Source organism: Niveispirillum sp. FG148 (assembly GCF_057809655.1).
Window position 1 is genome coordinate 1 of sequence record NZ_JBMDKJ010000031.1, and the last position, 57,671, is coordinate 57,671.

Here is a 57,671-nt window from a genome sequence, read left to right on the forward strand (position 1 = left end):
CCCCGGGGGGGGCCCCAGCAGGTGCCCCGATGGCGTGCCCCCACACCATCGGGGCCAACCACTTGCGCCGTGCGGCGCCCCACCGCCACCAGCACAAGGGGAAGCCCTGGTTCCCCCTCGCCTGCCCCAATCCCGTGCAGACGATCGACAGCGTCTGGCACGTTCCGGACGGGCCCCGGTGATCGCCCGATCACCGGGAATTCACATCAATGGACCGCGAAAGTCCGCTGTGACGCGCGGCGCACCTCTGCCGCATACAGCCTCGGGAACAGCTTGTAGAGCAGGGCCGCCACGGCGGGCAGCAGCACGACGGCCCCGATCATGTTGGCCAGGAAGATGAAGGTCAGCAGCACGCCCATATCAGCCTGGAACTTCAGGTCGGAGAAGATCCAGGTGAAGGTGCCGACCGCCAGCGTCAGACCGGTGAACAGGACCGAGCTGCCGGTTTCCTGCAAGGTCCGGTAATAAGCCTCGGCGAAATTCAGCCCGTGCTTCAGATAGGACTGAAGGCGGTTGAAGATGTAGAGGCCGTAATCGACACCGATACCCACGCCCAGCGCCGCGGCCGGCAGGGTGGAGATCTTCAGCCCGATCCCCAGCCAGGTCATCAGCGCGTTGCACAGGATCGACACCACGATCAACGGCAGCACGGTGGCCAGCGAGCCGACCAGCGAGCGGAAGGTGATGATGCAGAACAGGATCACCGTGACATAGACCAGCAGCAGCATGGGCTTTTCAGCCTTGGTCACCGCCTGATTGGTGGCCGCCATGACACCGACATTGCCGGTGGCCAGGCTGAAGGTCACGGTCTGCGACGGGTTGTCGGTCTTGTATTTCTCCACCGCATCGACAATGCGCTGGATGGTGCCGGCCTTGTGGTCCTTGGTGAAGACCATCACCGGCATGACCGAGCAGTTGGAATTCAGCAGGCCGGTCGAGGTTTCGACGGGCGACACGGTACGGACCAGCACCTGCGAATTGCGCGGCAGGACGCGCCAGTTCAGGTTGCCTTCGTTCCAACCCGCATTCACCGTCTTCATCGCCGTGGCCATGGAAATGGCGGACTGCACGCCTTCCACATTGTTCATGGCCCAGGTGAAGTCATCGACCTGCTGGATGATGGAATGGTCGATGCAACCGTCATCCTTGGTTTCTGCGATGACCTGAATGACGTCCACGCCGATGGCGAAACGGTCGACGATCAGATCGGCATCCTGGTTGTAGCGGCTGGTGGGGCGCAGTTCCGGCACACCGGCCGCCGTATCGCCCACGATCATATGGCGCTGTTCCCAGGCCGAGATGCCGAACACCAGAACACCGATCGCCACCATGACCACGGCCCCCTTGGGCCGGGCGAAGACGGCGAACAGGCGCCACACCGGGTCAAACCGGCCGACCTGACCCGACACGCGGGCGCGGTACTTGTCGCCCAGCGGCAGATAGGACAGAGCCACCGGCAGCACCCACAGGTGGGTGATGATGATGATCAGCATGCCGATGGAGATCGACACTGCCAGTTCCTGGATCATCTGGATCTGGATGATGGCGATGGTGACGAAGGCCAGCGCATCCGCCCCCAGGGCGGACGCCCCGGGGATCAGCAGGCGTTCAAAGCTGATCCGCGCCGCCGTAAAGGCGTCCGCGCCCTTGCCGATTTCCTGGGTGATGGTACCCACATTCTGGACGCCATGGCTGATGGCAATGGCGAAGACCAGGAAGGGCACCAGGATCGACAAGGGGTCGATGCCATAGCCCAGCAGCACCAGAAGGCCGAACTGCCACACCACGGTGCAGAGCGAGATGCCCAGCATGGTGAAGGTCATCATCCAGCTCTTGCCATAGCCATAGACGAGAATGGCGGTGATGACGAAGGCGACGGCGAAGAACATCAGCACGCTTTTGGCGCCGTCGGCGATATCGCCCATGGCCTTGGCGAAGCCGATGATATGGACCTGGATCTTGTCATCCTCGAACTTCTTGCGGATCCCCTCCAGCTGCTGGGCCACCGCCATGTAATCCAGCTTCTTGCCCGTGCGCGGGTCGATCTCCACCAGTTGCACGCTGACCAGCGCGGCGGTGAAATCCTCCGCCACCAGACGCCCGACCTGCCCCGATTTCAGCACGTTCTCACGCACGATGGGCAGCCATTGGTCATTGGGCTGGAATTCGGCCGGGATGACGTTGCCACCAGCAAAGCCGTCTTCAACGATCTCGATGAAGCGGACGTTCGGGGTGAAGATGCTGGTGACGCTGGCGCGGTCAACACCGGGGACGAAGAACACCTCCTCCGTCACCTGCTTCAGCCGCGTCATGAATTCCGGCGTATAGATGTCCCCCTGCTTCACCGACAGAGCCACCAGCACCCGGTTGGCGCCGCCGAACTCCTTCTTGTACTTCACGAAGGTCTGCATATAGGGGTGATCAAGCGGCAGGCTTTTCTCAAAGCCGGCATCGACGCGCAGCTTGGAACCCTGCCAGCCCATGAAGGCCGTCAGCACGGCGAATACGATCAGGATCAGCAACCGGTTCCGGAAGGTCCAGTATTCAAGCCGTGACGGAAGGGACGGGGATTGGGACATGTCGGTACGCCTTGGGGCTGCAAGGGATCGGGGCGGGCGGGATCAGGGCTGGGCCGTCAGCGGGCCCGCTTCCCCCAACAGAATGACACTGCCATCGGCGGCCTGGATGGCATCAGCCAGGGCGACGCGGTCGGGACGCTTGGTCGCCGTGAAGGTCCGACCGCCATCACCGCTGGTCAGGATGGTGCCCTGGGCGCCGACCAGGATGACGGAGCCATTGGCCAGCACGGCACCGCCCATCAGGCCGGCCGTCGTGCCGCCATCGATGGCCGCCCAGGTCTTCCCGGCATCATCGCTGCGCAGGATGTTGCCCTGCAGACCGTAGGCCAGAAAACTCCGCGGGCCCAGAGCCAGCGCGTCGAAGAAGGAGCCGTCATAGGGCGTTTCCAGCTTCTGCCAGGTGGCGCCGGCATCGGGGCTGAACAGCATCGTGCCCGCCTCGCCAGCGATCAGCCGCGTCTCCGGTGTCGGGGCGAGGATGGCATTGAAATGGAAATCATCCTCGCTAATTTGGCGGCTGTCCCAGGTGACGCCACCATCGGCTGTTTCCAGATACAGACCATAGGCACCCACGGCGATACCGTGCAGGCCATCGGCACTGAACAGCACATCCATCAGCGGTTGTTCCAGATCGGGATCGGCATGCTGCACCTCCCAGCTCTCGCCACCATCCGTGGTGTGCAGGATCACGGCGTCATGCCCGACGGCCCAGCCGCGCCTGGCATCGGCAAAGCTGGCACCCGTCAACGCGGCGTTGGCGGGCACGGGCACCTGTCGCCAGGAGCGGCCATTGTCGTCCGACAACAGGATATGTCCGCGTTCCCCAACAGCCACCAGCCGATCCCCCGCCCGGGCCGCGCCCAGCATCAGCGAATGCGTGGCCAGCGGCGCAATGATGGCGGGGCGCAGCGCCGGTGCGGCATCCTGTGCTGTAGCGGCGGGCACAGTCCCCAGGGCCAGCAGGCAAAGGCAGGCCGCCAGGGGACGGGCGAGAAGCGGGGCACGGAACATCTGGTCACCGGAATGGTTTGGTTAACGATCGCCAAGAGACGGAAAAGGGCCGGCCGGTGTAACCCGGCCGGCCCGTGGACCGATCACCGATCAGCGCACGCCGGCGCGGCGCAAGCTGTCGGGGGAGAAATCGGCATCCGTCAACTTCGCGTCGAACTTGTACGGCGCTTCCTGGTTATCCAGACCGATCACGGTATAGCGGCCGGACTGCAGGTCATAGAGCGTATCCAGCGTCGACCAGAAGGTCGGGACCGAATAATACTCCACCGGATGGCACTCTGCCACACGCCACATTTCGCCACGGGCATCCAGGTGGTCGGCAACCAGGATCTGCCAGCTGTCCTCGTCAATATAGAAGCGGCGCTTGGCATAGATGTGGCTGGTACCCTGCTTCAGCGTGGCTTCCACCACCCAGACGCGGTGCAGCTCATAGCGGGCCAGATCCTGATTTATATGGCCGGCCTTCATGATGTCGTCGTACTTGGTGTCCTTGGAATGCAGCTTGTAGGAATTGTACGGGACATACATTTCCTTCTTGCCGACCAGCTTCCAGTCGTAACGGTCGGGCGCACCCGAATACATGTCGAAATTGTCGGTCGTGCGCAGACCATCGGACGCCGTACCCGGATTGTCATAGGCGACATTCGGGGCGCGACGGACGCGACGCTGACCGGGATTGTAGGTCCAGGCCGAACGCGGCTCCTTCACCTGGTTGATCGTCTCATGCACCAGCAGGATTTCACCGGCCAGACGGGCCGGCGCCGTCACTTCCTGCAGGAAGTAGAGCGAGGTGTTGCTGCTGGTGCCACCCGGGGCCTGATACAGGTACTTCACCTGCTCATGCAGCATGATCAGGGTGTAGCTGCCATCGGTCTGCGGGTTGGCCTGGCCGACCATGCGTTCCGTTGCCTCGCCGCGATAGCGCAGCAGGTGGTTCCACACCGCCTCCACGCCTTCCTTCGGGATCGGGAACGGCACGCCTTCCTTGGCCCCTTCCACACCATTGCCACCGTCGGCCAGCTTGGCGCGCGAGGCGTTGGCGACGGTTTCCTTGTAGATACGGTCCGGGAACGCTGCGGAGCGGCGGGTCGGATAAACGTTCAGCTTGTAGGACGGATAGCGCTTCAGCAAGGCCTTCAGGCCCTCCGGCAGCTTGTCCTGATACTGGGCCATGTTCGCCGCGGTGATGGTGAACTTCACCTTGTCCTCGGGGAACGGGTCGGTCTCGATGGTGCCGGCGGACCAGCCGGCCGGTGCCTTGGACAGGCCGCCGGTCCATTCCGGAATGCTGCCATCGGCATTGCCGGCCTTGATGGCGCCCATCGGCGTCAGGGTCTTGCCCAGATCGGCGGCGGTCTGCGCCAGGGCGGGAAGGGCGAAAGCCAGGGCGACAACGCCACCCAACAGTGCGGACTTCATACGGAACATGCGTTTCCTCCTCGATCGCTTGTCTTTTCGGCGGGTGGCGTCAGAACGAGTATTTGACGCTGGCCGAGACGAAGTCGCGATCGTTGATCAGGTTGAACTTCCCAGCCCCGAAATAGTTGGAGTAGCTCAGGTCGATGGTGACCATCTCACGCACCACGGCGCGCAGACCCAGGCTGACGGCCTTGCGACCCTCCACGAAGTTGCTGAGCGGCGTCGGCGTCGTCCCGTTCACATCCTGCTGCCAGGAGATGCTGGGGAACAGGTTCACACCGGGGAACGCGTTCAGATAGTCGAAGCGGACAGCCGCCCGATACCCCCACGAGAAGGCATCGGCGAAACCGTCGGTGGCCAGATCGGCCATGCCGCCGCGGCCGGTGAATGCCGGGTTGCCGCCAACGACCGTGCCGGGGCCTTCCAGGCGCAGCACGCTCTTTTCCGGCATGTCATGGATCCAGGTGCCACCCACTTCAGCCACGATCACCCACTGATCGGCACCGAAGGCACGCTCGAACGCCTTGGTGGCAGTCATCTGGGCCTGGGTCACGTCGAATTCGTCATAACCCTGGATGCGCTTGCCGAAGAAGCGGCTGGCCAGGTCGGCGGAGATGGCAGCGGCCGTGGTGCCCTGGATCACCCCCATCTTCTTGACGATCTGGTTGGTGTTGAACAGGTTCGCCCCCCCCACCGCGCCGGCGTTGGCGCCCGCCGTGGCACCGGCGGTGGCGCCCGCCGTCTCAAACGCCGTGCGCGTACCGCCCGGCGAGCCGGCAGCGGCGGCGATGCCGGCACTGATGGCACCGGCGGCGGCCGGGCTGATGGCCTGGATCTGCTCGAAGGTCCGGCCCTTGAACGCGGCCAGGGCCGGGTTGCCGGCCACGGCGGCAGCGACGGCACTGTCGAAAGAGGCGCTGCCCTGGGCCTTGCCGGCGGCGGCACCCGCCGCCTGGCCCTGGGAGATCAGGCCCAGGATCGTCGGCGCGGCCAGCGTGGCCTGCAACAGTTCCACATCGTCCAGCTGGAGGGGCTGGTTCTTGCGGAAGCTCAGCTCACCCTGCAACGAGATGCCGGCGATGGTCGTCGTGTTGAACGAACCGCCGAACAGCTGGATATCCTCCGGATATTCGGCGCGATACCGCGAGGCCCTGGTGAACTCGCTCGGTGCCGACTGGAACGCCGACAGCGACCCGACGATGGAGCTGAGCACCGGCACGCGGGAATGATAATTGATGTGGTACAGGCCGAACTCGGTGTTGTTCAGCTCTTCCGAGAACATGCGCAGGGCAAAGCCATACTGGCCGCTGTCGCTGGGCGTATCGTCGGCGGCGCGCGGCACCACGGTGCCGAACGGCGTCAGGGACTGCACACCGCGGAAATTGTTCAGGATCGGATTGGGATACTTGTCCACCGGGAAGACGTTGCCGCCCGCCACCGCACCCTGGTTCGGGCTGTCGGTGAACAGATAGTTGCCGAAGCCGATGAACAGGTGATCGCCACCGGGCGACGCCGCGTCGTTGGTGGAGAAGAAGGAACCCGACGCCTCCGGCTCGGTGTTGTTCCACTTGAACTGATAGAACGCCTCCAGCGAGATGTTCTCATTCAAGGAGAAGTTGATGTCCGCGAGCGGGACCGGCAGGAAGCCTTCCTTCAGCTCCGACCCCGGCACGCGCAGCGCCGATACGTCGATCGGATTGATGGTGTTGATGCCGTTCTGGATGAACGTGCTTTCACCCCAGCTCAACACCTGCTTGCCGACGCGGATATCCAGCGAGGAGCTCTCGCCCACCTCGAAATTGCCATAGACGAAGGCATCCAGCAGGTCGATATCGCGCCCCACGCGCTCCACCGTGTCGGACGACAGGTCGAAGCGGCCCGTGCGGGCGCCGGCGCTGCTCGACTTCTTGGCGTTGATGACGTCGTAGAAATAGGTGCCGCGGACGAAGGCGCCCAGATTGCCGTAATTCAGCTTCAGTTCGTGCGTGACACGGCCGGCCGCCGAAACCAGGCCCTTGCCATAGTTCAGGTCGCCATTGTCGCCATTGATGGAGTTGGCTTTCCCGCCATTGGCCACGCCGATCAGATCGTCATCGGGGCTCTGCACACGGAACAACGCGCCCAGCGTCACCGTCGTGTCGAAGCTGCCGCTCAACTCGCCACGGTTGAAGCTGACGGCGTTGGCAGTCCCGACCAGCAACATCGGGGCCAGGATGGCCGCGGCACTCACCCCGGACAATATCCGGCGATCCATGCGCACCTGCGGCGTCGTTTTCCGTGCCATGCGTTTCCTCCTCGCATCCCATTCTTATCATTCCCCGGCTAAGGGCCGGCGGCCGACCCTTTGGGCCGGGGGAATTTCGCGTAACCTTTTCGTAAAGGCCGCTATGTGGGGACGTCAAGGCTTCTATGCGTCATCCCTCTCGGGAAGCGTCGTTTGATGTCCGCTTTGGCAAAAAAGACACAATTTTCGTCCAGTTTCCAATGGTTTGGATAAAATTACGGCAATCCGGTGAAACGCTTGTTTTATAGGCAGGCTCCCGCCATACGGGAAATTTTGCACTTGCGAGAGACGAAAATGCCTCTCAAGCCCTTGTGACGTCTACGTCAACCAACGGCTTCAAGCACACCATTGGGTTGTAGGAATCGGGCCTCCAGGTCGCCCGGAGGCAGCGGCCGGGAGAAGAAGTAGCCCTGCATCTCGTCGCAATGATGCGCGCGCAGGAATTCCAGCTGCTCCTCGGTCTCGATTCCCTCCGCCACCACCTTCAGGCCCAGCTGCCGGCCCATGGCAATGATGGTGGCAGCGATGGCCCCCGTATCGGCATTGGTCGGCGCCTCGCTCACGAAGGAACGATCCACCTTCAGCGTCGTGATCGGCAGCCGGCGCAGGTAGGACAGCGAGGAATAGCCCGTGCCGAAATCGTCGATGGCGATTCGGATGCCGCGGTTGCGGATCTCGTTCAGCGTGTCGGCGATATAGGCCAGATTGGACATCATGGCCGTCTCTGTGATCTCGATCTCCAGCAGCTCCGGCGGCACGCCATATTCCTGGCACAGCGCGAAGACGCGCTCGGCGAACATCGGCGTGGCGATCTGGCGAACCGAGACATTGACGGCCACCGGGATGGGGGCAAAGCCGCGCACCTGCCAGTCGTGGATCTGGGCCAGTGCGGCACGCATGACCCATTCCCCAAGCGGAACGATCAGGCCCGTTTCTTCCGCTACCGGAATGAACTTCACCGGCGGGATCATGCCGATTTCCGGATGCTGCCAGCGGATCAGGGCTTCCACCCCCACGGCATGCAGATTGCCCATGGCGATCTTGGGCTGGTAATGCAGGAAGAACTGCCCCTGTTCCAGCGCCTCGCGCAGGGAATGTTCCAGGGACAGGCGGGCCACCGCCGCCTCGTTCATTTCCGGCGTGAAGAAGCGGTAGCCATTGCCGCCTGCCGCCTTGGCATTGTGCATCGCCGTATCGGCGTCGCGCATCAGGGCGTGGAAATCCGCCCCGTCGCCGGGGAACAGGGCGATGCCGATGGAGGTAGTGACAAAAAGCTGCTGGCCATCGATGCCGAAGGGGCGCGACAGGCTGACCAGGATGGTCTCTGCCACACGGGCCGCCATCTGCGGATCGGGCAGGTCCTCCGCCACGATCAGGAATTCGTCCGCACCCAGGCGGCCCACCGTATCGGCAGCGCGCACACAGGAACCCAGCCGCTGCGCCAGCGCACGCAACAGCTTGTCACCTGCCTGGTGCCCCAGGCTGTCATTGACCAGTTTGAACCGGTCGATATCCAGCAGCAGCACGGCCACCGTCGTGCCCTTGCGCCCGGCATGGGCCAGTGCGTGCTGCAGGCGGTCCTGCACCAGTGTACGGTTGGGCAGACCCGTCAGCGGGTCGTGCGTACTGACATACATCAGCTGTTCTTCGAACCGCTTGCGGTCCGAGACGTCAGTCATGGTGCCGGTGAAACGCAGCGGCCGACCGCTTTCATCACGAATGGCCTGGCCGCGCGCTTCGATCCACACCCAGCTGCCGTCGCGGTGGCGCAAACGGTAAAGGGAGAGATAGTCGCCGACGTCACCGCTCAGGTAGCGCTCGATCTGGCTTTGGGCCAGTTCCTTGTCGTCGGGATGCAGCAGGCCGTCGAACAGCTTGTTGGCATACATCGCGTCGACCGCGTCATAGCCCAGCATCTCGATGAACTCGGGCGACCACCAGTAGGTGCCCTTGGTATAGGAATTATCGAACACACCGGAACGGGTGGCGCGTACGGCCAGCTTCAGCCGCTCCTCACTCTCGCGCAGCGCCTGTTCGGCGCGCTTGCGCTGGGTGATATCCTGCACAACGCAGATGGCTGTCCGACGGTCGCCCAGACGCATCTGGCTGACGCCGAACGCCATGGCGAACACCTCGCTATTGCGGCGGCGCCCCTGGATTTCGGCCCGGTTGTCGGCCCGCTGCTCCTCATCCGACCGGCGCAGGCAGGTCATCAGCGCCACAGCGACGCGCGTCCAGTCCCGTTCCTCGATCAGGGTCACGAAGGGCTGGCCCACAGCCTCCCCGTCATTATAGCCGAACAACGACTGGGCGGCCGCGTTCATCGTCTCGATGCGCAGATCCTCGTCCAGGGTGATGATGCCATCGGCCACATTGTCCATGATGCCCGACAGGCGCGTCTCACGCTCACGCAGGGCCTGTTCGGCACGCACACGCTCGACCAGGGAATGATCGAACTGGACCAGCACCTCGTTGATGGTCTTGGCCAGCAGGCCCAGTTCGTCATCATCATGGCGTGCCGGCACGGCCAGCAGCTTTTCGGCGGGGCGCTGCGGATTGATCTCCGCAATGGCCGTGGACATGCGCAGGAAGGGCTTGGTCAGGGTGGAATAGAACATCACCACCAGGATCAAGGCCAAAGCCACGGTCCAGATGATGCCCGTCGACAGCACGACGCCCGACCGGCGGAAGAACTCCTGTGCGATCAGGAACCGGTCGATGGACACGCGCAGTTCGCCGACATTCTGGTTATGGCGTTCGATGACCAGCGGGATAGAGAAGGTCTTCTCCACCGGCAGCAGCATCTCCGCCAGCCATTTCAGCTGTCCTTCAGCCTGCGGGCGTTCGCGGGCGGCCAGTTGGTTGCCGAAATCCTCCAGGATGACGGCCCGGTAGATGGGCTTATATTCAAACAGACCGGTGACGACGCGGTCGGCCAGCGCCTGGTCGAAGGAATAGGCGCTTTCCGCCGCCGCTTCCCGCATGATCGACAGGACCTGCTTCACCAGCTGGTCGGACTGCCGCTCCATATCCAGAAGGTCGATGGTGATCTGGGCCGTCGACAGGACCAGGCCAAGCATCAGGGTGACCAGCGCGGTGTTGCGCGCCTGCTTGAAGGACAGCCGCTTGCGCAACGGCACGCGCGCCACCGCCGACAGCGGCTCGTTCCCGCCTTCGGGCAGGATCTCCGTCTCGGCCGGTTCAGGCGATAGCGTCACTTTCATTCACACCCTGCGCCCCATACCCACTGCTGCATCCGTCAAGCCCGGGAGCCGGCATATTCCGCCCCATCCAGCCATCCGCGCCCCCACGGAATGCACCATCAAGGATAGTCTGCCTTTATATAAACGGATATGACAATCCCTTTAACCAATTGCCGGTTCAGCACCGACATAGCGTACGTCTTTCGGGGTAGCGTCGGCGGCCCTCTCTTTTCTGGAAACCTTGTTTACCGGGCGTCATCGCGGAAGGATGGCACCCGGTGACCGAATCACCCCCGTCGCCGGGGATTGACCCACACCACACCGGCAATGCTATCACCCTGGCGCGAACCAGAAGCGTAGAGGCGGAAATGCGCATTCTTTTCCTGGGCGCCGGTGGCGTCGGCGGCTATTTCGGCGGACGGCTGATGGAGGCCGGAGCCAATGTCAGCTTCCTGGTCCGTCCCCGGCGTCAGGCACAGTTGATGGAGAACTGGCTGCGGGTGGAAAGCCCGCACGGGTCCATCCGGATGCCGGCACAGACAGTGACCAAGGCCCGCAAGCCCTATGATCTGGTCGTGCTGACCTGCAAGGCCTACGATCTGGACAGCGCCATGGACAGTATCGCTCCCGCCGTCGGGCCGGACACGGTTGTCATGCCGCTGCTGAACGGACTGGCGCATCTGGATCGTCTGGACACCGTCTTTGGCGTGGAACGCGTGATGGGCGGCCTGTGCCACATCCCCATCACCCTGGACAGTGAGGGCGTGATCCGCCACCTGTCCAATATTCACAAGCTGGTGTTCGGCGCCCGCCATCCTTCACAGCTTCCCATGGTCGACGCTCTGGCTGAGGCTTTCCGCCCGACCAAGGTGGATTGGCAGCGCAGCGACACCATCATGCAGGATCTGTGGGAGAAATACTTCTTCCTGACCACGCTGGCCGGGTCCACCTGCCTGATGCGCGGGTCGGTGGGCGCCATCAATCGCCAGCCGGGCGGCGCCGACTTCATCCGCGCCATGCTGGCCGAATGCCAGGCCGTGGCGACAGCGGAAGGCCATGCGCCCAGCCCCGCGATCCTGGAGGAATACCGGCCGCAGCTCTGGGACAGCCAGAGCCCCGTCAACGCCTCCATGGCGCGCGACATGGCCCGGGGCGGGCGGACGGAGGCCGAACATATCCTGGGCGACATGGTCCGCCGCGCTGCGCTGCACGGCATTGCCACCCCCCTGACGAACCTTGCCCTGATGCATCTGCGCGTGCATGAGGAACAGGTGGCCGCCCGGACCCACCAGGGCTGAAACCGGCCTTGATGCGGACAGCCCCCTCCGTTACGGTGGCGCACCTTCCGCCGGCAGGAAGCACCCGGTAAACAGGGGCGGCCGGCGTCATCGGACGGGGGCACATGGACGCGTCAGCGCTGGGGACTTTTCTCCAATACCTTATCAATGGCCTCGCCTTGGGCGCCATTTATGGGTTGATCGCCATCGGATACACGATGGTGTACGGCATCATCCGCATGATCAATTTCGCCCATGGCGAGATTTACATGATCGGCGCCTTCGTGGCGGTCACCACCTTCTCCATCCTGGCGGCTGTCGGCATCACCTCGGTGCCGCTGGCGCTGCTGCTGGTGCTGCTGGTCGCCATCGCGTTCACGGCCGCCTATGGCTGGACGGTGGAACGCGTGGCCTACCGCCCCTTGCGCGGCGCGCCAAAGCTGGCGCCGCTGATCAGCGCCATCGGCATGTCGATCCTGCTGCAGAACTACGTCATGCAGACGCAGGGTGCGCGGCCCAAGCCGCTGGCCCCCGTCATGAATGGCGGCCTGACGCTGTGGCAGGGGGACGGGTTTGCCGTCAGCATCTCCTATATCCAGCTGTTCATCATTCTGCTGACCCTGGCACTGATGCTGGGCTTCACGCAGTTGATCAACCGCACGGCCCTGGGCCGTGCGCAGCGGGCATGCGAGCAGGATCGGACCATGGCCGGCCTGCTGGGCATCAATGTCGACCGCACCATCAGCCTGACCTTCGTCATGGGGGCAGCATTGGCCGCCGTCGCGGGCGTTCTGGTCACCATGTATTACGGGGTCATCGACTTCTATATCGGCTTCCTGGCGGGCATGAAGGCCTTCACGGCCGCCGTGCTGGGCGGTATCGGCAGCCTGCCCGGCGCCATGCTGGGCGGGTTGCTGATCGGCCTGATCGAGGCGTTCTTCACCGGCTATGTGTCGGGTGCCTACAAGGATGTCGCCTCCTTCTCCGTACTGATCCTGGTGCTGGTCTTCCGGCCCACCGGCCTGCTGGGCCGCCCCGATATCGAGAAGGTGTGAGCCATGGCCATCACCAACCATATCAAGGGCGCGCTCATCTCCGCCCTGGTCGCCATGGTCCTGGCCGTGCCCTTCATCGGCCTGCACACCATTTCCACCGACCAGGGCCTGATCGTCGAAAGCCGCTGGGCCTGGGTCGGCTGGTCAGGGCTGATCGTCCTGATCGGCAGCTTCGTCCTGGCCGTTGCGCGCGAAACCCTGGCCGCCCGCCGCGCCCAGGCGCCGAAGCGGACCGCCGGGACCAAGCCCAAGCGCGATGATGTGCTGACAGCCAGGCTGTCCAGGGGCTTCGTCATTGCCATTACCCTGCTGGCCGTCACCCTGCCCTTCATGCCCTTCTCCGACCGCTACATCATGGATGTCGGCACCACGGTGCTGATCTATGTGCTGCTGGGCATGGGGCTGAATGTCACCGTGGGGCTGGCGGGCCTGCTGGATCTGGGCTTTGTCGCCTTCTACGCCATCGGCGCCTACAGCTTCGCCATCCTGTCGACCAAGCTGGGCCTGGGCTTCTGGGTGTGCCTGCCGCTGTCGGGCCTGATCGCGGCCCTGTTCGGCGTGCTGCTGTCCATGCCCATCCTCCGGCTGCGCGGGGATTATCTGGCCATCGTCACCCTGGGCTTTGGCGAGATCACGCGCATCGTCATTCTGAACTGGCAGGAATTCACCGGCGGGCCAGCCGGCATTTCCGGCATTCCGCGCCCCGCCCTGTTCGGCATGTCCTTCGACAAGCGCCCGCCGGAGGGGCTGACTTCCTTCCACGCCGTCACCGGGATCGATTTTTCCAGCGAACACCGGCTGATGTTCCTCTATTTCATCGCCCTGACCCTGGTGCTGTTCGCGGCCTGGGTCATCAACCGCCTGCGCGCCCTGCCCGTTGGACGGGCGTGGGAAGCCCTGCGCGAGGATGAGATTGCCTGCCGGTCGCTGGGCATCAACCCGGTCGCATCCAAGGTGTCGGCCTATGCCGTGGGCGGCATGCTGGGCGGGTTCGCCGGCTGCTTCTTTGCCGCGCGCCAGGGCTTCGTATCGCCGGAAAGCTTCACCTTCATGGAAAGCGCCCTGATCCTGGCCATCGTGGTGCTGGGGGGTCTGGGCAGCCAGATCGGTGTGGTCATCGCCGCCCTGTTCATCGTGCTGCTGCCGGAAGTGGGCCGTGAATTCGCCGATTTCCGCATGATCGTCTTCGGCATTGCCATGATCGCCATCATGGTCTGGCGGCCGGGCGGGTTGCTGTCGCAACGCGTTCCCACCATCCGCCTGACCAGCCGGAAGGGAGAAGCAGCATGAGCGACCAACCTTTGCTGTCCGTCACCGGCCTGACCATGCGCTTTGGCGGTCTGGTGGCGGTGGACGGCGTGAACCTCACAGCCGAAACCAACAGGATCACCGCCCTGATCGGTCCCAACGGGGCCGGCAAGACCACGATCTTCAACTGCCTGACCGGCTTCTACAAGCCGACGGCGGGCGAATTGACCCTGAACAAGCCCGGCCGGGCGCCTGTGTCCCTGCAAGCCCTTCCGGGATATCAGGTATCGCGCCAGGGTGTTGTGCGCACCTTCCAGAATATCCGCCTGTTCCCGCGCATGACCGTGCTGGAAAACCTGCTGGTCGCCCAGCATGTGGGGTTGATGAAGAAATCGGTCCTGGGCATTGCCGGTCTGATCGGCCTGAAGGGCTGGCGCACGGCAGAGACCGAGGCCCTGGATCGCGCCCGTTTCTGGATCGAACGGCTGGACCTGACATCCGTCGCCAACGAGGAGGCTGGAAACCTGTCCTATGGCGTGCAGCGCCGAGTTGAGATCGCCCGCGCCATGAATACCAATCCCCTGCTGCTCTGCCTGGACGAACCCGCCGCCGGCCTGAACCCCAAGGAGACGGGCGTGCTGGGCGAGCTTCTCCAGGGCATCCGGGAGGAGTTCGGCATCGGCATCCTGCTGATCGAGCACGATATGGGGCTGGTCATGGGCATTTCCGACCGCATCCATGTCGTCGAATATGGCCGCAAGATCGCCGAAGGCACGCCCGAGCAGATCCGCAGCGACGAGCGCGTGATCAAGGCCTATCTGGGCGAGCCTGACGAAGAGGAATTGCCGCCCGCCGTGGCCCAGGATATGGCCACCGAGAATGAGGGAGGCCGGGCATGAGCCTGCTGCAACTGACCGGTGTGCGCACCAATTACGGCCCCATCGAAGCCCTGCGCGGCGTCGATGTGCGTGTGGAACAGGGGGAGATCGTCACCCTGATCGGCGCCAACGGGGCCGGCAAATCCACCCTGCTGATGACCATCTGCGGCCAGCCCAAGCCGGCCGCAGGATACATCAGTTTCGACGGGCAGGTCATCAATGATCTGCCCCCGCATGAAACGGCGAAGCTGGGCATCGCCCAGGTGCCGGAAGGACGCCGCATCTTCCCGCGCATGACGGTGTTCGAGAATTTGCAGCTGGGGGCCACCCTGGGCAATCCGGCGCATTTCGACGAAGACGTCGCCTATTGCCTGGACCTGTTCCCCATCCTGGCCAAGCGCCGGGACCAGCGGGCGGGCACCCTGTCGGGGGGCGAGCAGCAGATGCTGGCCATCTCCCGCGCGCTGATGAGCCGTCCGCGCCTGCTGCTGCTGGATGAACCGTCGCTGGGTCTGGCCCCGCTGATCATCCGCCGCATCTTCGATGTCATCGCCGACCTGAACAGGACGCGCGGCATGACCATCCTGCTGGTCGAACAGAATGCCTATCACGCCCTGAAGCTGGCCCACCGCGCCTATGTGCTGGCCCAGGGGCAGGTCGTGCTGGAAGGTGGCGGGGCGGAACTGCTGGCCAATCCGGAGGTACGCGCGGCCTATCTGGAAGGCGGGTCACATTGACCAACGGCGTGCCGCCCTGGACAGGCGGATGCGCCTGCGGCCACATCAGATATCAGGCGCTGGTACAGCCCACCGGCGCCGGATACTGCCATTGCCGCATCTGCCAGCGCACGACCGGGGCGCCGATGGTGGCGTTCGCCGATGTACCTTTGTCCGCCTGGCGCTATGTCGCGGGCGAACCCCGCATCTTCGCCTCCAGCCCCCATGGCGAGCGTCGCTTCTGCCCCGATTGCGGCACGCAGATCGAATATCGCGATGCGGGCGAGCCGGTTTCCCTGTCGGTCAATCTGGCCACACTGGATGATCCGGGCCGCGTTACCCCCGGCTTCCATATCTGGACCGGCAGTGCCGCCCCCTGGACCCACCTTGATGATACGTTGCCCCGCTTTCCGCGCGGGCGCGGCTGAAGTGACCGACAGCCGGCCTTGAACCGCGCGCAGCATCGCCGGCCCTAGGCAGATTTTGCTTATTGGATTTTCATAAAATTTTATCTAACCTGCCAGCATCTGGGAGTTGCCGAACCATCGGCGCCACGACCTGTTTTGTCAGGATAGATGCCGGCCATGCCAATCAGCGCGCTTGCCGAACAGCCCGTTTCCACCGCCGCCGCAGCACCCAATGTACGGCTGAACGGCGGGACGGAGCGTTTCCGGTTGCCGGATACAGCTGAACCCGCCAACGCCAACGATTCCGGTGGCTTCAAGCTGTCAGGCACCTTCCAGTCGATCGCGGCACTGCCCACCGTCGTGGTGCCGGCGCTTCAGGACATCGATTTTGACGGCATGATCGCCTATCATCAGGCTGAGACCGACTACATGATGCAGGTGATGGACTTCGTGAAGGCGAAGCTGGGCCTGACGGGGGACAAGGGCGATGTCGGCCTGGGGCTCAGCGGTGGCATGATTGATCTGGCGAAGCAGGCCGCAGCCTCCGCCGGCATCCTGCCCCCCGCCAAGCCCGACAGCGTCACCGAATGGCAGGAAAAGAACCCCAGCCCGCCGAGCAATCCTTCCGAAGCCGCCTTGCGAACGTCCCTGCTGACGATCTTCTATTCCGGCAAGGATGGCGGTGGCTCCGTCGAGATGTGGCTCGACAATGATCAGATCGATGCGCTGCTGGCCCAGCCGGGCAATCCCGAACTGACCGATCTGACCAAGACCGACGATACCTCCAGGGCGCTTCTCCAATCCATGCTGGACGGCCCGTTCGGCGCTTTCATGGACGAGCATGCAGCCGTTCGGCCCGACTGGTCGGCGGAGATGGCCGGGCGGCTGGCCGTCGGCAACAGCCGCGATGCTGCGGCCGGTCCCATGGTGATGCTGCAAAGCCGGGACCGACCAGACCTGCTGGCCGGCAATGGCGGGGCAGATCTGCTTGACGGCCTGATGGGTTTGCTGCGCGCGGCTGGCTGACGGCCCCGCCAGTCAGGGATCGACATAACTGTCGGGAAAGTGCCGCTGCCACAATGGCTCCAGCCGTGGATCACGGTCCACCCGTTCCGCCACGGCGACGATGCCCGGCGCCACCGCGCGGATGGCGTCCCGCCGGGGTCGCCAGCGCGTCATCATGGAGATATAGACGTCCAGCGCCGTCATCTGCGCCGTTCCCAGCAACCAGGCACCGGGCGCCGGCTTCAGCGCCTGTTCCATGGTCTGCCAGCAGAACAGCGTCCGGTCGATCGTCGCCTGTTTCAGCTCCGCCTGGGCACCTTCACCCGTGACCCAGCGGTCGCAGAAATCACCGACCGTATACATGGGATAGATGGCGGCCGGCAGATAGACCAGCCAGCGCAGGAAGCCGGCACGGGCCGCGTCGCCTGCGGCGGGTCCCAGCACACCCGGATGCCGGTCCATCAGCCAAAGCAGGATGGCCACCGATTCCGTCATCACCGTGCCGTCGGGAAGGACCAGGGTCGGGATCTGAACCAGCGGATTGACGGCGCGCAGGGCATCAACCCCCGGCGATGGCGTCCACGGCTCCGCCTCCACATAATCGTAATCTTCCCCCGCTAGGGTAAAGGCCGCTTCCACCACCGCGGAACCGCATCCCGCCGCCCCGTAAAGTACCGGCTTGCCCGTCATCGCTGCCCCCCGAACCTGGATTGCTCAATAAGAACACACCAGGAACATCCAGGCAAGCGCACCTGTCGGTCAGCCCCCGGGAAAGCGCATTGCCCCCTTCCGTCACAGGTGTTAGACACACGCCCGTTTGCCCGTCACAATTCCCGTCCATCTTCCGACCGGAGCCGATGCCCATGACCGCCCCCGCCGCCCCGACGCTGACCCGCGAGGAATGGCTCGCCAAGGCCCAGACCCTGTCGGAAGCGCTGCCCTATATGCGCCGCTATGACGGCAAGATCATCGTCGTGAAGTATGGCGGCCACGCCATGGGCAACCCAGAACTGGCCCGGCAGTTCGCCAACGACATCGTGCTGCTGAAGCAGGTGGGAGCCTATCCCATCGTTGTCCATGGCGGCGGGCCGCAGATCGGCAAGCTGCTGGACCGGTTGCAGATCAAGTCGGAATTCATCGACGGGTTGCGCGTGACCGACAAGGACACGATGGAAATCGCGGAGATGGTGCTGTCCGGCTCCATCAACAAGGAAATCGTGGCCCTGATCAACGATGCCGGCGGCGACGCCATCGGCCTGTCGGGCAAGGATGACGACCTGATCGAAGCACGCAAGGCCACGCGCACCAAGCGCGATCCGGACAGCAACATCGAAAAGGTGGTGGATCTGGGCTTCGTGGGCGAGCCGTTCCGCATCAACCCGCAGATCCTGCACAAGCTGCGCAATGCCGGCTTCATCCCCGTCATCGCTCCGATCGGCATCGGTGAGGATGGGCAGACCTATAACATCAACGCCGACACCGCTGCCGGCGCCATCGCCGCCGCCATGGACGCCACGCGCCTGCTGCTGCTGACCGACGTGGCCGGCTTCCTGGACAAGAACAAGGAGTTGGTCACCGACCTGTCGGTGTCGGCGGCCCGTGCCGCCATTGCCGACGGCACGGCAACGGGGGGCATGATCCCGAAGCTGGAAACCTGCATCGACGCCGTCGTTGGCGGCGTGGAGGGTGCCGTCATCCTTGACGGCCGCGTCCCGCATGCCATCCTGCTGGAAATCTTCACCGAGGGCGGCGCCGGGACGCTGATCGGCACCAAGTAACCCATCCTGCCAAGGACAGCCATGACCGCGCAGATGCATCTGGTCCATGGCCCACAAGGGGCCGGCAAGTCCGCCTATGCCAGGAAACTGGCGGCGGACCTGCCGGCAGTCCGCTTTTCCATTGATGAATGGATGTCCAACCTGTTCGTGCCGGACATGGTGCCGCCGCTGGACAGGGGCTGGCTGGACGAGCGCATGGCCCGCTGCGAGGCCATGATCTGGGAAATGGCTGTGGCCGTCCTGCGCAATGGCGGCCATGTCGTGATGGACCTGGGTTTCCAGCGTCCGCAGCAAAGGGCCGAGGCGCGACGGCGGGCGGCCTTGTTGGGCCTGGAACCGCTGTACCACCTGCCCGACGGCCCGCGGGAAAGCCGCTGGGCACTGGTGCGCCGGACAACCAGTTTTCCCGGCGAGGATTGTGGCAACGGCGATACCACCTTCACCGATATCGATCCCCCGACCGCCCAGGAAATGGGCAGCGTCCACGCGATCCTGCTTTAATGCCATGCAGCCCTGGGATGGGCCTGCCATCCATTGGAAAGCAGCACAGCACCGCCTGTCATTGAAATGCCGAAATGAAGCGGGGTTATTTCATATATACTTCACTAAACAAATGTTTCTGATATTTCTGAAAATACCCGGAGACACATCATCAAATTCAATGCTTTCCCAGCTCTCCAGTTCTGATTTCAGCTTTATTTCCATTATCCTACAAAATCCACGCAGTGATTGCGGACAATGTTTGATTAAATATCCATTCCCGTACGGCACATGAATTGCTAGTCCTTGCGGCGAGGGGGCCAATGGCGGCCACCGTCAGCGGGAACCAGGTCGGTTCCCCCAAAGGGACAATGGCGTCTCGACATCCGGTGGCCCCGCGCAATCGGCTGTTGAGACGCCTTTTTTGTTTTTGGAGCCGGGCGATGACAGAGCAGAACCACCCCCACCGGTCGGGATGGACCGGACGCCTTGTGTTTGCCGAAGCGGTGGCCGTGCGGCACCTGATCTCCGCCCGTTTCCAGCGGCTGCGCAATCTGCGACGGCTGGCTGGGTTGTGCGGGCTGGTGACGGGCATCAGCGGCCTGGTCCATGCCCTGCAACGCGAACGCGGCACCAGCAACCTGTATCTGGGCGCCGCCGATGATCGCGGACTGTCCGACCTGTCGGCCCGCCATGCCGATACCAAGGCCGCACAGGATGCGATGGAGACGGCGTTACGGTCGATCGATCCGCTATCCTGCGGCGGGGCGCTGCTGGCCTGCATCCATTTTGCGCAGCAGGCGTTGGCGGAACTACCCGAACAACGGGCGGCGGTGGTCGCACGGCGCACGGACGCCCGCACCGTGATACGAGCCTATTCGGCCCGCATCGAAACCCTGCTGGCCGTGGTGGCCGCCGTGGCCGACAGCGGGGCGGACGCCGATCTGTCACGCGCCTTGACGGCCCTTCAGAATTTCATGCGAGCCAAGGAATTCGCAGGCCAGGAACGGGCCGTGGCAGCAGCCGCCCTGACGGCGGGCTGCTTTGATGCCACCCGCTTCCGCCGCATGGCGCAGTTGGAGGCGGCACAGGGGCAGGCACTGTCCCTGTTCCAGCGCTATGCCACCCCCGCCCAGCAGGCGGCCCAGCGGGAAGGGGTGACGGGTCCGGACTGTGCCCTGGTGGACGGTCTGCGCCGGAATCTGGCGGCCATTGGTCCCAACCGCCCCGTGCCCGGGATCACCGCCACCGATTGGTTCGCCGCCGCCACCGGCCGGATCGACAAGCTGAAACGGGTGGAGGATCTGCTGATCACCGATCTGGCAACCCTGTGCCGGACCCGGGTGGCGGAAGCAGAGGCCGCTGCCAATGCCCCCTTGCCGGCCGGCGGCCCCGTGCTGCGGCTGGCGGCCGCGGCCACGCGCCACGCCTGCCGCCGGGATCTGCGCCGCGATGAACGACAGGCCGCCCGGATGGAACGGGTGGACGGCAGCCACCTGCCCGACTGGCTGCGCAGCGCGCTTGATGGCGTGCAGAACGATATCGACGCCGACCTGTCGCCCGCGGCACAGCAGCGACGGGAGCGGCAATGGGCCGACGCCAACCGCGAGGCGCTGGAACAGGCCATCGACCGCTTCAACCAGCAGCATGAACAGGCGCTGGGCATCATGGCGGCGCGGGCGGGTGGCATCCAGACAGATGCGCGCAGCATGGCCGACCTGGCCGACCGCAATGCCCGCCATTCCCTGACCATGGCATCCGCCTCCTCCCAGACGCGGGGCGGAGTGGATGCGGTGGCCAGTGCCGTCGGGTCCCTGGCCCTGTCCATCCGCGACATCAACCAGCAGGCAGCCCAGGCCCTGTCGGTGTCGGGCACCGCCGTGGCGGAGGCGCGGGAGACTCATCGGGCCGTGGACGGGCTGACGGGGGCTGCCCGCAATATCGGCCAGATCGTGGAGATCATCGGCACCATTTCCGGGCAGACCAACCTGCTGGCGCTGAATGCCACCATCGAGGCGGCGCGTGCCGGAGAGGCCGGCAAGGGATTTGCCGTCGTGGCCGGAGAGGTGAAGAACCTGGCCAGCCAGACCGGCCGCGCCACGGAGGAGATCGGCCGACAGATCGGGGAGATGCAGGTGGCGACCCAGGCGGCTGTCGCTGCCATCGGCGCCACGGCCGGCAAGATCGAAGCCATCGCAGGTCTGGTCGCCGGGATCGAACAGGCCCTGTCGCGTCAGCGCCAGGATACCGACCTGATTGAGGAAAATATGCGCGCCGTGGCCGAAAGTGCCGCCGACATCGACGCCGTGGTCGATGATGTGGCGCATGGCGCCAGCGATATCGGCCGCATGACCGGCAATGCCCTGTCGGCCACGGACGAGTTGTCCCAGCTTGTCGGCGCCTTGCGTCAGGAACTGGAAGGGTTCGTCACCCGTGTCCGCGCGGCCTGACTTCTTGCCCAAATCGCAGGCAGATTACGCACCTGCACAAAAGTGCGGCAGCACCGCCCGCATCTTGGGCGATACCCAGCCCAGCTGGCGCTACGCCGACACCAGCAGATATCAAGTAAATGCTTGATAATTCTCAATCGCCAGCCCGCCATGCCGGTTGGCACGCTTCTCGCTAATAGCCTCTCACCATGCGCGGCGGGGCAATGATGCCTCCGGGCCGGTCCCTGTTGAAGGGGCCGGCCATCGCATGGACGAGATCGCGGTTCCCATGGCGGGGGCCGCCTGGAGCAACGGCGCTCCGACTGTAAGCACGGAACCCCTGGGGTCCCTGCCTGCTGTCGGAGCGCCGTTTTTGTTTTTCCACGCTTTGTTTTTGACCCGGCCCTACGCCGAAAAGGAGCCCGCTGCCATGACCAAGCCCGTCCTGCCCACCGCCGGCCTGACCCGCCGTTCGCTGCTGACCCATACAGCCAAGGCGGCAGGTGCCGCTGCCTTGCTGTCGGCCGCGCGGGCCGCCCTGCCTGGCGGTGCCGCCTGGGCGGCAGCCGCCCCGGAAGTGACCGGCGCCACCTTGGGCTTCATCGCCCTGACCGACAGCGCGCCGCTGATCATCGCCAAGGAAAAGGGCCTGTTCGCCAAATACGGCATGCCTGACGTCGCTGTCCTGAAGCAGGCCAGCTGGGGCACCACACGCGACAATCTGGAACTGGGCGGGGCGGCCGGCGGCATTGACGGCGCCCATATCCTGACGCCCATGCCCTACCTGATGACCACCGGCAAGGTGACCAAGAACAATCAGCCGCTGCCCATGAACATCCTGTGCCGGTTGAATACCAACGGCCAGGGCATCTCCGTCGCCAACCGTTACAAGGATCTGGGCGTCACCACCAAGGCCAAGGGCCTGAAGGAAGCCTTCGCCAAGGCGAAGGCGGAAGGTCGAGAAGTCAAATGCGCCATGACATTCCCCGGCGGCACCCACGATCTATGGCTGCGCTACTGGCTGGCTTCCAACGGCATCGACCCGGACAAGGATGTATCCACGATCGTCGTGCCGCCGCCGCAGATGGTGGCCAACATGAAGGTCGACACCATGGAGGCTTTCTGTGTTGGCGAGCCTTGGAACGCTCAGTTGGTCAATCAGCAGATCGGATACTCCGCCCTGACCACAGGGGAAATCTGGCACGACCATCCGGAAAAGAGCCTCGGCATGCGCGCCGACTGGGTGGAAAAGAACCCCAACGCCACCAAGGCGCTGCTGGCCGCCGTGCAGGAGGCCCAGATCTGGTGCGACAAGCCGGAGAACAAGGCGGAGATGTGCCAGATCGTCTCCGGCCGCGAGTGGTTCAAGGTGCCGGTGGACGACATTCTGGCCCGTTCCCAGGGTACCTTCGATTACGGCGATGGCCGCGTGGTGAAGGACAGTCCCGAACTGATGAAGTTCTGGCGCGACCACACCTCCTATCCCTATCAGAGCCATGATCTCTGGTTCCTGACGGAGGATCAGCGCTGGGGCTATCTGCCGGGCAACCTGGACACCAAGTCGCTGATCGCCAAGGTCAACCGTGAGGATCTGTGGCGCGAGGCGGCAAAGATGATCGGTGCGGGCACAGGCCCGGCCGGCACGTCACGCGGGGTGGAAACCTTCTTCGACGGCATCCGGTTCGATCCCGCCAATCCCGGCGCCTATCTGGCCGCCCTGCCCATCAAGCGCGTCGCCTGATTTCGCGAAGGGAAGCAAGGACAATGTCGACTTTGACCGAAAACAGCCCCGTGGCGACGCGTCTCGCCTTCAACCCCACAGCATTGCTGCTGGGCGCTGCAGCCACGGTCGGACGCAAGCTGCGGGATATGCTGCCGCTTTTCCTGGCACTGACCGTACTGATCGGCATCTGGGAACTGGCCTGCCGGGGCACCGGCGCGTCGCTGCCGCCGCCATCACGGGTCATCACCGATACCTGGCCTTTGATCGTCGATCCGTTCTTCGACCATGGCGGGGTGGACAAGGGCCTGTTCTGGCATCTGTCCGCCAGCCTGAAACGGGTGGCCATCGGTTTCGCCCTGTCATCGGTGACGGGCATCGCGCTGGGTGTGCTGGTCGGGCAGTCGACGCTGGCCTGGCGCGGGCTGGATCCGATCTTCCAGGTGCTGCGCACGGTGCCGCCGCTGGCCTGGCTGCCCATTTCGCTGGCCGCCTTCCGCCATGCCGACCCCAGCGCCATCTTCGTCATCTTCATCACCTCCATCTGGCCCATCATCCTGAACACGGCCGTGGGCGTGCGGCAGATCCCGCAGGATTACCGCAATGTCGCCCGCGTGCTGCGCCTGTCGCCGCTGGAATTCTTCTTCCGCATCATGATGCCGGCCTGCGTGCCCTTCATCTTTACCGGATTGAAGATCGGTATCGGCCTGTCCTGGCTGGCCATCGTCGCCGCGGAAATGCTGATCGGCGGCGTGGGCATCGGCTTTTTCATCTGGGACGCCTGGAACAGCTCGCTGATGAGCGAGATCATCCTGGCCCTGGTCTATGTCGGCCTGGTCGGCTTCCTGCTGGACCGGCTGATCACACTCGTCGGCAACCGCGTGGCAGGCCGCAAGGTGGGATGACCCGCTGCCCCCTCCCCCTGCCCCCTTCCCCCATCCCCTCCGTCCCAAGGACGAACCCATGACCACGCCCTATCTCTCGCTTGAAAAAATCGGCATGGATTTCAAGGTCGGGAACCGCCTGTTCAACGCTGTGACCGATGTGAACCTGACCATCGATCGGGGCCAGTTCGTTTCCATCATCGGCCATTCCGGCTGCGGCAAATCCACGCTTCTGAACATCGTGGCCGGCCTGTCGCGGGCCACGCAGGGTGGCGTCATCCTGGACGGACACGAGGTGAACAGCCCCGGCCCCGATCGGGCCGTGGTCTTCCAGAACCACTCGCTGCTGCCCTGGCTGACGGCCTATCAGAATGTGCGGCTGGCCGTGGACAAGGTGTTCGGGTCCAGCAAAAGTGCCGCCCAGCGGCATGACTGGACGCTGCACAATCTGCGGCTGGTCCATATGGATCATGCCGTGGACAAGCGGCCGGACGAGTTGTCGGGCGGCATGAAGCAGCGCGTGGGCATTGCCCGGGCGCTTTCCATGGAGCCCAAGGTGCTGCTGATGGATGAGCCGTTCGGCGCCCTGGACGCCCTGACCCGCGCCCATCTGCAGGACACGGTGATGGAGATCCAGGGACGCCTGAACAGCACCGTCATCATGATCACCCATGATGTGGACGAGGCGGTGCTGCTGTCCGACCGCATCGTCATGATGACCAACGGCCCGTCGGCCACCATCGGGGAGGTGCTGCCCGTCAACCTGCCCCGTCCGCGCCGCCGTCTGGACCTGTCGGACGACCCGACCTACATCGCCTGCCGCGCCGCCGTGCTGCGCTTCCTTTATGAACGCCACGCCAAGCCGGAAGCGGCGTGATCCCACCACCCGATCAGGACGACGCCCCACCCTGGCGACACCGGGGTGGGGCGTTTGTGTTAAAGCCGGAAGCACCCGTTGGGTCCGCCCCCCCCTGAACAGCGGACACCCTGTCCCCCGTTCAGGGATGCAGGGCCTTATCATAGAGATCCGGCCGCCACACGGCAGCGGCCAGCGCCGCCCGCTGCTCAACCGGCAGGTCCAGTTGCCCCGCCGCTGCCATCTCCGTCAGCAACAGAATCGCATCGGCCGGGTCCGGCCGGTTACGGTGCGGGGCGGGGATGGCGCCGGACAGGGTTTGCGCAATCAGATCGGCCGGCAGCCCGACATGGCGCACCTCCGCCAGCAGGCCGGCCAGTTCCAGCCTGTTGGCCGGGTCACGGCTCCAGTCGGCGGCGCGGACGATGGCCCGGACCAGCGCCGACGTCTCCGCCGGATGCGCCGCCACCCAATCGGCGCGCAGGCCCAGCACCTTTTCCAGACCATCGGGGCGGATATCGGCCTTGGTGACCACCACCCGGCCGACGCCGCGCTGCACGGCCCGCTGGTTCCAGGGCTCGCCCGCGCAATAGCCGTCGATCCAGCCGGCTTCCAGGCTTTCCACCATGCGCGGCGGGGCGATGACGCCGATATTCACCTCGCTGCGCCCGTCGATCCCGCCATCGGCCAGCCATTTCAACAGCTCGTAATGGTGGCAGGAGAAATGGAAGACGGTGACGAAGGACAGAAGCGGCTTGCCCGCCGCACGGTCGGCATCAATGACGGGACGCAGCGCGCGGGCCCGCAGGGCCGGCGGCCCCGCCATCACCTCCGGTGCCGCCGCCAGCATCCGATCGTACAGCGCCACCGACAGGGTGATAGCGTTGTTGCCCAGGCCCAGCGACACCGGCACGACCAGAGGCAGGGCCGGCACACCGGCGATCCCGTGGTGCAGGGCCAGCGCCAGTGGCGCCAGGATGTGCGCCCCATCCACCAGTCCGAAGGCCAGCCGGTCGCGCAGGGCCGCCCAGGAGGGTGCGCGTTCCACGACCAGGTCGATGCCTTCATCCCTGGCAAAGCCCTTCTCCGCCGCGACGACGGGAATGGCGCAATCCACCAGGGGCGCGAAGCCCAGCTTGACGATCCCGGCCATTCTTTAAAGCTCCATCTCGAACGCGGTGATGACGCTCTGCGCGATGTCGGAGAGCTTGCGGTTCTGCTTCATGGCGGTGCGGCGCATCAGGTTGTACGCCTCCTCCTCCGCCAGTCCCCGGTTCTTCATCAACAGGCCCTTGGCCCGTTCCACCAGCTTGCGGTCAATCAGCTTGGCCTGCGCCTCGTCCCGCTCCCGCCGCAGCCGGTCGAAGGCGTTGAAGCGGGTGATGGCCGTCTCCACAATGGGCTTGATCCGATCCTGGCGCAGCCCGTCGACGACATAGGCGCTGACGCCGGCCTCGATGGCGGCATGGATCATCTGGCTGTCGCTCTGGTCCACGAACATGGCGATGGGCCGCTGGACCACCCGGCTGACCTGGAACATCTGTTCCAGCGTATCGCGGTCGGGATTTTCCAGATCGATGATGATGACATCAGGCGCCAGCGCCTGGATACGGGCCAGCAGGTTGACGGACGGACCGATGGTGGCGACCCGCACCCAGCCGGATTCCACCAGCCCGCGTTCCACCACGGCCGCGCGGTCGGGATTGCCGTCGATGACCAGAATATTGGGCTGCGGGTTGCTCATCTTCCCTTCCGTCATCCCCACATGGCCCCCTTATTCCGCCGCCACGGGCAGGGCGGCGGGCATATCGTCGGCCACCCGGTCATCGAACCGGATCAGCAGTGTGGGCAGGGCGGCGAGCGCCACGGCGATGCCCAGATAGAACAGGCCCTGCTGGTAGCTGATGCCATCGGCCTTGAACAGGAAGCCGGCAGCCACGGCACCCATGTTACCACCGGCCCCGACGATGCCCGACACCGACCCCAGCGCCTTGCGGTTGATGAAGGGCACGATGCCGAAGGTGGCGCCACAGCCCATCTGCACGAACAGGGAGAACATCAGCATCGACGCCACGGCCAGCACCAGCACCCCCATCTGGGAGAACAGGATCAGCGACAGCCCCTCCGCCAGCAGTACCAGGAACAGCAGGCGCACGCGCGCCGACAGGCCGGCCTGTGCCGCCCAGCGGTCGGACACCCAGCCGCCCAGGGTCCGGGCAAACAGGCTCATCGATCCGAACAGGCCGGCGATGATGCCGGCCGTCCCCAGGTCCAGCCGGAAAGTGTCGAAGAAATAGATGGCTGCAATATTGTGCAGGGTCAGTTCCACACCAAAACAGGCGCCATAGGCCAGGAACAGGGCCCAGACCCGCCGGTCACCCAGCACGGTCAGGAAGCTGCCCCCCTTGCCGGCGGAACCGGCCGGCGGTATCCGCCCGGCGCGGCGCAGATCGGCAAAGTCGCCTTCCGGACTGTCGACCGTGAAGCGCCAGTAGCAGAAGGATGCCGCCAGCAGCACCAACCCCGGCACGATCATGGCCAGACGCCAGCCCAGCGATTTCTCCACGCCCAGCGACAGGATGGCGGCCAGGACCAGCGGCATGACCATCTGCGTCACGCCCCCGCCCAGATTGCCCCAGCCCGCCGTCGTGGCATTGGCCGTGCCCACGACGCTGGGCGCGAACATCACCGACGTATGATACTGGGTAATGACAAAGGCGGCGCCGATGGCGCCGATGGCCAGACGGGCCAGCAGGAATGTCTCGTAACTGTCGGCCAGGCCCACGGCCATGACGGGCACGGCGCCCAGCGCCAATAGGCCCGTATAGGTGCGCCGCGGCCCCAGCCGGTCGCAGAGCGGCCCGACGATCAGGCGCACGGCCACGGTGATGGCCACCGACGCGATCATGATATTGCCGATCTGGCCCTTGCTGAGCCCCAGATCATCGCGGACGACGGCCATCAGCGGCGCGATGCCGAACCAGCCGAAGAAACACAGGAAGAAGGCCAGCCAGCTCATGTGAAAAGCGCGCATCTGCGCGCTTTTCAGGGAGAACAGGTCGATACGGGTGGCCTTGTTGCGGATATCCATCGCGGTGCCCTTGGGTCCTGGGCCGTCCATCCGGGCTGTCGCCCCGCGGCCGGCCATGCGTGATGGGGCGGTTTTCACCGCACCCTGCCTGGTCGTCCGCCGTTGGACGATGGAATATCCCTGCCTCGGGACGGGATATCCTCAGCAACGCCCGTGCCAGCACGGCCAAAGCCGGCCCGGAGGATGGATTTCCGCCAAAGTCGCGCGGAAAGCGCCGCCCGTCCAGCGCGAACGATTGCACAAAATCTGACCAGGACGCAGGTCGTGCCCGAAATAAAGGCAACATTGCTTGCCCACCCAGATCACATTGCACCCAGGATTTCATATATTCCAACGATTTAGGCCGTTGGCACGGCGTTCGCTTAGAGGGAAGCAGGCGCCGGCGATGCCGCTGGCGACAGGTCCCCGTCCAACCGGGGATCGCATATAGGGGTCCAAGGCCGGGCCCCACCGGATAATGGCGTCCGAACGTGCGTGGAACCCCGACAGGGGCCGCGACACGGTCGGGCGCCTTTTTTATTGCGCGTTTTTTGCGCAAAGCCTGGATGGAGCCAGAAATGACCCACCTGCCCGCCGCTTCCCCCACCCCCCGCCCCCGGCTTGTCGTCATCGGCAATGGCATGGCGGGGATCCGCGCCGTGGAAGAATTGCTGGCCCGCGCGCCCGGCCTTTACGACATCAGCGTGTTCGGCGCCGAACCGCGCGTGAACTATAACCGCATCATGCTGTCCCCCCTGCTGTCGGGGGAAAAGACCTTCGACCAGATCGTCATCAATGATCTGGACTGGTACGCCAGCAACGGCATCACACTGCATGCCGGCGACCCGGTGGAAAGCATCGACCGCGACGATCAGTTGGTGATCACCAAGTCCGGCCTGACCGTCCCTTATGACCGGCTGCTGATCGCCACCGGTTCCATGCCCATTGTCATCCCCATCCCCGGCGCCCGCCTGCCCGGCGTCGTCACCTTCCGTGACGTGGATGATGTCGACACCATGCTGTCGGCCAGCGCCAAGGGCGGGCATGCCGTCGTCATCGGCGGCGGTCTGCTGGGCCTGGAAGCGGCCGTGGGCCTGAAGGCGCGCGGCATGGACGTCACCGTCCTGCATCTGGCCGGGCACCTGATGGAACGGCAGCTGGATGCGTCGGCCGGGCACCTGCTGGCCAAGGAACTGGAACGGCGCGGCCTGACCGTGCTGACCGGTGCCGACACGGCCGCCATCCTGGGTGACAGCCATGTCACGGGCGTGGCGCTGAAGGATGGCACCCACCTTCCGGCCGATCTGGTGGTCATGGCCGTCGGCATCCGCCCCGACACGCGGCTGGCAGCGGCAGCGGGGCTGGAGGTCGGGCGCGGGATTCTGGTCGATGACCATATGGTGACCAACGACCCGGCCATCAGTGCGGTGGGCGAATGCGTGCAGCATCGAGGCGCCTGTTACGGACTGGTGCAGCCGCTGTTTGAGATGGCGAAGGTGCTGGCGGACCATCTGGCGGGCAATCAGGCTGCGGGCTACACCGGCTCCGTCACCTCCACCAAGCTGAAGGTGACGGGTGTCGATGTCTTCTCCGCCGGTGATTTTTCCGGCGGGCCGGGGACGGAGGATATCGTCTTCCGCGATGCCGGGCGCGGCGTCTACAAGCGCATCGTCTTGCAGGATGGAAGGATCAAGGGGGCCGTCCTTTATGGCGATACGGGCGATGGCGGCTGGTATTTCCAGCTGCTGAAGGCGGGGGAGGATGTGTCGGGCCTGCGCGACACGCTGATCTTCGGCCAGGGTTACGCATCCCGGGAAGGCGGTGCCGCAAACCCTACCGCCGCCGTTGCGGCGCTGCCTGATACGGCGGAAATCTGCGGCTGCAACGGCGTCTGCAAGGGCACCATCGTCAAGGCCATCACCGAAAAGGGCCTGACCACACTGGACGCCGTGAAGGCCACGACCAAGGCATCGGCGTCCTGCGGGTCCTGCACCGGTCTGGTGGAAGGGTTGCTGGCCCATGCGCTGGGCGGGGAGTATCAGGCGGCCGGCGTCAAGCCGATCTGCAAATGCACCGACCATGACCATGACAGCGTGCGCCGCCTGATCCGTGTGCAGGAACTGAAATCCATTCCTTCCGTCATGCAGGCCCTGGAATGGAAGACGCCCGATGGCTGCCACACCTGCCGCCCGGCGCTGAACTATTACCTGCTGGCCGCCTGGCCCGGGGAATATGTCGATCATGCCGCCAGCCGCTTCGTGAATGAACGCGTCCACGCCAATATCCAGAAGGACGGCACCTATTCCGTCGTCCCGCGCATGTGGGGCGGCCTGACCAATGCCGGGGAGTTGCGCGCCATCGCCGATGTGGTGGAAAAATTCGCCATCCCCACGGTGAAGGTGACGGGCGGTCAGCGCATCGACCTGCTGGGTGTGAAGAAGGAAGATTTGCCCGCCGTCTGGGCCGACCTGAACGCCGCCGGCATGGTGTCCGGCCATGCCTATGGCAAGTCGCTGCGCACCGTGAAGACCTGTGTCGGGTCGGACTGGTGCCGCTTCGGCACGCAGAAATCGCTGGAGGTCGGGGTCAATCTGGAGCGCATGACCTGGGGTTCCTGGACCCCGCACAAGTTCAAGATGGCCGTGTCCGGCTGCCCCCGGAACTGTGCGGAAGCCACCATCAAGGATTTCGGTGTCATCGCCACCGATGGCGGCTTCGACCTGCTGGTCGGCGGCAATGGCGGCATCAAGCTGCGCGGCACCGACCTGCTGGCCAAGGTGACGACGGAGGCAGAGGTGCAGGAATATTGCGGCGCCTTCATGCAGCTGTACCGGGAAGAAGCGCATTACCTGGAACGGACGGCGCCCTGGATCGAACGGGTGGGGCTGGATTTCGTGAAGGCCCGCGTTGTCGGCGACGCCGACAATCGCCGCGCCCTGCATGCCCGTTTCCTGTCCAGCCAGCGCCATGCGCAGGTCGATCCCTGGGCTGAACGCGCCCCCGGCGCGCCGGCGTCCCGCGATTTCCAAGCTCTTGCCAAGGTGGGAGTGAGCCATCATGCACCGTCCGCTTGATTGGACCGATATCGGCGCCCTGACCGACATTCCCGTGCAGGGTGCCCGCCGGGTGGACCATGCGGACGGCTGCATCGCCGTCTTCCGCACCATCGACGACCAGGTCTTCGCGCTGCGCGATGAATGTCCGCACAAGAAGGGCCCTTTGTCGGAAGGCATCGTTCACGGTCATGCCGTGACCTGCCCCCTGCATAACTGGGTCATCGACCTTGCCACCGGCTATGCCACCGGCCCCGACGAAGGCTGCACCGGCCGCATCCCGGCGCGGCTGGTGGACGGGCGGGTGCAGTTGGGGCTGGTGTCCTGAGCAATAACACCTCCCTCCCCGTCACCCCGGCGAAAGCCGGGGCCCAGCGTGAGGCGCGGTCAGCGCCGACATGATTCTTATCGCGGCAGACGCCGCTCTACGCTGGGTCCCGGCTTTCGCCGGGATGACGGGAGAGAGGGATAACGTCAGACCCCCTCAAACCGACAATGCCCCCACCAGATCCTTCGGCGTCAGCGCCGTCGTGCCCGGCCGGTCCAGCACGCCCTTCAGGCTGTCGCCCAGCGCCTTGACGCGATAGGGCAGGCCGCTGACATAGGGGCGCACCGTCAGGGTCAGGATGCGCGGGCTGGACAGGCGCGCGGCCTCATCCGACAGCCAGTCGGCCGCGTCCGACACCTGGGCCACCCATTCATGTTCCGGCCGTCCATAGGTGACCAGGATCTGCCAGTCATCCAGCTCGTTCGACAAGGGCAGGGCGGCCAGCTCACCGGCATCGGTCTGGAACCGGGTGGGCAGCTCGTCATGGGCCCAGTCGGCGAACCACGTGATGCCGTTGGCGGCAAGCCGGGCCGGCGTGGCGAAGCCTTCGGCGCGCGCCGGGCTGATCCAGCCATCGGGCCGGTGGCCGGTGGCGGCCTGGATGGCGTCCAGCGTACGGGTGATGTAGCCCGTCTCCACCTCTTCGCTTAACCCCGAATGGTGCAGGCTGTCCGTGTCCCAGCCATGGGCGCAGAGATCGTGCCCGTCGCCCAGTACATCCTTGACCAGCCCCGGATAACGCTCGGCCACCGCACCCTGCACCGCGAAGGTGACGCGCAGGCCCAGCTTGCCGAACAGCTTCAGCAGGCGATAGGCGCCGACGCGGTTGCCATAATCGCGGGTGGTGTAATGGCGCAGGTCCGGATAGGGCGTCTGCATGGCGCCTGGCGCCTTGAAGGGCTGGCCGGACGGGTTCAGGGGGAAGAATTCCAGCGGCACCACCACCCACAGGCCCAGGGCCGCCCCGCCCGGCAGGGCGATGGGCGCGCGGTCGCGCACGGGCGAGGCCTTGTAATGGCCATGGTCCGGGCCGGCATGGCGCTGTGCATAGGTGAAATAGCTGTCGGGAAGGCTGGTCATCACAGGGCCCCCTGCGTGCCGGGGTTGAAGCCGGTGCCGGGCCGGGCATTGCCGCGGCGGGCAATGTCGGCCAGGCTCTGTTCATAATGGTTGGTCCGGTAGAACTCGGCGATTTCCTTGGCCGTCGTCACCCAGACATCGTCGCGATGGCTGGTGATGTAGCGCAGCGCCTCCCGGAAGGGCCCGATACGGTGGGGATGGCCCACCAGATAGGCGTGCAGCGGAATGCACATGACCGTGCCCGTATCCGCCCCTTCTTCCAGCAGTTGGTCGAAATGGCGCATCAGCGCGTCGGCATAGGCGCGCGGGCTCTGGTTATAGACGCCATAGGTGATGACGTCATTGACCTCCAGGCTGTAGGGCATGGAGATCAGGCGATTGTCGCCCTTCACCTTCAGCGGCTGCGGCTGGTCATCCTGGAACAGGTCGCAAGAATACCAGAACTCATATTCGGCCAAGAGGTCGAGTGTGCGTTCGGTATGGGTCAGGGCCGGGGCCAGATATCCGCGGATGCGCTGTCCGGTGGCGTCCATGACGGACTTGATGCTGTCTTCCAGCACGGCGCGTTCCTGCGCCTCTGTCATGTTGTAGGAATAGCGCGTGTTGTAGATGCCGTGACTGAAGAATTCCCAGTCGCGGTCGACGCAGGCGCGGATGATTTCCGGGTGATGGTTCAGCATGGCGACCGACAGGCTGATGCTGCCGCGCACATTGAACTCGTCCATCACCTCCATCAGCCGCCAATGGCCGACGCGGTTGCCCCAGTCGCGCGCCGAATAGGGCACGATATCGGGATGCGGCCGGCCCCAGGGCTTGCGCGACGGGTTCACCGGCGGGTCGATCTCGTAATATTCGATATTGGGGGCGACCCAGAAGGCCAGCTTCTTGTTGCCCGGCCAGGTGATCTTCGGCCGGTCGCGATAGGGCCAGAAATCATAAAGATGGGGATCGCGGTGCATGGTGGGTTCCTGGTTCGGGGGACCGGGGGATATGCCTTAATTCTTGTCATCAATTCCCGTCATCCCGGCGAAAGCCGGGACCCAGGGGCCACAGGATCAACCGCCGACGCCGCGTCGATGGAAGCTGCCGATAGGTTGGGCGTTTGGCCCCTGGGTCCCGGCTTTCGCCGGGATGACGGAAATTGATGACGACAGAGTGTGAATGACGGGGTGGGTAGCCCCCCTCACCCCAGCGACGCCAGATGCGCCTCAACCTCTGCCACGCCGACCACGTCGGCATATTTCAGCAACAGGTCGGTCAGGTTGGCGAAGTGGTAGCTTTCATGCTTGTCGGCCACACATTCCTCCGGGACGATGGTGCGATAGCCGCGGGACAGGCTGTCCACCGCCGTGGCGCGCACACAGCCGGACGTGCTGCCGCCCGTCACCACCACCGTGTCGATCTTGTGCCAGATCAGATAGGATTGCAGCGGCGACTCATGGAAGGCCGACGGCATGCGCTTGTCATAGACAAGGTCGACGGCCGCATCGATCTCCACCCGCGGGTCGAAGGCGTGACGCTCGCTGCCCAGCTTGATGTTCTGCAGGCTGTCGGGCGTGTTGGTGCGGGTACCCCAGACGCCGGCATCGCCGCCATCCGCCTTATAGGCGACGCGGGTCCAGATCACGGGCATGCCAAGGCGCCGGGCGGCGGCGCTGATCCGGTTCACATGCGCGATCTGGTCGGGATCGGTGACATAGGCCGATTTCGGGAACAGGTCGGGGCGCGTATAGGCCTGCTGGAAATCCACATTGACGATGGCCAGGCGCTGGCCGAAGCCGAATTTCGCCCGTGCCGGATTGGCCTTCACCTGTTCATAAAGCTGGCGGGCCGTCTTTTCTTCCCGCACCATCGTCGGCTCGAACCGCATGTCACCGGCCTCACTATTGTCGAATGATATATGTTTATACCATTTAAGCACCGGTGGCCCGGTGCGGCAACGGGTAAAATGCGGCACCTTCGGTCGCAGGTCACGCCGCCCCTGTCGGTCTGACCAACTGGAGGACAGGCGACCCGGCCGGGCTTGCAAGGCTTTGATCGAAACTTTCACCCTGACGCCGGTTTCCGATTGCGGGGCACCGTTTTGGCCTGCAATAATGATCTATCATTATACCATTTGCACCGGGAGCGCACATGTCGGCGGATCGGTCGGAATTCAAGCAGGGATGGAAGGTGGTCGCAGCCGCCGCCCTGGGCATTGGTCTGGGCCTGTCGCCCATTCCCTTCTATACGACCGGCGTGTTTGTGGCGCCGCTCACGCAGGAATTCGGCTGGGCTGTCGATCAGATCATGCTGGCCTTCATGATCATGACGCTGGCCGCCATGGTCATGGGTCCGATGGCGGGGCTGGCCGCGGACCGGTTCGGCGTGCGCCCCGTGGTGCTGGTTTCCGTCATCCTGTTCGGCCTGGCCATGGGCTGTTTCGCCCTGTCCAACGGGTCGCTGACCCTGTTCTATGCCAACTGGGTGCTGGTCTCCCTGGTTGGCTCTGGCACCCTGCCCGTGACCTGGACGCGGGCGGTGGCCAACTGGTTCCATGCCAATCGCGGTCTGGCCCTGGGCCTGTCCTTGCTGGGTACGGGCCTGTTCGGGGCCAGCGCCAAGCTGTACGCCAATTTCCTGATCGCGGAGGTGGGCTGGCGGTGGGCCTATATCGGTGTGGCGGCCCTGCCGCTGCTGCTGACCTTTCCGGCCGCCTATTTCCTGTTCCGTGATACCGACGATGTGAAGGCCGTGGGCGCGCCGGCCAAGCGGTCCCATAGCGGGTACAGCCTGGGCGGGGCCATGCGCAATTACCGGTTCTGGGTGCTGGCGCTGGCCTTCCTGCCCATCGCCTTTGCCGTGGGCGGGCCCATCCCGAACCTGGAAAAGATCCTGGGCAGCAAGGGGCTGGGCTCCGACACGGCCGTGCATATTGCCAGCCTGATCGGCCCGTCGGTCATTGCCGGGCGCCTGATCGGCGGCTGGTTGATTGACCGGTTCTGGGCGCCGGCCGTGGCCTTCGTGCTGCTGGCCCTGCCGGCGGCGGCCTGTCTGCTGCTGACGGGCGACGGAGTGACGGGGCCGATGGCCACCGTGGCCGTGCTGATGATCGGGTTCGCGGCCGGTGTCGAGTATGACATCCTGGCCTTCATGGTCAGCCGCTATTTCGGCATGCGCTGCTACGGCACCATCTATGGCTTCATGTACGGGTTCTTCGCCTTTGGCGCCGGCTTCGGCCCCTTCGCCTTCGGTCGTATCTTCGTGTCCACCGGGTCCTATGATGTCGGGTTGGTGATCGGCAGCGTGTCGCTGCTGGTGGGGGCGGCCCTGCTGCTGACCCTGGGGCGGTATCCGTCGGCGGACAGTTTGCCGTCGGGTGAAAAGGAGACTGCGTGATGCCGGCCTATATGATCATCACCGCCCGGGTGCTGGACCGGGAAGCCTTTGGCGCCCGCTATGCCAAGGCGGCCGCCGAACTGGTGGCCCGCCATGGCGGTGACTATGTGTTCCGCGGCAAGGGGCCGGGCATTGTGCTGGAAGGTGACGGGCATGAAGGTGCTGTCACCCTGGTCAGCCGCTGGCCCGACATGGCGACGCTGCAGGCCTTCTGGAACAGCCCGGATTATGCCGTGCTGAAGCAGGCCCGCCAGGGCCTGGCCGACGTGCGGGTGACGGCGGTGGAAGGCGATTGGGTGGGGTAAGGGGGGCGCCCTCTTTCCGTCATCCCGGCTTTCGTCCATAGGTGCTAAGTCAGTCCCTTGGAATCAGATGCCTTCCCCGCGGAAGCGGGGATCCAGGGGCCACAAGCAACCAGGCCTCAGTTCCCTTGGCCCCAGGACCCCCGCTTCCGCGGGGGAGGCAAGGATGGTGCAATTGGCTAAGTTAGCGCCTATCGGCCAAGGCCGGGATGACGGGACAGCGAGAGCGTAAGTGGGGGGCGGCGCCCTCACGCCCTCCTGCTCCCCCCAAACACTCCCTCTACTTCCCCCCAACCTCCCCGCACTCATGCCCATCCACATGGGTGCGCACGCCGTTGCCGGCGTGAAGCTGGGTGTGCGGGTTGGTGTGGGGTTCGGGCTTGCAGACCGGTTCCGGGCTCGTACAGCCCGTCACAGCCAGGGCCAGCACGGCCAGCGTGAACAGCTTCATCATCTTTTCCTCTCCCAATGCCGTTCAGCCGGCGTGACTGGTCCGCCAAAGCGGCGGTACAGCGCCGGCAGGACCAGCAGAGTCAGCAGGGTGGCGGTGATCAGGCCGCCAATGACCACGGTGGCGATGGGGCGCTGCACCTCTGCCCCGACGCTGGTGGAGAGCGCCATGGGCACAAAGCCCAGGCTGGCGACCAGGGCCGTCATCAGCACGGGCCGCAGGCGCGTGCGCGCCCCTTCCCGCACCGCCTGCTCCATCGCCATGCCGCCCGCCCGCAACTGGCGGATATAGGACAGCATGACCAGCCCGTTCAGCACGGCGATACCGGACAGGGCGATCATGCCGACGGCGGCGGAGATGGAAAACGGCATGCCGCGCAGGAACAAGGCCAGGATGCCACCCGACAGCGCCAGCGGCACGCCGCTGAACACCAGGGCCGCATCCCGGCCCGACCCCAGCGCGCCATAAAGCAGCAGGAAGATCAGGGCGAAGCAGCCCGGCACCACCAGCATCAGCCGTTCGCGCGCCGCGATCAGGTTTTCAAACTGCCCGCCCCAGTTGACCCAGTAACCGGCGGGCAGGGGAACGCCGGCCACGGCCGTCTGTGCCTCGGCCACAAACGACCCGATATCACGGCCGCGGACATTGGCCTGCACGACGATGCGGCGCTTGCCATTTTCGCGGCTGATCTGGTTGGGGCCCTCGGTGAACTCGAACCGCGCCACCTGGCCCAGCGGCACGCTGCGCAATCCCCCCGCCATGGCCGCGGGCAGCGGTATGGGCAGGGATTTCAGCGCGTCGGGATCATTGCGCAAGGCATCGGGCAGGCGGGCCACAATGTCGAACCGCCGGTCGCCCTGATAGATCAGGCCGGCTTCGCGCCCGCCAACCGCCATGGCCAGCACCTCCTGCACATCGGCCACCGACAGGCCGAAGCGGGCGGCCTGCGCCCGGTCGACGGAGACATTCAGGAAGGATGCCCCCGTCACCTGTTCGACCCGCACATCGGCTGCCCCTTCAATGCCCTTCACCTTGGCCGCGATCTGGTTGGCGGTGGCCAGAGCCGTGTCGAAATCATCGCCAAAGACCTTGATGGCGACATCGCCGCGCACGCCGGCCAGCAATTCGTTGAAGCGAAGCTGGATGGGCTGGCTGACCTCATACACCTGTCCCGGCAGGGCGGCGACGGCCGCTTCCAGCCGCCGGATCAGCTCGGCCTTGGACTGGCCGGGATCGGGCCATTCCTCGCGCGGCTTCAGCATCACGAACATGTGGGAGATGCCGGGCGGCATCACGTCCGTGCCGATCTCTGCCGTGCCCGTCTTGGAAAAGGCATAGGCCACTTCGGGAAAGGCGGTGACGGTCCTTTCAATCGCCATCTGCTGTTCGGTGGCGAGCGTCAGGCTGGTGGACGGGATGCGGAAGGAATTCAGCGCCACATCGCCTTCGTCCAGCTGCGGGATGAATTCCTGCCCCAGTTGGGTGAACAGCAGCAGGCTGGCCCCGAACAGGGCGGCGGCCCAGGCCGACACAGCCAGCGGCCGCGACAGCGCCCGGTCCAGCAGCGGGCGATAGGCCCGGTCGGCCCGCGCGATGACGGGGTTTTCCGTCTCCGTCACCTTGCCCGTGACGCACAGCGCAATCAGGGCCGGCACCAGGGTCAGGGACAGGATGAAGGCCGCGACCAGGGCGATGATGACGGTCAGCGCCATCGGCTCGAACATCTTGCCCTCCACGCCGCTGAAACTCAGCAGCGGCAGATAGACAATGATGATGATGGCCTGCCCATAGACCGATGGCTGGATCATCTCCTTCGCGGCCGCGCCCACCTCCGCCAGCCTTTCCTCCAGCGTCAGCAGGCGGCCCAGCCCGTGCTGGCGTTCGCCCAGCCGGCGCAGGCAGTTCTCCGCAATGATCACGGCGCCATCGACGATCAGGCCGAAATCAAGCGCGCCCAGGCTCATCAGATTGGCGCTGACCCCCGCCTTCAACATGCCTGTGGCCGTCAGCAGCATGGTCACGGGAATGACCAGCGCCGTGATCAGGGCCACGCGGAAATTGCCCAGCAGCAGGAACAGCACGGCAATGACCAGCAAGGCCCCTTCCGTCAGGTTCTTGGCCACCGTCTTGATGGTGGCATTCACCAGATCGGTGCGGTCCAGCACGGTCTTGGCCATGATGCCGGCGGGCAGGGACCGGCGGATTTCCTCCAGCCTGGCATCCACGGCGGCGGCCACGGTGCGGCTGTTCTGCCCGATCAGCATCAGGGCGGTGCCCACCACCACCTCGCGCCCGTTTTCGCTGGCGCTGCCCGTGCGCACCTCCTGGCCGGGCGCCACGCTGGCGACATCGCCCAGCCGCACGGGCACGCCGTTGCGGGTGGCAATCACCACATCGGCGATCTGGTCCGCGCTCGACAGGCGACCATCGGCGCGCAGGATGAACAGCTCCCCGTTCCGCTCCATCTGCCCGGCGCCTAAGCTCTGATTGGCGCGTTCCAGGGCGGCCGTCAGATCGGCGAAGGTGAAGCCATAGGCGACCAGTCGCGCCGGGTCCGGCATCACCTGATATTGCCTTACATGCCCGCCGATCGTGTCGATGCCGGCGACACCGGGCACCCCCTTCATCTGCGGTGTGACGATCCAGTCCTGGACGGTCCGCAGATATGTCGCCCGTTCCACCTCGCTGCCCAGCCTTTCGCCCTCGGGCGTCAGATAGGCACCGTCGGGCTGCCAGCCGGGCTTGCCATCGACAGCGTTCCTGGCGTCAAAGGGCGCATATTCCACGGTCCACATATAGACCTCCCCCAGACCGGTGGAGATGGGGCCCATGGTTGGGGTCAGGCCGGGGGGAAGCTGTTCGCGCACCTCCCCCAGCCGTTCACCCACCTGCTGGCGGGCGAAATAGATATCCACCTTTTCCGCGAAGATGGCCGTCACCTGCGACAGGCCATTGACGGAGATGGATCGCGTGCCCTCCAGCCCGGCAATGCCGGACAGCGCGGTTTCCACGGGGAAGGTCACCTGCTGTTCAATCTCGAACGGCGACAGGGACGGGGCCAGCGTGGTGATCTGGATCTGGTTGTTGGTGATGTCGGGCACGGCATCGATGGGCAGGTGCCGCAGCGATTGCAGCCCGAAACCCGCCAGCACCGCCACCAGCAATACCACCAGATGCCGCCGCCGGATGGACAGCGACAGGATACGTTCGATCATGGTTCATACCCCTGATACCACCGGCCATCTCCATGGTCGGTGGTACGGCGGCGACCGCCGCCGCGCGGCATGTGCCGCGTGAAGCCAAGCCACCGGATGGTGGCGCCGGCGTTTGAGGTGCCGGAGAGGCTGACCATCGGTCAGCGTCTTCGGCCGTGTGCATCAGTGCGAATGGGAATGTTCGGCGGCGGCGCGCGAGGCTTCGGCCTTCAGCACGAAACTTTTCGCGGCCGCAACCGTTTCGCCTGCGTAAAGACCGTCCGTGATCTCCACCACCCGGCTGTTGCGCCGTCCGATGGACACGGCGCGCGGCTGGAACCCGTCGCCATCATGCACGAAGACGACCTGTTTGCCCGCCAGGGTCTGCACGGCCTCGGCCGGCACCGTCACCGCGGCCGGCGCGCCGCCCGCCGCGATTGTTCCGGAAACGAAATCACCAGGACGCCAGAGCCCGTCTTCATTGTCCAGCTCCGCCACGGCCCGCGCCGCCCCCGTGGCGGGGTCGATGGTGGGGCTGGCGAAGATCAGCCTGCCGCTGGCCGTGCGCCCGGCCGGCCCGGTCAGATGCACCATCTGGCCGTCGCGCACCTGGCCCATGTCCTCGCGGTACAGCGGGATCTCCACCCAGACGCGCGACAGGTCGGCGATGGTGAACAGTTCCTTGTCGGCGGCGACCAGTTCGCCGCGCACGGCATTGCGCCCCGTCACGCGGCCCGCAATGGGCGCGCGCAGTTCCAGGCGGGCCAGCGACCGGGGGTCCTGGCCGGGCAGGGCGGATATCTCCGCCGCCGACAGGCCCAGGGCCGCCAGCCTTTGCCGGGCGCTGTCCAGGGCGATGCGCTCCGTCTGCGCCGTCGTCTTTGCGCCCAGATAATCCTGTTCGGCGGAAATGCGCTTGCGCCACAATTCCTCCTCCCGCTTGCCATTGGCGGCGGCCAGCGCCTCGCGCTTCAGGGCGGCCAGGTAATCGGCCTTGGCGTCCGCCAGCTCGCGGCTGTCCAGCACGGCCAGCAGATCGCCCGCCGCCACCGGCTCGCCCAGCCGCTTATGCAGCTCGGCCACCACGCCGGGCAGGCGGGTGGTCAGGTGGGCCAGGCGGTCCGCATCCTCCACCACCGTGCCGGACACGCGCACCTCTGCCGCCACATCGCCGGCCTGGGCTGCGACCAGACTGATGCCCGCCGCCGCGATCTGGGCCGCGTTCAGGTGGATATCGCCGTCTTCTTCTTCCCCTTCCTCATGCGCGTGGCCTTGCTTTTCCGCGCCATGGTCATGGCCGTCGCCCTCGGCATGGGGTTTGCCCCCATGGTCATGCCCGCCTTCGGACAGGGCGTAGCCGCCGATGCCGGCCGCCAGCAGGGCGACCACGGAAATGCCGATCAATGTCGTCTTGGTCATCTTATTCCTCCCCGTTGGGGGTGGCCGTCAGCCGATCCAGGTCGGCGCGGGCGGCGTGATAGGTGCGCAGGGCGGCGATCAGGTCGCGCCGCGCGTCGAACAACGTGCGTTGGGCGTCCAGCACATCCAGGTAGGAGAACTTGCCCTGCCGGTAGGCCTCGCCCGCATCGGCAAGGGCCTGTTCGGCCGTGGGCAGCACCTGATCACGCAGGCTGAAAACCGTTTCCCGCGCCGATTCCAGTTGCGCGCCGGCCAGCGACAGCCGCCGTTCCAGGTCCAGCCGTTCGGCCGCCAGATCAGCCTCCGCCGCCACCAGCTCTGCCCGGGCCTTGGCGATATTGCCGCGGTTCTGGTCGAACAGGGGGATGGGCAGGCTGACGCCGACCGTGAAGGCATTGTCGCCCTTGTCCCGGAACCGGCGGAAGCCGGCGGACAGGGTCAGGTCGGGCACGACCCTGGCCTTTTCCAGATCCAGTTCCGCCCGTCCGCGCCGCAGATCGGCTTGGCGCTTGCGCAGTTCGGGGCTGGTTCCGGCATCGGCGGACGGGGAGGAATCGGCCGGGTCCAGCCTGTCGAACCAGCCCCGATCCAGGGGCGCATCCAGGGCGGGCAGGCCCATCAGTGCCGCCAGGGTGCGGGTGGCGGCCGCCGCGTCGCGTCCCGCCTGGGCCAGGGCGATGTCGGCCTGTCGCCGCGCGATTTCCGCGCGGGTCTGCTGGATCGCGGCTTCGCGCCCGGCGTCGACCCGCGCGGCGATGGACCGTTCGGTTTCCTGCGCCAGCCGCACACCATCGGCGGCCAGATCGCGCAAACGCGCGGCGGCCACGGCATCGGCAAAGGCCTGGCGCACGTCGCGCGTCAGGTCCAGCCGGGCCAGCGTCAGATCCTGGCGCGTGGCGGCACGGGCGGCATCGGCCGCTTCCTGCCGCGCGCCGCGCTTGCCGCCCAGTTCCAGGGTCTGCGACAGGCTGTAGGTGGTTTCGGCACTGTCGAACCCGCGATAGGGGCCGGTGCCGCGGATATTCTCCATCTCCACCCCCAGCACGGGGTTGGGGAGGACGCCCGCCTGCTGCGCCGCGCCATCGGCGGCATCCAGCCGGGCGCTGGCGGCGCGGGTGCGTGGCGACGCGGCCAGCGCCTGGGCCACGGCCGCGTCCAGGGTCAAAAGGGGTGTTTGGGGGGCACCGGCCACAGGGGCCTGCGCCAACGCCATCGGCGCCCAGGCCACGCACAGGGCCAGGGCGGATGCTGACAGCATACGCATGATTGCTCCGCTTCAAGACGCGAGAAGGGGGCGGCACGGCGGTCGTGGACGACCGGTGCCGGCGGCTTCGGCGTCAGGCGCGGGGCGGCTTATAGGGTGGGGTCGGGTCGGCCGTGGGCGGCAGGACCGCGTTTTCCAGACGAAAATCCGCCTGGGTCCAGATCACGGGCGCACCCACGCGCATCAGGCGCAGCGGGCTGGCGACATGGCTGTGCGAACAGCCATGGTGGCAATCCACGAAATTCTTGCCCGTGGGCCCGCCATGATCATCCTGATGCACCAGCCCCATCGCCTCCTCATGCGCATGGCGCGCGTCCGCCGCATGCCCCGAACCGGGCGCGGTGAACAGAAAGGCCAGCAACATGACAAGGGTAGCGATCAGGCGCATGGGCCGAACATAGGGGCGGGGCGGGGGGATTGCAATGGGGGGGGATGGAACACCCGATGGTTCGAACTTTATATGGTACGTTTCTGGCAATGCTCGGATGGTGAAGTCACTTTTTCAGGACTTGGCCAGGCAGCGCATGGCCGAGGCGAAAAGGACGAACCAGCCATGACCGACAAGAACAATCCCACCGACGGGACGACCGACTTCAATCCACGCCATGTCGGCCCCTCCTTCTCCGCCTGGCTGGAGGCGGAGGGGATTGCCGGGGAGGTACGGGAGGCGGCGGTCAAGGAGCTGTCCGTGGAACAGCTTCTGAAGGCCATGAAGGATCAGAAGGTCACCAAGACCGCCATGGCGGCGGCACTGAACACCAGCCGCAACCAGCTTGCCCGCATCCTTGATCCTGATTGTGACGCCGTCACCATCGGAGCCATCAGGCGTGCGGCGGAAGCGGTCGGCAAAACCGTCCGCATCGAACTGGTGGATGGCTGATCCCCCCCTCACCGCCCGATATCGAACCCGACCATGGGTTTCAGCGTCGGCGTGGCGTAGGTCTTCTTGCTGTGGCGCAGGCCGACGCGGGCGATGCCGGCGGCGACCATGACCGTGGTCGGGATCGGGTCGATCACCGGCACGTCATAGCCATGGTCCAGCAGATGCCGGCTGATCTGGTCGGCGCAGCCCAGGAAGCCCGTGCAGCCCAGGATGATGGCGTCGGCATGGTCGTGGCGCACGGCGTGCAGCGCCTTGTCGGCCAGCCCCTGCTGCACCTCCGCCAGCCGGGCCATCAGTTCCAGCACGGGCACATCCACCACCTCCACCGAGGCCAGCTTTTCCGCCACGCCATAGATTTTGGCCAGGTTGGACAGCATGGGCCGCACGCTTTCCAGCACGGTGACGACACTGAACCGGTGGCCCAGCATGGCGGCGACATGCATGCTGGTCTCGCCCGGCCCGAACACCGGCACCTTCACCAGCTCACGCACCGGCTTCAGGCCCGGATCGCCCATGCAGTCGATGATGATGGCGTCCACGCCCTCCCGTTCGGCCGCCAGCGCCTTGGCCAGCGTGCCGGGCACGGCCAGCGCCTCGTCAAATTCGCTTTCGATCGACGGCGGGCCGATATCGATCAGGCTGTGGCTGAAGCCGATATCGGCACTTTCCAGATGCGCGATTTCCGCCAGATCGCGCAGGCCCGTCGTCGTCACGGGCGTGATCAGGCGGATGTCGAGTTTGCGGGCCATGGCGAGCGCTTCCGTCTTTGTTTCGGCGATGAAGGATGATCCCCCGCGTCTGGGCGGCCGGCAATCCGGTGCGGCGGGTAAAGGCACCTTCCTACCCGCCTCGATGTCGCACCCTACCCGTGGCCGGGCATGGCGGGGCAGACGGCACATGGCAAAAATGTTACCAGCGGATAATATCAACGGTCATCAATGATGGCCGTTGATACGGCAGCGACCGCCGCCGCGCCGCACATGCGGCGTAGCCAAGCCAGCGGATGCTGGCGCCGGCGATTGAGGGGCGGGAAAGATTGACCATCGGTCAAGATTTCCCGCCGATGGTATAAGTGCAATCCCCGCGGCCGAGGCCCATGGACCCGATCCACGATATCCACCTGATCGCCAAGCTGACGCCACCGCGTCAGATGGTGGCATTGGTGGAACGGCCGGAACTGGCTGCCGTGGCCGAGGGGCTGGCGGCGCGCGCCCTGACCCTGGTGCGCACGCCCGCCGGGTACGGCAAGACCACGCTGTTGACCCAATGGTGGGACGGGCTGGCGGGTGACGGGCTGCACCGCGCCTGGTTGACGCTGGAGGCAGAGGACAAGGACCCCCACGCCTTCTTGGCCGGCATTGTGGCGGCCCTGCGCCATGCCGGGCTGGAGGTGGGGGAGGTGGTGGCCAATGCCCAGCGCACCATGCGCGACCTGCCGGCCAGTTTCGTGCTGCGCATGCTGCTGCGCGATCTGGAGGCGGCGGAACGGCCTGTGCTGCTGATGCTGGATGATTATCATCTGGTAGAAAGCAGCGACAATGACGCGCTGATGGGCTTCATCCTGCGCAACCGGCCGGCGCATCTGCACCTTGTCGTGGCCATGCGCTCCCGCCCCGGCTTTCCCATTTCGTCGCTGCGGCTGGCCGGCACGCTGGCGGAGGTGACGGAAGCGGCCCTGCGCTTCACGCCGGCCCAGATGCAGGCCTATTTCGCCGGCCGCCTGTCGCCCGACGATGTGGCCCATCTGGTGGAAAGGACGGAAGGCTGGCCCGTGGCGGTACAGCTGGTGCGGCTGTGGTTGGACCAGCAGGGCGACGTGGCGCAATGGGTGCGCGGCTTCACCGGGTCGCGCGATGAAATGGCGGCCTATATCGCTGAACAGGTGGTGGCGGGCCTGCCCGACCATCTGCGCGATTTCCTGGCCGCCACCTCCATCCTGGAACGGGTCAATGGCGATCTGGCCGATGCCGTCTGCGGCACGCGCGACGGCTGGGCCCTGCTGGACGAGCTGGCGCGGCGCAATTCCCTGATCTTCCCCCTGGACCGGGAAGGGCACTGGTTCCGCTATCACCAGCTTCTGCGCGAATTCCTGTCGGGCTGGCTGCGCCGACAGCCGGGCGGGCGCATTGCCACCCTGCATGCCAAGGCCTCGCGCTGGTACGAGGCGCGGGGGCAGCTGGTGGATGCCGTGCGCCATGCCGCCTTGGCCGACGATATGGACCGCGTCGTCGCCCTGATCAGCGGCATTGACTGCATGCTGGTGCTGCTGTCGCGGGGCGCGCATGTGGTGGATGCCATCCTGTCGCATGTGCCGCCGGCCGTGGCGGCCGGCGCCCCGCGCATCCAGGTGGCCCAGGCCCTGCGCGCGGCCAAGCGCGGGCAGCTGGCCGAGGCGCGCGCCCTGTCGGACGCCATCCGCGCCCATCATCACAGCGATCCCGACCATCCCCACCCTGTCGATGCCGACCTGCTGGTCATGGATGGGCTGCTGGCGGCCTATCAGGACAATCTGATGCCGCGCGACCGGCTGGAAGCGCTGGAAAGGCTGGGCGTGCGGCTGAACAGCGGCGATTATTACCAGGGCTTCGTCAACAACATCCTGTGCATCATGCATTACCGGCAGGGCGAGGTGGCCTTTGCCGGGGCCACGGCGGCCACGGCCGACCAGCATTTCCAGAAGGTCAATTCCAGCTACGGCCGCATCTTCATCGCCATCCATCAGGGCTTTTTCTTCATCGAACGGCTGCGGCTGGAAGCCGCCGCCCAAGCGCTGGACCGGGCGCAGTCGCTGGCCAATGCCGATATCCCCGATGACCGCCGCCTGCATTCCATCATCCAGGTGCTGCGCGCCTGCCTGCATGCCGAGCGCGGGGAACGGGAGCCGGCGGACGAGCTGATCCTGGACGGTCTGCGCGGAGTGGAGGAAGGCGAAGGCTGGGTGGAGATGTTCGCCACCGGCTATCGCACGGCCGCCGGCCTGGCCTTTGCCCGGGCGGGGCTGGAGCCGGCGCTGGCCATCCTGGACCGAGGCGAGGGCGTGGCGCAGACCCGTGACCTGCCGCGCCTGTCGGCCCTGCTGCTGGGCCTGCGCATCGACCTGCTGCGCCGGGCGGGCCGGGTGGCGGATGCGCGCATTCTGGTCGGCCGCACGGGCTTTGCCCTGTCTGGCGCCCATTGCGCCAAGCCGGAACTGATCCAGCGGCTGGAGCGGACCGAGGTCGGCCTGACGCTGGCGGCGCTGTCACTGGCCGAAGGGGCGGCGGAAGACGCGCTGGCCCTGCTGGACCCGCTGGAGGAACCGGCGCGGGCCGGCGGCTTTGATCGCGGCGTGGCCCGCATCCAGCTGCTGCGCGCCCTGGCGCTGGAGGCGCTTGACCGGCTGGACGATGCCGTGCCCGACCTGCGACAGTTGCTGGCCATGACGCGGGAGGAAGGGGCGACGCAGATCTTCGTCGATCAGGGCCCTTCCGTCATCCAGCTGCTGCGCCATCTGGTGGCGCGGGTGGGGGCGGCCGGTCTGGCGCGCGCCAATCTGGACTGGATCGCGCAATTGCTGGTGGCGCTTGGCGACCGCGATGGGACGGGGGATCAGGGGGCGTCGGCCATGCTGCTGACCCCGCGGGAGCGGGAAATCCTGTCCGCCCTGGCCGAAGGCGGGTCCAACAAGATCATCGCCCGGCGCCTGTCCATGACCGACAATGCCGTGAAATTCCACCTGAAGAACATTTTCCGCAAACTGGGCGCCAATGACCGCAAGCTGGCCCTGGCGATTGCGGAACGGCAGGGGCTTTTAAGCTGAGCGTCCCGCGGCTGCCTGTCGCCAGCGGCCGGGGCTGATGCCGAAATGGTTGGCGAAGGCGCGGCAGAACGCGGCCTCCGTCGTATAGCCGATGCGCTCGGCAATGCGTTTCAGCGGCACGTCCGGCTGCTGCAGCATTTCTGTCGCCATACCCATGCGCAGCCGCGTCAGGCTGTGCAGCGGCGGCTCCCCGATCAGTTCCCGGAAGCGGATGGCAAAGGCCGTGCGCGACATGCCGGCCGCCGCCGCCAGCCGTTCCACCGTCCAGTGCGCCGCCGGTGCGCGCTGGAACGCGCCAAGCGCCCGCCACAGCCGCTGATCGACCAAGGCAGACGGCAGGGTGGCGCGGATATCGTCGGCCGTCACCACCTGATGGCGGACCAGGGTCACCAGGATCAGCTCCGCCAGACGCTGCAGCACGCCTTCCTGGTCGACCAGGGCGCCATCGCCCGCCAGCTCATCCTCCACGAAATCCACCAGTGCCCGGATGCGGGCCGCCGTCGGCCCCGGATCTTCCGGCGTCACATGGATATGGTGGGTAAAGGAACTGAGCAGCACATTGGACGCCAGCGGCACATGCGCCGTCAGCACCATCAGCGCCTTGTCGGCCTGCGGATCATAGACATCCAGTTCGGTGAAACGGCGCACGGTGCCGCGCCGTCCCGTCGCTTCCCGCATCTCGAACCCTGAACGGCTGTCGCCGCCGAACACCTCGCCCGCGCGCACGGTGACGGGCGGGTCGTCGCCGCGCCGGATCACCATGGTCCCGTGCCGGACATAGAAGAACCAGCTCCAGTCGCGCGGCTCCGCCTTCAGCACCTCACCTTCTTCCAGATCGATGCTGCCGAAGCGGACCCCGTCCATGCGTGGCTCGGGCAACCGTTCGGGCGGTGCCATTTTGAACGATCTGCTAATTCTTTTCATGTCCAAACCAATGCCGCGCCGAAGAGTTTGCGGCATTCTAGAACCCATACAGACACCTGCAAGAAAAATGATCGGGAGGAAAGATGAGCGCGAAAGCCCCAGAGGCGGCGCGCGACCTCGTCGCGCGGGTATTTGATGAACAGGCCGGTAAAATCCAGGGTCGCGCCTATACAGACCCGGATATTTATGCGCTGGAGCTTGAAACAATCTTCAAGCGCTGCTGGCTGTTTCTTGCCCATGAATCACAGATACCGGGACCGGGCGATTTCCTGTCCACTTATATGGGCGAGGACCCGGTCGTTGTGGTCCGCCAGAAGGATGGGTCGGTCAAGGCCTTCCTGAACCAGTGCCGCCATCGCGGCATGCGCCTGTGCCGGTCCGATATCGGGTCCAAGGCCAAGAACTTCACCTGCGTCTACCATGGCTGGGTCTATGGGCTGGGCGGTGAACTGGTCGGCGTGCCCTTGGAAGAACCGGCCTATGGCAAGGTGGACAAGGCCGAATGGGGGGCGCGGCCCGTGGGCCGCATCGCCCGCTACAAAGGCCTGATCTTCGGCAACTGGGACGCCGATGCGCCCGATTTCGAGGAATATCTGGGTGATGCCGCCTTTTATCTGGATGTGCTGCTGGACCGGTCGGCGGCCGGTACGCTGGCCATCGGCGGCATCCATAAATGGGTGATCCCCTGCAACTGGAAATTCGCGGCCGAACAGTTCGCATCCGACATGTACCACGCGCCGGTGGCGCACCTGTCGGTGTCGATGTCGGTGAAGCCCGTGGTGGAAGAGGAACAGGTGGATTTCGGCCATGATGGCCGGCAGTTCCGCTCTGACCGCGGCCATGGCACCGGCTTCTTCGTCGGGCCGGGCCGGCGTCAGCTGCTGGGGTCCTTCGTGGGACCGGAAGTGGCCCGCTATATGTCGGAGGAAGGCAAGGATCAGGCCGTGGCCCGTCTGGGCTTTGAGCGGGGCGAGTATATGCACGCCCAGCACATGACATTGTTCCCCAATTTCTCCTTCCTGCCCACGGCCAACACCGTCCGCGTCTGGCACCCCAAGGGCCCGAACGAGATCGAGGTCTGGGCCTGGACGCTGGTGGAGGCCGACGCCTCGGACGAGGTGAAGGAAGCCTACCGCGTCGGCGGCCTGCGCTCCTTCAGTGCGGCCGGCATCTTCGAGCAGGAGGATGGCGAGAACTGGGTGGAAATCCAGCGCGTGCTGAAGGGTTCGGCCGCCCAGGACACCTGGTTCCATGTCGGCATGGGCCAGGGCAAGTCGCGCAACGACGACCCGCAATTCCCCGGCAAGGTGGGCTGGGTCTATTCCGAAGAAGCGGCCCGCGGCTTCTATGCCCATTGGCAGAAGCTGCTGACCCACCCCACCGATCCGATCGTTCCCCAGGCTGAAGGCACCTGCACGGGAGGGTCCTGCCATGCCGCTGAATGAAGCGACCCTGCTGCGCCAGCACGCGGTGGAACAGTTCTACTATGCCGAGGCCGAACTGCTGGACGACCGCCGTTACGACGAATGGTTCGCCCTGATGGAGGAGGATATCCGCTATTTCATGCCCATGCGGTTCAACCGCGGCCGGCGTGAGATGCACCTGGAATTCTCCGACGACAAGCAGTCGGCCTATTATGACGAGGACAAGGAAAGCATGCTGTTGCGCCAGCGCAAGCTGGCCTGCGGCACCAACTGGGCCGAGGACCCGCCATCGCGCACCCGCCACCTGATCAGCAATGTGCGCATTGCCGACGGGGCCGTGCCGGGCGAGCTGGCGGTGAAGTCGGCCTTCCTGGTCTATCGCAACCGGCTGGAACGCCAGACGGAGATCTTCGCGGGCGAGCGCCAGGATGTGCTGCGCCAGAAGGATGGCGGCTTCCGCATCGCGCGGCGCACCATCCTGCTGGATCAGGCCACGTTGCTGACCAGCAGCCTCAGCATCTTCTTCTGACGTTGGGCGCGTAGGTCGCGGGTGAGGCAAAGCCGAACCCCGACAAGCGACGGTGCCAGAGCGTCGGGGTTCGCATCCGCTCACCCACGACCTACGCTCGCCCCCAACAGGGACAAACCAACATGGGACGTCTGCAAGGGCAGGTCGCCCTGGTCACCGGCGGGGCCGGGGGGCTGGGGCGGGGTGTCGTGGAACGGTTCATCGCTGAAGGCGCGCGTTGCGTCGTACTGGACCGGTCGGCGGCCGGGCTGGCGGCGCTGGAACAGGGTTTCGGTGACAAGGTGGCGACCATCCAGGGCGATGTGCGCGCGGCGGAGGTCAATGACCGGGCCGTGGCCCTGGCGCTGGAACGGTTCGGCCAGCTGGATTGCTTTATTGGCAATGCCGGGCTGTGGGACTTCAACTGGCCGCTTGTTTCATTGTGCGGTGCCGAACTGGCCGCCGGCTTTGACGAGCTTTTCGGCGTGAATGTCCTGGGCTATCTGCAAGGGGCGCGTGCATCTGCTGCTGCGTTGCAGCAAAGCAAGGGCAGCATGATCTTCACCCTGTCCAATGCCGCCCATCTGCCCAATGGCGGCGGTGTTCTCTACACCGCCTCTAAACATGCGGGCGTGGGCCTGGTCCGGCAACTTGCCTATGAATTGGCGCCCAATATTCGCGTCAATGCCGTGGCGCCGGGCGGGATTTTGACTGGCCTGACCGGGCCGGCCAGCCTGGGTCTGAACGATCGGGATATCAAATCGATCGGATTCGAGGCTGTGGCCGACCGCATCGTGCCGCTGGGCTTCATCCCCACGGTTGAACAATACGTCCCCGCTTATGTGTTCCTGGCCGCGCGCGAGGAGAACGTGCCGGCCACCGGCATGGTCCTGAACTATGACGGCGGCCTGGCCATCCGCGGGTTCATGAGCCCCAACGGGCAGGAGGTTCCGCAATGACCCGACTTCACGACAATGCCGTCGGTGCCCTGGGCTATCTGGGCTTCGGCGTCTCCTCCCAGACCGCCTGGGCCGACCATGCCGTCCTGCTGGGCCTGATGCCGGCGGCCCAGGGGCCGGACGGTTCCACCCGCTACCGCATCGATGACCATGCCTGGCGTTTTGCGCTGCATGATGATCCCAGCGACGATTTTCTGTATGCGGGCTTCGAATGCGGCAACGCAGCACATTTTGATGCCGTTGTGCAGCGCATCGAAGCGGCCGGCATCGCCATCACCCGTGACCCGGCCCTGGCCGCCACACGCGGCGTCATGGAACTGGCGCGCTGTGTCGATCCCAACGGCCTGGCGATTGAGCTTTATTACGGCCCCTGGCTGGTGCCGGAGGTGCCGTTCCAGTCGCCGCAGCCGCTGTCTGGCTTTGTCACCGGCGATCAGGGGCTGGGCCATATCATCGTGAACACCGCCGATGTGGCGGCCACGACGCAGTTCTACATGGCTGTGCTGGGCATGCGCATGTCCGACCGCATCATGTTCGAAGCGGCGCCGGGCATCGTCATTCCGCTGCATTTCCTGCATTGCAACAACCGCCACCACACGATCGCCATCGCTCCCGCCATGCCGGGGGCCAAGCGTATCCACCATGTCATGCTGGAAGTGCCCGGCATCGATGATGTGGGTCTGGCCATCGACCGCGCCATGAAGGCGGGCGTGGAGATCACGGCCACGCTGGGGCGCCATTCCAACGACCGCATGCTGTCCTTCTATGTCCGCACGCCGTCCGGCTTCGAGGTCGAATATGGCTGCGAGGGGATCGCGGTCGGCGGGCCCGACTGGTCGGTCGGCACCCATTCCGCCATCAGCGTCTGGGGCCATCACCGCGCCCGCATCTGACCGTCACCGGGACTGCCATGAACATGTTTCCCATCATCAAGGCGATCGTCCTTAAGCGCCGACCTGCCCCATTGCCCCTCCCTGCCTCCCCCGCGAAAGCGGGGGTCCAGGGGCCAAGGGTATCAACGCGGGGTTCCAGGTGGCCCCTGGATCCTCGCTTTCGCGGGGAAAGCACGTTGTTTCAACTGCTTAAGTTGGCGCTCCAGGCGTCCACCGGGATGACGGGAGAATTGCGCAATAGCAGGCCGTATCTTGCAAAGGGTTACTGACATGACCGATCAAACCATCGGCACGGGCCATTTCGTCGATGTCGACGGCATCCGCACCTTCTATCACGAAGCGGGCGAAGGCTTTCCCATCGTCCTGATCCACGGGGCCGGCCCCGGCGCTTCGGGCCTGTCCAACTGGTCGCGCAACATCCAGGCGCTGGCGAAGCATTTTCGCGTGCTGACCATCGACCTGCCGGGCTTCGGCCAGTCGGATAAGCTGCCCATCCCCGACAAGTTCTTCGAATTTTACGGCCTGCATGTGGGCAAGTTCCTGGACGCGCTCGGCATCGACAAGGCGCACATGGTCGGCAATTCGTTGGGCGGCGGCACCTCCATGATGCTGGCCCTGCGCCGGCCCGACAAGGTGGGCAAGATGGTGCTGATGGGTTCCGGCGGCGGCTATCCCGTCACCACCATCATGCCGACCACGGGCCTGAAGATGCTGGCCGGCTTCTATCTGCCGCCCGGCCCCTCGGCAGAGCGGATGGGGGCCTTCATCCGCGAGATGATCTATGACCAGAGCATCGATATCGAACCGCTGGTGGCCGAACGGTTGAAGGCCGCGACGCGGCCCGAAGTGGTGGCCTGCCCGCCCATCGCCGTGCGCAATGGCCGCCCGCCGCAGCCCGACGATGTCTGGCGCGAACGGCTGGACCTGCTGCCGCACAAGACGCTGATCGTCTGGGGTCGCGACGACCGGGTGATGCCGCTGGACAGCGCCTTCATCCTGCTGAAGCAGATCCCGGAGGCGCGCCTGCATGTCTTCCCCAAATGCGGCCATTGGGCCCAGTGGGAAAAGGCGGACGAGTTCAATCCCCTGGTGACGGAGTTCCTGAATGGCTGAGACCAAGCGCCTGGTTTCCGCCGGATCTGCCGCGACCTTGCCGCCGGGGGAGTTGCGGCGCGTCTGCGGCGAACCGCCGGTCACCGTCTATAATGTCGGTGGCAGCTTCTATGCCACCGACGATTGGTGCAGCCATGACAAGGCCTCGCTGGCCGATGGCTGGCTGGAAGGCGACACGATCGAGTGTCCCTGGCACATGGCGAAGTTCTGCGTGCGCACGGGCAAGGCGCTGACGGCACCCGCCCGCACCGATATCCGCACCTTCCCGGTTCTGGTGGAGGGGGGCGAACTGTTCGTCGATCTGGGGGATGCCGCATGATCCCCATCCACCGCCGCCTGGACTGGTTCGCCCGCTGCCATCCCCATGCCGTCGCCCTGATCGACGGCATGGGGGAGGTGGATTTCAAGGCGGCCGGCCATCTGGTCGGCCGGCTGGCGGCGGGGTTCGTTGCGGCCGGGCTGAAGCCCGGCGACCGCGTCGTCATCCTGTCCGCCAACCGGCGGGAAGGGCTGCTGGGCTTCATGGCGGCGGCGGCGGCGGGCATGGTGCTGACGCCGCTGAATACCCGGCTGGCCCCGCGGGAGATTGCGGAGATCGCGGCCGATGCCGACCCGTCCCTGGTGCTTGCCGACAGCGCCGGGGCGGATATGTTCGACGCGGTGCCCGGATCGGTTTCCTGCCCGCGCATCTGCCTGGACGGGCCGCGCCCCGGCTGGGTCGATATGGCCGACTGGCTGCGCGCGTCCGAACCTGTCACCGCGCCCGACCGGGACTGGGACCCCAATCATCCGCTGTTCCAGATGTATACCAGTGGCACCACGGGCCGCCCCAGCGGCATCCTGATCAGCCATGGCGCCTGGGCCGCGCAGATCGAACAGTTCTTCCATACCCAGCCCTATCGGCCGGGGGAGGGGGTGTTGATCGTGACGCCCCTGTTCCATATCGCCGCCACCATCACGGCCAGCGCCGCGCTGTTGGCGGGTGCCCGTGTTGAACTGCCGCCGCGCTTCAATGTGGGGGAGGTGTTCGACCTGCTGGTGGAGGGTCGCGTGGCCGGAACCATGCTGGTGCCGGCCATGATCGGGCAATTGCTGCTGGAAGCCGCCGCGCGCGGCGTGACCTGGGTGGAAGGCGTGCGCCGCATCTGCTACGGCGCGTCCCCCATTCCTGAGGGCATGCTGCGCGAGGCGCTGTCGCTGTTCGGCTGCGAATTCATCCAGGGCTACGGCCTGACGGAAACGGCCGGCATCTCCACCACCCTGAACCCGGCCGACCATATGGCGGCCCTGGCAGGGCGGGGGGAGCTGCTGCGCTCCGCCGGGCGGCCCATCATGGGCGTGTCGGTGCGCATCGCCCGCCTGGACGGGTCCATCGCCGATGACGGAGAGGTGGGAGAGGTCCAGATCAAGGGCCCCAACCTGTTCCTGGGCTATTGGCGCAACCCGGAAAAGACAGCAACCGCCTGGACGCCCGATGGCTGGTTCCGCACCGGCGATGCCGGCCGCATCGATGCCGACGGGTATCTCTACATCGTCGACCGCATCAAGGAGATGGTCATTTCCGGCGGGGAAAACGTCTTCCCGCAGGAGGTGGAGCGGGTGCTGGCCGAGCTGCCGGACGTGCGCGAATGCGCCGTCTTCGGCATTCCCGACGCCAAATGGGGCGAAGTGGTGGGGGCGGCCGTCGTCACCCGCCCCGGCCACAGCTTCGACGAGGCGGCGGCGCGGGCCCATGCCACGGCCCGGCTGGCCCGGTTCAAATGCCCGTCCCGCTATCTGGTCCTGGACGATTTCCCGCGCAACGCCACGGGGAAAATCCTGCGCAAGGCCCTGACAGAGGCCGCGCGGCGAAGTTGAGTGAACATGTAATGCCAGGTTGTGGTGAGTGGAACTCATCGCAACCTGGTTGGTGCGTTGAGCGCCCGCGCGCCCATGCGCGCGTAAGCCAAGCCGCCGGATGGCGGCGCCCGGCGCATGAGGGCTGCATGGATCAGGACCGCAGGTTCTGATCCATGCAGATACGTATAAACCGGCGGCCGGGGGGTTGCCGGGTGACCGACCATAAACAGAACAAGGTCAAAGGAAGGAACGCCATGAGAAGGAATAGTTTCGGGTATTGCAGCAGTGCCCTGGCCCTGTCGGCCGTCGCCTTCGCCGCCCTGCCGGTCCTGGCTGCCGATCAGTCCGCCCCGTTGCAGCTTGAAGAAATCATCGTCACGGCCAACCGCCGGGCGGAAAACCTGCAGACCGTGCCCGTGTCCATCGCGGCCCTGGGCGCCGACGCGCTGGAAACCAAGGGCGTCAACAGTGCCGCCGCCCTGTCCGGCATGATGCCGAACGTGCGCGTGAACTCCCCCTTCTCCGAAACCCAGCCGAACTTCACCATCCGCGGCGTCGGCGTGGCCAACGAATTCAACCCCAACGCCCAGTCGCCCATCGGCGTCTATTTCGATGAAGCCTATCAGGGCTTCCGCGCCAGCCATGGCGCGGCCCTGTACGATCTGGAACGGATCGAGGTGCTGAAGGGCCCGCAGGGCACCCTCTATGGCCGCAACACCACGGGTGGCGCCATCAACCTGATCACCCGCCGCCCGGAACTGGGCGATGACAAGGGCTATCTGACGGCCGGCATCGGCAATTACGGCCGCTTCACCCTGACCGGTGCCGCCGAGGCGACGCTGGTGGAGGATGAGCTGGGGGCCCGCATCGCCTTCACCCGCCTGAAGCGCGACGGCTATATCAAGAACGTCACCCAGCGCTATGGCGCCACCAACAAGCTGGTGGGGACCGACGATTTCGACAGCGATGACAGCATGGCCGGCCGTCTGTCCATCCGGGCCAAGCCCAATGACGTCATCGACCTGACGCTGCGCGGCTACCTCTCGCACAATGAACCGGTGGGCTCCACGGGCGTCATCAAGCAGTTGAACCCGACCGGCGCCGATATCACGGGCCGCGTCCTGACCGGCATTGGCAAGCGGGAATCGGCCGCGACCAACCAGGGCAAGTTCGTCTCCAACGCCCGCGGCCTGAACCTGAAGGCCGATATCACCTTGGACAAGCTCTCCATCTCATCCGTCACCGGCTATGACACGGGCGACCTTTACCAGCCGTTCGATTTCGACGGTTCGCCCAGCGCCATCGGCGAGTGGCGGCCCAACGCCGCCAATTTCAATTCCCTTGGCCAGGATGTCCACGCCACCTATGACGCCGACAAGTTCAGCCTGATCGGCGGTCTCTATGCCGGCTGGCAGCAGGTGAAGGTTTCCAACAATTACCAGTATGTCGGCTTCCTGTCGGCCTTTGCCGGTCCGGGCAAGTTCAATCCCGGCGGCAATTTCTATCCGCCCACGCAGGTGCCGCCGACAGCCATCGACGCGCATCAGGAACTGGCCCAGGCCCAGGCCACCTATGCCGCCTATGCCGAAGCGGTGATCGATCTGACCGACAGCACCAAGCTGACGCTCGGCGGCCGCCTGACGCATGAAGCGGTGAAGCTGACCGATTACAGCTCCTTCCTGCGCGACAGTTCGGGCACGCCGTTCCTTTATACCTATGCGTCCAAGGGCGCGCCGGTCCTGCCGGGTCTGCCCGTGCTGGTCGCTGCCGATCCTTCGATCAAGGAAAGCGTGACCAAGCCCACGGGCCGCGTGGTGCTGAGCCAGGATGTCGGCGACCAGGGCATGGTCTATGGCAGCTATTCCCGCGGCTATCGCTCCGGGTCCTTCAACGGCCAGTCCATCGTGCCCGTGCCCAACTTCGTGAAGCCGGAGGAAGTGGACGCGTTCGAAGGCGGTTATAAGGGCCGTTTCCTGGACAATGCCCTGCAATTCAACGCCGCCCTGTTCTACAACGATTACAAGGGCCAGCAGGTGCAGGAGATCCAGAACGGCGTCGCCTATCTGCGCTCGCTCGACGGCCGCATGTACGGGTTCGAACTGGAGGCGACGGCCTTCCTGTCGTCCGACGTGCGTATCCAGGCGGCGCTCGGTTACCTGAACACCCGCTACAAGGACGGGCAGTATCTGGCACCGGGCGATGCGGCGGCCAAGGACCCGCGCGGCATCGCGCTGGGCGGCAATGCCTTCCCGTTTGCGCCCAAATGGACGGCGTCCCTGTCGCCGGAAGTGGTGCTGGCCCAGATCGGCGATGGCAACCTGATCGCCAATGCCGATGTGCAATACGCATCGCGACAGTATTTCGACATGTTCAACGACCGTCAGGCCGCCGGCCCCATCCGTAACGGCCAGGGTGCCTATACGCTGGTCGATGCCCGCCTGCGCTATGACAGCGACAACCTGACCATCGCCATCTGGGGCAAGAACCTGTTCAACAAGTACTATTATAGCTACGGGCTGAACATCGAGAGCTTCGCCTTCGACTTCTTCACCCCCGGCGCC

At 65.5% G+C, this 57,671-nt stretch carries 46 protein-coding genes (1 of these 46 running past the window's edge); 27 read left to right on the forward strand and 19 right to left on the reverse strand.

Annotated features, from left to right (window positions below):
• Positions 1 to 206 precede the first annotated feature (206 nt).
• The 5 genes from ACODTW_RS23330 to ACODTW_RS23350 all read right to left on the reverse strand — a co-directional run bounded on the left by ACODTW_RS23330 (position 207) and on the right by ACODTW_RS23350 (position 10,517).
• Complete coding sequence (locus ACODTW_RS23330; RefSeq protein ID WP_488948525.1) at positions 207 to 2,579, reverse strand: efflux RND transporter permease subunit; 2,373 nt, start codon at positions 2,577 to 2,579, stop codon at positions 207 to 209.
• A 42-nt stretch (positions 2,580 to 2,621) separates the two neighbouring features.
• On the reverse strand, positions 2,622 to 3,590 hold the full coding sequence (locus ACODTW_RS23335) for a WD40/YVTN/BNR-like repeat-containing protein (RefSeq protein ID WP_488948526.1): 969 nt from the start codon (positions 3,588 to 3,590) through the stop codon (positions 2,622 to 2,624).
• A gap of 90 nt (positions 3,591 to 3,680) precedes the next feature.
• Positions 3,681 to 5,018 carry a DUF1329 domain-containing protein gene (locus tag ACODTW_RS23340; protein WP_488948527.1) on the reverse strand — a complete coding sequence of 446 codons (1,338 nt, stop codon included), beginning with the start codon at positions 5,016 to 5,018 and terminating at the stop codon, positions 3,681 to 3,683.
• Positions 5,019 to 5,058: 40 nt separating this feature from the next.
• Positions 5,059 to 7,293, reverse strand: a complete 2,235-nt coding sequence (locus ACODTW_RS23345; RefSeq protein WP_488948528.1) for a DUF1302 domain-containing protein — start codon at positions 7,291 to 7,293, stop codon at positions 5,059 to 5,061.
• Positions 7,294 to 7,616: 323 nt separating this feature from the next.
• On the reverse strand, positions 7,617 to 10,517 hold the full coding sequence (locus ACODTW_RS23350; RefSeq protein WP_488948529.1) for an EAL domain-containing protein: 2,901 nt from the start codon (positions 10,515 to 10,517) through the stop codon (positions 7,617 to 7,619).
• Positions 10,518 to 10,864: 347 nt separating this feature from the next.
• Between ACODTW_RS23350 and panE the strand changes: the two genes are divergently transcribed.
• The 7 genes from panE to ACODTW_RS23385 all read left to right on the forward strand — a co-directional run bounded on the left by panE (position 10,865) and on the right by ACODTW_RS23385 (position 17,103).
• Positions 10,865 to 11,794, forward strand: coding sequence for a 2-dehydropantoate 2-reductase (panE, locus tag ACODTW_RS23355; protein WP_488948530.1), 930 nt, complete (start codon positions 10,865 to 10,867; stop codon positions 11,792 to 11,794).
• A 104-nt stretch (positions 11,795 to 11,898) separates the two neighbouring features.
• Positions 11,899 to 12,828: an ABC transporter permease subunit gene (locus ACODTW_RS23360; protein WP_488948531.1), complete on the forward strand. Its 930-nt coding sequence runs from the start codon at positions 11,899 to 11,901 to the stop codon at positions 12,826 to 12,828.
• Positions 12,829 to 12,831: 3 nt separating this feature from the next.
• Positions 12,832 to 14,118: a high-affinity branched-chain amino acid ABC transporter permease LivM gene (livM, locus tag ACODTW_RS23365; RefSeq protein WP_488948532.1), complete on the forward strand. Its 1,287-nt coding sequence runs from the start codon at positions 12,832 to 12,834 to the stop codon at positions 14,116 to 14,118.
• Complete coding sequence (gene livG / locus ACODTW_RS23370; protein WP_488948533.1) at positions 14,115 to 14,975, forward strand: high-affinity branched-chain amino acid ABC transporter ATP-binding protein LivG; 861 nt, start codon at positions 14,115 to 14,117, stop codon at positions 14,973 to 14,975. Before livM ends, livG begins: the two co-directional genes overlap by 4 nt.
• Positions 14,976 to 14,977: 2 nt before the next feature.
• Positions 14,978 to 15,691 (forward strand): ABC transporter ATP-binding protein, encoded by a 714-nt coding sequence (locus tag ACODTW_RS23375; RefSeq protein ID WP_488948585.1) that lies wholly within the window; start codon positions 14,978 to 14,980, stop codon positions 15,689 to 15,691.
• Positions 15,688 to 16,098 carry a GFA family protein gene (locus tag ACODTW_RS23380; RefSeq protein ID WP_488948535.1) on the forward strand — a complete coding sequence of 137 codons (411 nt, stop codon included), beginning with the start codon at positions 15,688 to 15,690 and terminating at the stop codon, positions 16,096 to 16,098. The genes ACODTW_RS23375 and ACODTW_RS23380 overlap by 4 nt, the downstream gene beginning before the upstream one ends.
• A gap of 156 nt (positions 16,099 to 16,254) precedes the next feature.
• Positions 16,255 to 17,103 (forward strand): hypothetical protein, encoded by an 849-nt coding sequence (locus tag ACODTW_RS23385; RefSeq protein WP_488948536.1) that lies wholly within the window; start codon positions 16,255 to 16,257, stop codon positions 17,101 to 17,103.
• A 12-nt stretch (positions 17,104 to 17,115) separates the two neighbouring features.
• Here ACODTW_RS23385 and ACODTW_RS23390 read toward each other — a convergent pair whose 3' ends face one another.
• Positions 17,116 to 17,772 carry a glutathione S-transferase family protein gene (locus ACODTW_RS23390; RefSeq protein WP_488948537.1) on the reverse strand — a complete coding sequence of 219 codons (657 nt, stop codon included), beginning with the start codon at positions 17,770 to 17,772 and terminating at the stop codon, positions 17,116 to 17,118.
• 173 nt (positions 17,773 to 17,945) lie between these two features.
• On the opposite strand from ACODTW_RS23390, the gene argB reads away from it, so the two are divergent.
• From argB to ACODTW_RS23420, 6 genes are all read left to right on the forward strand, one after another.
• Positions 17,946 to 18,860: an acetylglutamate kinase gene (gene argB, locus ACODTW_RS23395; RefSeq protein WP_488948538.1), complete on the forward strand. Its 915-nt coding sequence runs from the start codon at positions 17,946 to 17,948 to the stop codon at positions 18,858 to 18,860.
• A 21-nt stretch (positions 18,861 to 18,881) separates the two neighbouring features.
• Positions 18,882 to 19,361, forward strand: a complete 480-nt coding sequence (locus tag ACODTW_RS23400; RefSeq protein WP_488948539.1) for a P-loop nucleotide/nucleoside kinase family protein — start codon at positions 18,882 to 18,884, stop codon at positions 19,359 to 19,361.
• A gap of 422 nt (positions 19,362 to 19,783) precedes the next feature.
• Positions 19,784 to 21,790, forward strand: coding sequence for a methyl-accepting chemotaxis protein (locus tag ACODTW_RS23405; protein ID WP_488948540.1), 2,007 nt, complete (start codon positions 19,784 to 19,786; stop codon positions 21,788 to 21,790).
• 409 nt (positions 21,791 to 22,199) lie between these two features.
• Complete coding sequence (locus ACODTW_RS23410; protein WP_488948541.1) at positions 22,200 to 23,510, forward strand: CmpA/NrtA family ABC transporter substrate-binding protein; 1,311 nt, start codon at positions 22,200 to 22,202, stop codon at positions 23,508 to 23,510.
• A gap of 23 nt (positions 23,511 to 23,533) precedes the next feature.
• On the forward strand, positions 23,534 to 24,394 hold the full coding sequence (gene ntrB, locus ACODTW_RS23415; protein WP_488948542.1) for a nitrate ABC transporter permease: 861 nt from the start codon (positions 23,534 to 23,536) through the stop codon (positions 24,392 to 24,394).
• A gap of 58 nt (positions 24,395 to 24,452) precedes the next feature.
• Entirely contained in the window at positions 24,453 to 25,250 is a 798-nt protein-coding gene (locus ACODTW_RS23420) for an ABC transporter ATP-binding protein (protein WP_488948543.1), read from the forward strand.
• A gap of 121 nt (positions 25,251 to 25,371) precedes the next feature.
• On the opposite strand, the gene ACODTW_RS23425 is transcribed toward ACODTW_RS23420, so the two are convergent.
• Genes ACODTW_RS23425 through ACODTW_RS23435 form a run of 3 tightly spaced genes read right to left on the reverse strand, consistent with a single transcriptional unit; the run spans position 25,372 to position 28,320 of the window.
• Positions 25,372 to 26,382, reverse strand: a complete 1,011-nt coding sequence (locus ACODTW_RS23425) for a CmpA/NrtA family ABC transporter substrate-binding protein (protein WP_488948544.1) — start codon at positions 26,380 to 26,382, stop codon at positions 25,372 to 25,374.
• 3 nt (positions 26,383 to 26,385) lie between these two features.
• The gene (locus ACODTW_RS23430) at positions 26,386 to 26,973 is read right to left on the reverse strand and encodes an ANTAR domain-containing response regulator (protein WP_488948545.1); all 588 of its coding nucleotides are present in this window, start codon (positions 26,971 to 26,973) and stop codon (positions 26,386 to 26,388) included.
• A gap of 30 nt (positions 26,974 to 27,003) precedes the next feature.
• Positions 27,004 to 28,320 carry an MFS transporter gene (locus ACODTW_RS23435; protein ID WP_488948546.1) on the reverse strand — a complete coding sequence of 439 codons (1,317 nt, stop codon included), beginning with the start codon at positions 28,318 to 28,320 and terminating at the stop codon, positions 27,004 to 27,006.
• A 557-nt stretch (positions 28,321 to 28,877) separates the two neighbouring features.
• Between ACODTW_RS23435 and nirB the strand changes: the two genes are divergently transcribed.
• Positions 28,878 to 31,373: a nitrite reductase large subunit NirB gene (gene nirB, locus ACODTW_RS23440; protein WP_488948547.1), complete on the forward strand. Its 2,496-nt coding sequence runs from the start codon at positions 28,878 to 28,880 to the stop codon at positions 31,371 to 31,373.
• Positions 31,357 to 31,680, forward strand: a complete 324-nt coding sequence (gene nirD, locus ACODTW_RS23445) for a nitrite reductase small subunit NirD (protein ID WP_488948548.1) — start codon at positions 31,357 to 31,359, stop codon at positions 31,678 to 31,680. Before nirB ends, nirD begins: the two co-directional genes overlap by 17 nt.
• A 156-nt stretch (positions 31,681 to 31,836) precedes the next feature.
• Here the strand turns inward: nirD and ACODTW_RS23450 are convergent, their stop codons facing one another.
• From ACODTW_RS23450 to ACODTW_RS23460, 3 genes are all read right to left on the reverse strand, one after another.
• Positions 31,837 to 32,760 carry a polysaccharide deacetylase family protein gene (locus tag ACODTW_RS23450; RefSeq protein WP_488948549.1) on the reverse strand — a complete coding sequence of 308 codons (924 nt, stop codon included), beginning with the start codon at positions 32,758 to 32,760 and terminating at the stop codon, positions 31,837 to 31,839.
• Positions 32,760 to 33,719 carry a polysaccharide deacetylase family protein gene (locus ACODTW_RS23455; RefSeq protein ID WP_488948550.1) on the reverse strand — a complete coding sequence of 320 codons (960 nt, stop codon included), beginning with the start codon at positions 33,717 to 33,719 and terminating at the stop codon, positions 32,760 to 32,762. The genes ACODTW_RS23450 and ACODTW_RS23455 overlap by 1 nt, the downstream gene beginning before the upstream one ends.
• A 224-nt stretch (positions 33,720 to 33,943) precedes the next feature.
• Positions 33,944 to 34,630, reverse strand: coding sequence for an isochorismatase family protein (locus ACODTW_RS23460; RefSeq protein WP_488948551.1), 687 nt, complete (start codon positions 34,628 to 34,630; stop codon positions 33,944 to 33,946).
• Positions 34,631 to 34,893: 263 nt separating this feature from the next.
• On the opposite strand from ACODTW_RS23460, the gene ACODTW_RS23465 reads away from it, so the two are divergent.
• On the forward strand, positions 34,894 to 36,138 hold the full coding sequence (locus ACODTW_RS23465; RefSeq protein WP_488948552.1) for an MFS transporter: 1,245 nt from the start codon (positions 34,894 to 34,896) through the stop codon (positions 36,136 to 36,138).
• Entirely contained in the window at positions 36,138 to 36,443 is a 306-nt protein-coding gene (locus ACODTW_RS23470; protein ID WP_488948553.1) for a DUF1330 domain-containing protein, read from the forward strand. The genes ACODTW_RS23465 and ACODTW_RS23470 overlap by 1 nt, the downstream gene beginning before the upstream one ends.
• Positions 36,444 to 36,720: 277 nt before the next feature.
• On the opposite strand, the gene ACODTW_RS23475 is transcribed toward ACODTW_RS23470, so the two are convergent.
• The 5 genes from ACODTW_RS23475 to ACODTW_RS23495 form a co-directional block, all read right to left on the reverse strand.
• Positions 36,721 to 36,894, reverse strand: a complete 174-nt coding sequence (locus ACODTW_RS23475) for a hypothetical protein (RefSeq protein ID WP_488948555.1) — start codon at positions 36,892 to 36,894, stop codon at positions 36,721 to 36,723.
• Positions 36,891 to 40,106, reverse strand: coding sequence for an efflux RND transporter permease subunit (locus tag ACODTW_RS23480; protein WP_488948556.1), 3,216 nt, complete (start codon positions 40,104 to 40,106; stop codon positions 36,891 to 36,893). The genes ACODTW_RS23475 and ACODTW_RS23480 overlap by 4 nt, the downstream gene beginning before the upstream one ends.
• 162 nt (positions 40,107 to 40,268) lie before the next feature.
• On the reverse strand, positions 40,269 to 41,504 hold the full coding sequence (locus tag ACODTW_RS23485) for an efflux RND transporter periplasmic adaptor subunit (protein WP_488948557.1): 1,236 nt from the start codon (positions 41,502 to 41,504) through the stop codon (positions 40,269 to 40,271).
• 1 nt (position 41,505) lies between these two features.
• Positions 41,506 to 42,768 carry a TolC family protein gene (locus ACODTW_RS23490; protein WP_488948558.1) on the reverse strand — a complete coding sequence of 421 codons (1,263 nt, stop codon included), beginning with the start codon at positions 42,766 to 42,768 and terminating at the stop codon, positions 41,506 to 41,508.
• 73 nt (positions 42,769 to 42,841) lie between these two features.
• Positions 42,842 to 43,156, reverse strand: a complete 315-nt coding sequence (locus ACODTW_RS23495) for a hypothetical protein (RefSeq protein ID WP_488948559.1) — start codon at positions 43,154 to 43,156, stop codon at positions 42,842 to 42,844.
• 165 nt (positions 43,157 to 43,321) lie between these two features.
• Between ACODTW_RS23495 and ACODTW_RS23500 the strand changes: the two genes are divergently transcribed.
• Positions 43,322 to 43,648, forward strand: coding sequence for a hypothetical protein (locus tag ACODTW_RS23500; protein ID WP_488948560.1), 327 nt, complete (start codon positions 43,322 to 43,324; stop codon positions 43,646 to 43,648).
• An 8-nt stretch (positions 43,649 to 43,656) separates the two neighbouring features.
• Here ACODTW_RS23500 and ACODTW_RS23505 read toward each other — a convergent pair whose 3' ends face one another.
• Positions 43,657 to 44,400 (reverse strand): aspartate/glutamate racemase family protein, encoded by a 744-nt coding sequence (locus ACODTW_RS23505; RefSeq protein ID WP_488948561.1) that lies wholly within the window; start codon positions 44,398 to 44,400, stop codon positions 43,657 to 43,659.
• 347 nt (positions 44,401 to 44,747) lie between these two features.
• Here ACODTW_RS23505 and ACODTW_RS23510 point away from each other — a divergent pair, with 347 nt between their 5' ends.
• Positions 44,748 to 47,450, forward strand: a complete 2,703-nt coding sequence (locus ACODTW_RS23510; protein ID WP_488948562.1) for a winged helix-turn-helix domain-containing protein — start codon at positions 44,748 to 44,750, stop codon at positions 47,448 to 47,450.
• On the opposite strand, the gene ACODTW_RS23515 is transcribed toward ACODTW_RS23510, so the two are convergent.
• On the reverse strand, positions 47,442 to 48,314 hold the full coding sequence (locus tag ACODTW_RS23515) for an AraC family transcriptional regulator (protein ID WP_488948563.1): 873 nt from the start codon (positions 48,312 to 48,314) through the stop codon (positions 47,442 to 47,444). The two genes, ACODTW_RS23510 and ACODTW_RS23515, sit on opposite strands and share 9 nt — an antisense overlap.
• Before the next feature lie 143 nt (positions 48,315 to 48,457).
• Here ACODTW_RS23515 and ACODTW_RS23520 point away from each other — a divergent pair, with 143 nt between their 5' ends.
• The 8 genes from ACODTW_RS23520 to ACODTW_RS23555 all read left to right on the forward strand — a co-directional run.
• Positions 48,458 to 49,819, forward strand: coding sequence for an aromatic ring-hydroxylating oxygenase subunit alpha (locus ACODTW_RS23520; RefSeq protein WP_488948564.1), 1,362 nt, complete (start codon positions 48,458 to 48,460; stop codon positions 49,817 to 49,819).
• Positions 49,806 to 50,327 (forward strand): 3-phenylpropionate/cinnamic acid dioxygenase subunit beta, encoded by a 522-nt coding sequence (locus ACODTW_RS23525; protein ID WP_488948565.1) that lies wholly within the window; start codon positions 49,806 to 49,808, stop codon positions 50,325 to 50,327. The genes ACODTW_RS23520 and ACODTW_RS23525 overlap by 14 nt, the downstream gene beginning before the upstream one ends.
• 122 nt (positions 50,328 to 50,449) lie before the next feature.
• The gene (gene hcaB / locus ACODTW_RS23530; RefSeq protein ID WP_488948566.1) at positions 50,450 to 51,265 is read left to right on the forward strand and encodes a 3-(cis-5,6-dihydroxycyclohexa-1,3-dien-1-yl)propanoate dehydrogenase; all 816 of its coding nucleotides are present in this window, start codon (positions 50,450 to 50,452) and stop codon (positions 51,263 to 51,265) included.
• Entirely contained in the window at positions 51,262 to 52,158 is an 897-nt protein-coding gene (locus ACODTW_RS23535) for a VOC family protein (protein ID WP_488948567.1), read from the forward strand. The genes hcaB and ACODTW_RS23535 overlap by 4 nt, the downstream gene beginning before the upstream one ends.
• Before the next feature lie 270 nt (positions 52,159 to 52,428).
• Positions 52,429 to 53,271, forward strand: a complete 843-nt coding sequence (locus ACODTW_RS23540; protein WP_488948568.1) for an alpha/beta fold hydrolase — start codon at positions 52,429 to 52,431, stop codon at positions 53,269 to 53,271.
• The gene (locus ACODTW_RS23545) at positions 53,264 to 53,590 is read left to right on the forward strand and encodes a bifunctional 3-phenylpropionate/cinnamic acid dioxygenase ferredoxin subunit (protein WP_488948569.1); all 327 of its coding nucleotides are present in this window, start codon (positions 53,264 to 53,266) and stop codon (positions 53,588 to 53,590) included. The genes ACODTW_RS23540 and ACODTW_RS23545 overlap by 8 nt, the downstream gene beginning before the upstream one ends.
• Positions 53,587 to 55,128, forward strand: a complete 1,542-nt coding sequence (locus ACODTW_RS23550; RefSeq protein WP_488948570.1) for an AMP-binding protein — start codon at positions 53,587 to 53,589, stop codon at positions 55,126 to 55,128. Before ACODTW_RS23545 ends, ACODTW_RS23550 begins: the two co-directional genes overlap by 4 nt.
• Positions 55,129 to 55,364: 236 nt before the next feature.
• A protein-coding gene (locus tag ACODTW_RS23555) for a TonB-dependent receptor (protein ID WP_488948571.1) crosses the window boundary here: on the forward strand, positions 55,365 to 57,671 show its 5' portion. Its footprint extends 39 nt past the window's final position; only the first 2,307 of its 2,346 coding nucleotides appear in the window; the start codon lies at positions 55,365 to 55,367; its stop codon lies off the right edge, out of view.

Bases quoted from the DNA above. Each gene is read 5' to 3' on its own strand.
- ACODTW_RS23455 (WP_488948550.1), bottom strand. From the start codon at position 33,719: ATGCACCGCGATCCCCATCTTTATGATTTCTGGCCCTATCGCGACCGG.
- ACODTW_RS23335 (WP_488948526.1), bottom strand. From the start codon at position 3,590: ATGTTCCGTGCCCCGCTTCTCGCCCGTCCCCTGGCGGCCTGCCTTTGC.
- ACODTW_RS23360 (WP_488948531.1), top strand. From the start codon at position 11,899: ATGGACGCGTCAGCGCTGGGGACTTTTCTCCAATACCTTATCAATGGC.
- ACODTW_RS23525 (WP_488948565.1), top strand. From the start codon at position 49,806: ATGCCGCTGAATGAAGCGACCCTGCTGCGCCAGCACGCGGTGGAACAG.
- ACODTW_RS23390 (WP_488948537.1), bottom strand. From the start codon at position 17,772: ATGACGGGCAAGCCGGTACTTTACGGGGCGGCGGGATGCGGTTCCGCG.
- ACODTW_RS23500 (WP_488948560.1), top strand. From the start codon at position 43,322: ATGACCGACAAGAACAATCCCACCGACGGGACGACCGACTTCAATCCA.
- ACODTW_RS23460 (WP_488948551.1), bottom strand. From the start codon at position 34,630: ATGCGGTTCGAGCCGACGATGGTGCGGGAAGAAAAGACGGCCCGCCAG.
- ACODTW_RS23475 (WP_488948555.1), bottom strand. From the start codon at position 36,894: ATGATGAAGCTGTTCACGCTGGCCGTGCTGGCCCTGGCTGTGACGGGC.
- ACODTW_RS23405 (WP_488948540.1), top strand. From the start codon at position 19,784: ATGACAGAGCAGAACCACCCCCACCGGTCGGGATGGACCGGACGCCTT.
- ACODTW_RS23330 (WP_488948525.1), bottom strand. From the start codon at position 2,579: ATGTCCCAATCCCCGTCCCTTCCGTCACGGCTTGAATACTGGACCTTC.
- ACODTW_RS23540 (WP_488948568.1), top strand. From the start codon at position 52,429: ATGACCGATCAAACCATCGGCACGGGCCATTTCGTCGATGTCGACGGC.
- ACODTW_RS23425 (WP_488948544.1), bottom strand. From the start codon at position 26,382: ATGGCCGGGATCGTCAAGCTGGGCTTCGCGCCCCTGGTGGATTGCGCC.
- nirB (WP_488948547.1), top strand. From the start codon at position 28,878: ATGACCCACCTGCCCGCCGCTTCCCCCACCCCCCGCCCCCGGCTTGTC.
- nirD (WP_488948548.1), top strand. From the start codon at position 31,357: ATGCACCGTCCGCTTGATTGGACCGATATCGGCGCCCTGACCGACATT.
- ACODTW_RS23430 (WP_488948545.1), bottom strand. From the start codon at position 26,973: ATGAGCAACCCGCAGCCCAATATTCTGGTCATCGACGGCAATCCCGAC.
- ACODTW_RS23410 (WP_488948541.1), top strand. From the start codon at position 22,200: ATGACCAAGCCCGTCCTGCCCACCGCCGGCCTGACCCGCCGTTCGCTG.
- ACODTW_RS23450 (WP_488948549.1), bottom strand. From the start codon at position 32,760: ATGACCAGCCTTCCCGACAGCTATTTCACCTATGCACAGCGCCATGCC.
- livG (WP_488948533.1), top strand. From the start codon at position 14,115: ATGAGCGACCAACCTTTGCTGTCCGTCACCGGCCTGACCATGCGCTTT.
- argB (WP_488948538.1), top strand. From the start codon at position 17,946: ATGACCGCCCCCGCCGCCCCGACGCTGACCCGCGAGGAATGGCTCGCC.
- ACODTW_RS23470 (WP_488948553.1), top strand. From the start codon at position 36,138: ATGCCGGCCTATATGATCATCACCGCCCGGGTGCTGGACCGGGAAGCC.
- ACODTW_RS23435 (WP_488948546.1), bottom strand. From the start codon at position 28,320: ATGGATATCCGCAACAAGGCCACCCGTATCGACCTGTTCTCCCTGAAA.
- ACODTW_RS23345 (WP_488948528.1), bottom strand. From the start codon at position 7,293: ATGGCACGGAAAACGACGCCGCAGGTGCGCATGGATCGCCGGATATTG.
- ACODTW_RS23350 (WP_488948529.1), bottom strand. From the start codon at position 10,517: ATGAAAGTGACGCTATCGCCTGAACCGGCCGAGACGGAGATCCTGCCC.
- ACODTW_RS23485 (WP_488948557.1), bottom strand. From the start codon at position 41,504: ATGACCAAGACGACATTGATCGGCATTTCCGTGGTCGCCCTGCTGGCG.
- ACODTW_RS23465 (WP_488948552.1), top strand. From the start codon at position 34,894: ATGTCGGCGGATCGGTCGGAATTCAAGCAGGGATGGAAGGTGGTCGCA.
- panE (WP_488948530.1), top strand. From the start codon at position 10,865: ATGCGCATTCTTTTCCTGGGCGCCGGTGGCGTCGGCGGCTATTTCGGC.
- hcaB (WP_488948566.1), top strand. From the start codon at position 50,450: ATGGGACGTCTGCAAGGGCAGGTCGCCCTGGTCACCGGCGGGGCCGGG.
- ACODTW_RS23400 (WP_488948539.1), top strand. From the start codon at position 18,882: ATGACCGCGCAGATGCATCTGGTCCATGGCCCACAAGGGGCCGGCAAG.
- ACODTW_RS23550 (WP_488948570.1), top strand. From the start codon at position 53,587: ATGATCCCCATCCACCGCCGCCTGGACTGGTTCGCCCGCTGCCATCCC.
- ACODTW_RS23495 (WP_488948559.1), bottom strand. From the start codon at position 43,156: ATGCGCCTGATCGCTACCCTTGTCATGTTGCTGGCCTTTCTGTTCACC.
- ACODTW_RS23490 (WP_488948558.1), bottom strand. From the start codon at position 42,768: ATGCGTATGCTGTCAGCATCCGCCCTGGCCCTGTGCGTGGCCTGGGCG.
- ACODTW_RS23545 (WP_488948569.1), top strand. From the start codon at position 53,264: ATGGCTGAGACCAAGCGCCTGGTTTCCGCCGGATCTGCCGCGACCTTG.
- ACODTW_RS23340 (WP_488948527.1), bottom strand. From the start codon at position 5,018: ATGTTCCGTATGAAGTCCGCACTGTTGGGTGGCGTTGTCGCCCTGGCT.
- ACODTW_RS23515 (WP_488948563.1), bottom strand. From the start codon at position 48,314: ATGGACGGGGTCCGCTTCGGCAGCATCGATCTGGAAGAAGGTGAGGTG.
- livM (WP_488948532.1), top strand. From the start codon at position 12,832: ATGGCCATCACCAACCATATCAAGGGCGCGCTCATCTCCGCCCTGGTC.
- ACODTW_RS23535 (WP_488948567.1), top strand. From the start codon at position 51,262: ATGACCCGACTTCACGACAATGCCGTCGGTGCCCTGGGCTATCTGGGC.
- ACODTW_RS23520 (WP_488948564.1), top strand. From the start codon at position 48,458: ATGAGCGCGAAAGCCCCAGAGGCGGCGCGCGACCTCGTCGCGCGGGTA.
- ACODTW_RS23480 (WP_488948556.1), bottom strand. From the start codon at position 40,106: ATGATCGAACGTATCCTGTCGCTGTCCATCCGGCGGCGGCATCTGGTG.
- ntrB (WP_488948542.1), top strand. From the start codon at position 23,534: ATGTCGACTTTGACCGAAAACAGCCCCGTGGCGACGCGTCTCGCCTTC.
- ACODTW_RS23385 (WP_488948536.1), top strand. From the start codon at position 16,255: ATGCCAATCAGCGCGCTTGCCGAACAGCCCGTTTCCACCGCCGCCGCA.
- ACODTW_RS23420 (WP_488948543.1), top strand. From the start codon at position 24,453: ATGACCACGCCCTATCTCTCGCTTGAAAAAATCGGCATGGATTTCAAG.
- ACODTW_RS23505 (WP_488948561.1), bottom strand. From the start codon at position 44,400: ATGGCCCGCAAACTCGACATCCGCCTGATCACGCCCGTGACGACGACG.
- ACODTW_RS23510 (WP_488948562.1), top strand. From the start codon at position 44,748: ATGGACCCGATCCACGATATCCACCTGATCGCCAAGCTGACGCCACCG.